Genomic DNA, 55,944 nt, shown 5'->3' on the forward strand with positions numbered 1-55,944 from the left:
TTCGGTCACCGCCTTCTGCAGGTGGGCCTTCCGGTTCTTGGCCCCGTTGGCGTGGCTCTTGACCGAGACGTGGGCGATGGCGCGCTTCAGATCCTCCTTGGAGACCCCGTGCTTGGCCCGGTAGGCCGAGGCCAGCTGGGCGAAGTTACCCGGAGCCGAGCCGTTGGGCGCGGTCTGGGGGATCAGGGTGCCGGCGTTGGCGACGGGAAGGCCGCCGTAGCCGGTGTCCTTCAGCTTCTCGACGCCCACGGCGAGCGCGATGTCGGCTGCGCCGGCCGCCACCGCATAGACCGCACCGCGGAAAGCCTCCGAGCCCGAGGCGCAGAAGTTTTCGACCCGGGTCACGGCGATGTTCGGCAGGCGCAGCGCGATCGACAGCGGGGTGCCGCCCTTGCCGGTGCCGAATTCGTCGACATGGGTCGAGAACCAGGCGGCGTCGAGCTGGGTGGGCTCGACGCCCGCATCGCCCATCGCCTCCAGATAGGCCTCGACCATCAGGTCGTCCGGCCCCGCGTCCCAGCGCTCGCCGAACTTCGAGCAGCCCATGCCGATCACGGCGACCTTGTCGCGAATGCCACTGGCCATGTCGAAACTCCCTGATGAAACGGTCTAAATCGAAATCACTCCGCCGCGACGGCTTTCGCCGCGCGCGATCGGTCCGGGGTCGCCTTCCAGAAGTAGCGCTTGAAGCCGCGCCGCTCGTCGAGCTCCTTGACGCGGAACACCATCTTCACCGGCAGGCCGGCGTCGACATCGCCCGGCTCGACGTCGGTAATGTCCATGAAGATGCGCCCGCCGCCCTCGAAGACGATGGTGCCATAGTGGTTCGGCGGGGCCATGGCGAAGGTCAGGTAGTCGGCCGACCAGGTCAGCACCTCGGCCTTGCGCTCGGCGAACTTGTAGGGCTCCTGAGTGTCCACGGTCGGCTTGTTCGGCGCCACCGAGATCCGCGTGCGCGGGAACTGCACCACCCCGGTCTCGGTGCAACGTCCGCCCACCAGGCCCAGGATCATGTCGCTGTTGCGATAGAGGGTGGTCAGGGCGGTCTTGTTGTCCTTCTCGGCCCGCATGCCCTTGTCCCAGTCCACCAGGCCGTTGAAGAACAGGAACTTCAGGTAGTTGGTCTCTTCCTTGCGGTCGGCCAGCGAGCCTGTGACGCCGCGCGCCGGGCGACGGGAGGAGGCCTTGTCGGTGACGCGGAACACCAGGGCCTCGGCGCCCTGGCCGAACTGAGCCGCCACGATCACGTCGCCGGCCTTGGCTTGCTCCAGGGCGTGGGCCAGCAGCACCAGCCCGTGGGCGGATCCCGCCTCACCCATCTGGGCGGCCAGGTTGTCGCGCACCACCTCTGGCGCGATGCCGCAGGCCTTGGCGACGTTGCCGGCCAGGCCGGCGAAGGTGCACGGGAAGCAGAAATGGGTGACCTGGTCGCCGGTGATCCCAGCCGCCTGCAGCGCCGCCTTGATCGCCGGCGGGACCAGCTTGATGATCCCCTCGTCGCGGATCCAGCGCTCCTCCCAATAGTAGTCGAACTCGGCGTCGGCCCCGCGGAAGTGGTCGATGAAATCGGCCGTGACCGCGCCGTGGCCCAGGAATTCGGCCGCGAGGTCGTCGCCCGAGACCACGAAGGCCGCCGCCCCGTCGCCGAAGTCCAGCTCCTGGGTCGAAGCCGCCCGCGCCCGCCGATGCTCGCCGGCCGCCACCAGGGCGTTCCGGCTCCCGCCCGCCCGCACCGCATTCAGCGCCTGGGCCAGCGCCGTCAGCCCGGCCCGCTGCGAGCCGGTGACGTCGGCCGAGGCCGTGGCCGGCTCAAGGGTCAGAGCCGCCGAGACCACCCCAGCGTTGAGCCGGTCGCTGAATGGCGCGGTGGACGAGGCGAAATACAGCGCGTCGACGTGCGAGCGATCGTCGTCCGGCCCCAGGGCGTCGCGCGCCGCCTCGACCGCCATGGTCAGGGCGTCCTCGTCCCAGTTGGCCATGGCCCGCTCGCCCTTGGCCTTGCCGGCAAGGCCTGGCGCGATCCAGGCGTTGGCCTGGGCCGCGGCCTTGCGGCTCAGGCGAAGGCGAGGCGCATAGGCGCCCCAGGCAGACAGGCCGACGCGGGTCTCGCTCATAGCCGCCTCCGATCAGATGGGGTCGTAGGGGAAGACGCTGGCGGTGGCGCCGACGTCGGTATAGCTGGCCTTCATCGACGGCAGGGCCTGAGCGATCAGGCTCTCCGGAGTCCAGCCCTCGATCCGGGCCACAGACTTGACCGGCCGCGGCTGGTTGAACAGCACCACCTCGTTGCCGCGCACCGCGAAGATCTGGCCGGTGGTCTCGGCCTTGGGCGAGCACAGGGCCACGGCCAGTTGGGCCACCTGGTCGGCGCGCATGGCGTTCTTCATGCGGTTGACCCGCTCGGCCGAAGCCTCGTCCTTGACCGGGATGGTGGCGATCATCCGCGTCCAGGCGAACGGGGCGATGATGTTCGAGCGCACATTCTTGGCCGCGCCCTCCATGGCGATGATGCGCGACAGGCCCATCACCCCCAGCTTGGCGGCGGCGTAGTTGGCCTGGCCGATATTGCCGATCAGGCCCGAGGTCGAGGTGAACAGCACATAGGCCCCATCCTGCTGCTCGCGGAACAGCTCCACCGAGGCCCGGGTGACGTTGTAGGCGCCGCGCAGGTGCACCTCGATCACCGCGTCCCAGTCGGCGTCGCTCATCTTGTGGAACATGCCGTCGCGCAGGATGCCGGCCGGGTTGATGATGGCGTGCAGGCCGCCGAAGGTGTCCTTGGCCTGTTCGACCATGCCCTTGACCGCGGCCATGGAGGTGACGCTCTCGGAGTTGGAGACCGCCTGGCCGCCCGCAGCGCGGATTTCCTGGGCAACGGCCTCGGCCGGGCCGGCCGAGCCTTCGTCGCCGCCGGAAACGCCGCCGCCCAGGTCGTTGACCAGCACCTTGGCCCCGGCCCTGGCCGCCAGGAGCGCGCACTCCTTGCCGATGCCGTTGCCGCCGCCGGTGACCAGCACCACCTTGCCGTCAAGAACGCCCACTTGCTCCTCCCAGGACCGCAGTATCGATGGCCGGCCGTGCGCCGGCCCTTGTTCGTCATACCAATGCTACGAATTGGCCGGCCTCGCCAGACGGTCCCCAACGTCAACCGGAGCGGATTTCTGCGTCGGGGTTTGACCTCGCCGCCGGCGCGCTGGCCGTGCGAGCCTCATCCAGCCAGGACGGGGCGCCGAGGGCGAGGCCGGCCAGGTTGGCTTTATGAGCGCGCGACTGACTACCCTTGGGTCGCACCATCATGGCAACGCCCGCACGACGCCCAGCTTGCGCAGGCTGGCTGTGACGGCACTGACCAGCCCGTCGACACAGGACCGGTGCAAGACGGACTTGTCTTCCTCGGCCAGGGACGAATAGTCGCCGATCCAGAATCTATCCGGCAGCTTGCCGTGGGTGAGCTGGTTTTCGGCCTTGGCGATGACCTTGTGCGATTTCGCATCGATTGCGACCACGGTGTACGCTATCGTGCACTCTACCCTGCCCCAGTCGCTGGCGCTCATCGAGTCGTTGACCCGGACCACATAGGCAGGCCGGAACGTCTCGGACTCGTGGGACAGCAGGCCCAGCAATCCTCCGCCGAGAAAATAGCTCCCGGGACGGTATTCACGCCCATAGCGATCCACCGGAAGCATCAGCACCAGCAGGTGGACATCGACATCCATATCCGGATGGGCCTGGGAGACGGCGCTGGACAGTTTGCCGAGCGCTTCGTCGTCGGGGCTGCCCCTTTCCGTCTGGGCGGTCAGGTTCTCGACCGTCGGCGCCGCCTCGGCGCGTTTCCCGTCCGCCTCGAGCGTGCGGGCAACCAGCCCGGTGAACTCCTCGTTGCTGCGCCAGTCCGTCGCGAACAGGGGCGTCGCCTTCTGCATGATGCCTTCGGCCCGAGTCCCGAAGACCTGGTCCTTCAGGTCGGCCACCAGCGCGAAGGACTTGGCGGCGGCGAGCCCTTCGCGCGGCGAAGCGCTTTCCGCCGACGCCTGCGCGGCGGCGGCGCGGGTCCCAGCGGCCGCCACCGTCGCGGCGAGGATCACGACCGCGAGGAACCTTGCGAGACGCCTGCTGCTGCTCGAGCCCATCGGGGCCTCCTACCCAAAGCCGCAGCCCGCAGCTCAGCCATGCCGGCGGCGAAAGGCATTGATCTGGGTCAGCCACCGGTCAGAGGCCCGCCCGCGCCGCAATGCGGCCGGCCCCGGCGGCATCCTCAGAGCGGCAGGGCCGTCCTGTGCACCGTGGTGCGTAGAGCGATGCTGGAGGAGATGCGCACCACGCCCGGCAACCGCGTCAGGGCCCCGGCATGCAGCGCCTCGAAGGCGTCGACATCCTTGGCGACCACCCGCATCAGATAGTCCGCCTCGCCGGTCATCAGGTAGCACTCCATGATCTCCGGCACCTTGCTGGCCGCCTCCTCGAAGGCCGACAGCGCGGCCTGGGACTGGGAGTTCAGGGTGATGGTCAGGAAGACGCTGAGCGCATAGCCGGCCGCCTTCTGGTCCACGAGCGCGGTGTAGCCGCGGATCAGGCCGGCCGCCTCCAGGCTACGGATCCGGCGCAGGCTGGCGGATTCCGACAGGTGCACCTTCTCCGCCAGCTCGGTGTTGGAGAGCCGCCCATCGGCCTGCAGCACACGCAGGATCGCGCGGTCCTTTTCGTCCATGTTCGAAGATTCCGCCATTGGATAACGATGTCACGACAGAATACGCCAAATCAGCCCCCACGCACGCCCCCAATTTCGCAGGAAGTCCCGGCCCGTCAGGCGTATGATCCTGGGCAATAATCAACTCCCAGGAGACGGCCATGCGGATCGGCGTGCCCAAGGAAATCAAGACCCTCGAATCGCGCGTCGGCATGACGCCGGGGGTGGTCAGCGGCCTGACCCGCCAAGGCCATGAAGTCATTGTCGAAACCAACGCCGGCGCCGGCATCGACATCGCCGACGCGGCCTATGTCGCCGCGGGCGCCAAGATCGCCCCGAACGCCGACGCGGTGTTCGAGCAGGGCGAACTGATCGTGAAGGTGAAGGAGCCGCAGCCGGTCGAGATCGCCCGCCTCAAGCCCCACCACGTTCTCTTCACCTACCTGCACCTGGCTCCGGATCCGGAGCAGGCCCATGGCCTGGCCAAGTCCGGCGCGACCTGCATCGCCTACGAGACCGTCACCGGCCCCAACGGCAGCCTCCCCCTCCTCGCTCCGATGAGCCAGGTCGCCGGCCGCATGGCCGTGCAGGTCGGCGCGGCATCGCTGCTCAGCCCGGCCGGCGGTCGCGGCATGCTCCTGGGCGGCGTGCCCGGCGTGGCTCCGGCCAAGGTCGTGATCCTCGGCGGCGGCGTCTCCGGCGCCCACGCCGCACAGATGGCTGTTGGGATGCATGCCGACGTCACCCTGTTCGACATCTCGGCCACGCGCCTCGAAGCCCTCGACGTGCAGTTCTCCGGCCGGGTGCACACCGTATTCTCGACACCGGACGCCGTAGCAGACGCCGTGTATGGCGCCGACCTCGTGATCGGCTGCGTGCTGCTGCCGGGCGCCTCGACGCCCAAACTGGTCACCCGCGCCGACCTGAAGCGCATGAAGCGCGGTTCGGTCCTGGTGGACGTGGCCATCGACCAGGGCGGCTGCTTCGAGACCTCGCGCCCCACAACCCATGCCGAGCCGACCTATGAGGTCGATGGCGTGATCCACTATTGCGTGGCCAACATGCCGGGCGCCGCCCCGCTGACCTCGACCTACGCCCTGAACGCGGTCACCGCCCCGTTCGTCTCAGCCCTGGCCAACAAGGGCTGGGAAAAGGCGCTCGCCGACGACGCGCATCTGGCCGGCGGCCTGAACGTGGTCGGCGGCAAGATCGTCCACCCGGCGGTCAAGATCGCTCTCGGCCTCTAAGCTTTTTGTAAGCGTGGCGTACCCGCGCCGGGCCTCCCTCCCCGGCGCGGCGGATTCCTCCCTGACTACCAGCTCCCTGTGTTCGGCATCGACGCCCATGGCTCGGACGAAGGCAGGGAGCCATTTTTTTGCAGGAGTTCGACGGAGATTCCGTCGGGCGAACGGACAAAGGCCATGTGCCCGTCCCTCGGCGGGCGGTTGATCACCACCCCGCCGTCCATCAGCCGCTGGCAGGTCGCGTAGATGTCGTCGACCGCATAGGCCAGGTGGCCGAAGTTGCGGCCGCCCTGATAGTCCTCGGTGTCCCAATTGTAGGTCAGCTCGACCATCGGCGCCTGGTCTTCCTTGGCCCGATCCAGGTCTTCTGGCGCGCAGAGGAACACCAGGGTGAAACGGCCGCCCGGATTGTCGTAGCGCCGCGCCTCCACCAGCCCCAGCTTGGCGCAGTAGAAGTCCAGCGAGGCTTCAAGGTCGCGCACGCGCACCATGGTGTGCAGGTATTTCATAGGGTGTCTCCTGGCCTTCGGGGTCGGCCGATCATAGACCGGCCTTGCGACGGGCGCGCAAGCCTGGCCGTCTGCAGCGTTCGGGCGCCCCATCGGCGAGGCGACCCTTGGTCCCGTTCCGCTCCCCCGTCTTCGCCGGGGTGTTCTGCCTGTGGTCCAGCCTGATCGTCCTGGCCATGCTGCCCGCGAGATCCTTGCGCCTCGCTCCGCCCTGGCCTTGGGCGTCGCCTGTACGCCCCTGGCGACCAATGCCGGTCAATACTGGCCGACGCGCGGCGTTCTTCGCAAACCGGGTGTGATCATCTTCGAATACCTGGAGCCCATCCCGCCCGGGTTGGATCGAGCAGCGTTCATGCAAGCCTTGGAGCAGAAACCGGAGGTGGCTGGTCAGGCATTGATCGCCGAAAACGCGAGCAAAATTCAACAAGCCCAAACATAGCGCAACCTCGCCTTGCGACATCTTCGCACGGGGTCAAGCTGACATATTCAGCATAGCATCGTTATACCTTTGCCGACTGGGTTCGCCTGAGGCGCGAATGAACGATCTGCGTGAGTTGTCTCGATTGCAGACGCTGAAGGCCTACGGCGTGCTGGACACCCAGCCCGACGAAGCTTTCGATCGCCTGACCAGCCTGGCCGCAAGCCTGTTCGAGGCCCCGATCGCCCTGGTCTCGCTGGTGGACGCCGAGCGGCAGTGGTTCAAGTCGCACCATGGGCTGGATGTCGAAGCCACGCCGCGCAGCTGGTCCTTCTGCGCCCATGCCCTCGCCTTGCCGCGCGGCGGAACCCTGGTGGTCGAGGACGCGACGCTCGATCAAAGGTTCTGCGACAACCCGTTGGTCTGCGGTGACCCGCATATCCGCTTCTATGCCGGCGCGGTGCTGACCGCGCCGAACGGCGACAATCTCGGCGCCCTGTGCGTGATCGACAGCCAGCCCAGGCCTTCGCCGTCCGTCCAGGACCTCAACCGCCTGCAGCTGCTGGCGGGGATCGCCATCGACGAACTGGAATTCATGCGGGCCAAGCGACTGGCGGACGAGCAGGAGCGCCTGCTGAAGATGGCCGAGCGCATCTCCGGCGTCGGCTCCTGGCGCCGTGAGCAGGCCACGGGCCTGGCCTATTGGTCCGACGAGGTCTTCCGCATTCACGGCCTCGGCCGCGATGAGTTCGACCCGCACTGGGACAGGATCATCGACCTCTATCACGAGGACGACCGAGCGTTGCTGGAAGCCATGGTCGAGGAGGCTCGACGCACCGGGCGCGGATACGAGCACGAGCTGCGCATCCGCCGGCCGGACGGCGAGATCCGCGACGTGATGTTCAAGGCCGAGTGCCAGACCGACAACGAGGGCCGGGTCACCGATTTCTTCGGCGTGCTGCAGGACGTGACCGAGCGCAAGCAGATCCTTCGTGAACTGGCGCGGGCGCGCGACGAAGCCGAAGAGCAAGCCCAGCGCGCCCTCAGGGCCGAAAAGGTTGCCGGACTGGGGCACTGGCGCTTCGATGCCCAGACCCAGGAACTCTATTGGTCGCCTGAGATGTATCGCATCTACGGCCTCGATCCGACCGAGCCCCTGGAGCGGGATCGCCTGGTCGCGATGACCCACCCGGAGGATGTCGAGAGCACCGGAACAATGGTCCAGCGGGCTCTCGACGGCGATGTCAGCGACGAGCAGACCGTCACAAGGATTTTTCGGGGTGACGGCGAACTGCGTTTCGTCGCCGGCCGCTGGCAGGTCGAACGTGGGCCCGACGGCGAGATTCTGGCCGCCGTCGGCACCGCCCTCGACGTGACCGAGCAGAAGCGGGCCGAGGCCGAACTGCTCGAGGCCCGCGCCGAAGCCGAGGCCGCCGCGGCGGTGAAGAGCGTGTTCCTGGCCAATATGAGCCACGAACTGCGCACGCCCTTGACCAGCATCGTCGGCTTTACTCGCCTGGCCCTTGAGCAGGACGGCCTGACTGGCCTCGCCCGCGACTATGTGGAACGCGTCGCCGACGCAAGCCGGGCGCTGCTCAGCAGCGTCAATGACATCCTGGATTTCTCCAAGCTCGAGGCCGGCCAGGTCAATCTGCACCCGCAACCCACCTCGCTCTCGCATCTGGTCAAGACCACCCTCGACCTGTTCATCCCCCAGGCGGCGGCCAAGGACCTGAAACTGGACTTCGTCGCCGGCCCCGGGGTCGAGCATCTGGTGCTGTTGGTCGACCCGGACCGCGTGCGTCAGATCCTGCTCAATCTGGTCGGCAACGCGGTGAAGTTCACCGAGCACGGCGGTGTCACCCTGAGCGCGGCCTATGACGAAGCTCGCGGCGAGCTCAGCGTCGATGTCGTCGACACCGGCGTCGGCGTTCCGGCCGAAAAGCAGACCGACCTGTTCCAGCGCTTCTCGCAGGTCGACGGTTCGTTGACCCGCAGCCACACCGGCACCGGCCTGGGCCTGGCCATCTGCAAGGGCCTGGTCGAGGCCATGGGCGGCGCCATCGGGGTCGAGAGCGCCGCCGGCCGGGGCAGCCGATTCTGGTTCCGTATCGCCGCGCCCCTCGATACCAGTCGCCTCAAGCTTGCCGGGGGCGACGGCGCAGTCGATGCGGGCGGCGCGCTGAGCGGGCTGAAGTTGCTGGTGGCCGACGATCACGCCGCCAATCGAGAGTTGGCCCGGCTGGTGCTGCTAGGCCTCGGCGCTGAGGTGGCCGAGGCTCAAGATGGCGAGGAGGCCGTCGAGCGGGCGACCGGAGCGCCGTTCGACGTGATCCTGATGGACCTCCGGATGCCGAGACTGGACGGGCTGGCGGCCATGCAGCGTATCCGACGGTCAGACGGCCCGAACCGGACGGCGCCGATCCTGGCCTTCACCGCCGATGTCGACGCCAATGTGGCCGCACGGTTGAAAGAAGCGGGCTTCGACGCACTTGTGGCCAAGCCCCTGAACCTGCATGCCCTGATCGAGACGGTGATCGGGGCCGTCCGAGCCGAACGCAGCCCGACTGGCTAGGCCGACTGCTGGCTGAGCGCCACGCTGCGCGAGCGGTAGAGTTCGTCGATCTCGCCCGCCCCCACCGGCCGGCTGAACAGGAAGCCCTGGACTTCGGAGCAGCCGGCGCCGGTCAGGCGTTGCAGCTGGTCGGCGGTCTCCACCCCCTCGGCGATCACCGACAGCTTGAGCGCACGGGCCAGCTTGACGATGGCCCCCACTACCGCCTCGGACTCGGTGTCCATGCCCAGATTGGCGATGAACGAGCGGTCGATCTTGATGCGATTGATCGGGTAGCGCTTGAGGTAGCTCAGGCTGGAATAGCCGGTGCCGAAGTCGTCCAGGGCCAGGGTGAAACCCATCTGGCGCAGCTGGCGCAGCATGTCCTGGGTCTCGGGGTCGTCGCCCAGAAGGAAGCCTTCGGTTATCTCCAGCTCGAACTGCCGCGGGTCGACGTTCAATTCTTCGACCAGTTCGGCCACACGGACAGCAAAATCCTTCATACGCAGCTGGTTGGCCGAAATATTCACCCCCACCTTCAGCCTGCCCCAACGGCGGCTGTCCTCGAAGGCCCGGCGCAGGGTGAACATGCCGAGTTCGACGATCAGGCCGCACTCCTCGGCGATGGAGACGAAATAGGACGGCGGGATGTCTCCACGCTCGGGGTGGCGCCAACGGGCCAGGGCCTCGACGCCGCTGAGCACGCCGCGGCTGTTGACCTGGGGCTGATAGACCATCTGCACATCGCCGCGCGCCAGGGCGTCGCGCAGGTCGGTCTCCAGGAGGCGGCGGGTCCTCATCGCCGCGTCCATCTCGATCTCGTAGAAGCAATAGCCGCCCTTGGCCGTCTCCTTGGCCCGGTACAGGGCGAGGTCCGCCTGGCGCAAGGCCTCGGGCGGTTCGATCTCGGCGTCCGCCACCAGCGAAACCCCGATCGAGCAGCCGGCGAACACCCGGACCGACCCCAGCTTGATCGGCTGGGCCATGGTCTTGCCCAGGCGCTCGGCCAGGGCCGCGGCGCTTCGGGCGGTGGCGTTCAGCTGCACCAGGGCGAACTCGTCGCCGGACAGCCGCGCGAACGTGTCGCTGGAGCGGCACTGGCCGGCCATGCGCTTGGCCACCTCCCTGATCAGCTGGTCGCCGACGTGGTGGCCGAAGGTGTCGTTGACCTCCTTGAAGCGGTCGAGGTCGATGCAGTGCACGGCGATCTGCTGGCCGCCCCGGCGCATCTGGTCCAGCGCCGCGCCCAGGCGATCGAAGAACATCACCCGGTTGGGCAGGCCGGTCAGGCTGTCGTGATAGGCCAGGTGCGCGGCGCGGGCCTCGCTGGCGATCATGCCCTGGGCCATGCGCAGGCTGCGGCGGTATAGATAGAGCGCCAGCAGCACCAGGCACGAGACCACCATCAGGATCGGCGTGACCACCCGCTGGGCCAGGGCCCGTCCAGGATCCTGCGGCGTCCAGCTCAAGGTCGCCAGCGCCCGCCCCTGATCGTCACGGATCGTGATGTGGGCGAGATCAGGCGAGGGCTTGCCGCTCGGCGGCCCAAGGCTGAAGCCGGTCAGCAGGAAGCGTTCGCCGAAGGCTCCCAGAAACGCCCGGTCGATCGGCATCCGCGTGACGACGATCGCGGCTCGCGGACCGAGCGGCTTGGCCAGACCCATATCCGGCTGGACCAGGGTCGCGGTCAGGATGCCGAGCCCCCCTCCCGCCGAAGTGATGGTCGCGGCCTGGATGGGACGAGAAAAGGACTTGCGGTCAAAGTTCGCCTTGGCCGATTCCCGCGCCGCTTCCGCCGCTCTTACCCTTGCGACCAGGCTTTGGCCGGCCCCGGCGAAAGCCGTGTAGCGATCGGCCGGAACGGTCTGCAGGCCTTCCGAGGCGTAGCGAGGCCGGTCCCGGCCATCGAGCACGAACACGCGGTCGAAGCCGTCCACGTGATCCAGATAGGCGCTGAGATTGTCATAGGCCCAGCGCGGATCGAGGCGATTGTCCAGCCGGCGCACCGCCTCGTCCCACTCGACCTGGGGCGCGACCATTTGGCCGACTTCCTGAGTGCGCTCGATCAGGCCATTCTGCACAACGGCCTGTTCCCGGTCCCGGGCGCTCACGTCGAACTGGCGCACCAGGATAAAGGCCATGGCCACAAGAAGGCCCAAGGCGAAGATGGCCAGCACCACCAGCGGCCAGAAGAAATCCGCCTTGAAGGCTTTCTGAGTCATGGCGGAAAGGGCGAAGTCCCGGCGGCTGTTGGCCAAGAGATGCGCCAAACTGGGCTAACGCCCGGCAAAGCTTCGTGGATAAATTCGCGCTAACCTAAAAAATTGTGGCGTTTTGCCGCATGCAATCTGAAGCTGTGACCTCGATTCACAGCCAACCTATTGGCTGGTTTGAGCATTTGATTTCTTCTGCAGAACACGCCGAAGAGAAACCTTTGCCCGGATATGTTCGCTTCCTGACCGTGGCCGCCTCACCCGTCATACGATGTAGTGCCCGCTGACCGCCAGGCTACTGGCGTGAACGCCGAGCAGCTTGATCACGTCGCCGTTGGAGAAGCCGACCGTGGAATAGGTCCCATAGTCGGTGAAGGTCGGCGTCAGGCCCGCGCTCTGGAAGGCGGAGATGTCGATCCTGTCGACCGACGTGAAGTCGGTGACCGTCTCCAGCTTGTCGGCCACGCCAACCACGAAGGTGTCCGCTCCCCCGCCGCCGGTCAGGATATCGGCCCCGGTTCCGGCGGTGATGACGTTGTTCATCGTGTTGCCGACCAGGGTCACGGCGCCGGCGGTCTTGGCGACAAGGTTCTGGACATTGGCCGACAGGGTGTAGCTGCACCAGGCGTTGACAGTCTCGTTCGGCGTGCCGGCCGCGACCTGGACCACGTCATTCGAGTGCGAGACGCTGAAGACGTCGTTGCCGCCGGCGCCGCCGACCAGGGTGTCGCCGCCGTTGACGCTGGTCAGGTAGTTGCCGCCAGCGGCGTTGCCGATCGCCGTGGTCCCCGGCGTGGTCAGGCGCAGGCTGTGGACGCCGGTCGGCAGGGTGTAGCTGACCGAGGAGATGATCAGGTCGCCGGTCTGGCTGGAATTGTTGATCACCACATCGCCGGTGTTGTTGACGTAGAAGGTGTCGACCCCGGTCCCGGCCACCAGGGTGTTGGGTCCGCCGAGGCTCGTCAGGGTGTCGTTCAGGGCGTTGCCGGCGCCGGTCAGGCCCGACCCGTTCAAGGTCAGGTTCTGGATATTGGCCGGCAGGGTGTAGCTGCAGGTGGCGATGACGCTCTCGTTCGGCGTGCCCGCCGCGACGGTGATCTGATCGGCGCTGTTGTAGACATAGTAGGTGTCGCCACCCGTCCCGCCGGTGATGTTCTGGGCCGCCACATTCAGGGTGACCGTGGTCGGCGCGCTGGAGCTCAAACTGTCGCTGGCGATGTAGGTGAAGCTGTCGGCCCCTACATAGCCGAGCGTCGGGGTGTAGCTGAACGAGCCATCGCCGTTGAGGGTCAGGGTCCCGTGGCTCGGGCCGCCATTGGTGGCCAGGGCCGCCGTCAGGGTCAGGCCATTGTTGTCGATGTCGTTCGCCAGCACTCCTTGGGCCGCGCTCACCGCAGTCGCGACATCGCCGGCGGCGCCATAGGCGTCGACCTGGGTGGTCGGCGGCGGATCCAGCACGTTGATCGTCACTGTGGTCGGCGTCCCCGCCGACAGGATGTCGCTGGCGACGTAGGTGAAGCTGTCGGGCCCCGCATAGCCCAGGGTCGGCGTATAGCTGAACGAGCCGTCGGCGTTCAGCGTCAAGGTGCCGTGCTGCGGGCCGCCATTCGTGGCCAGGGCCGCGGTCAGAAGGGTCAGGCCGTTGTTGTCGGCGGCGCTCGCCAGCACGCCTTGGGCCGCGCCGACGCTCAGGGTCTGGCCGGCATGGCCGTCATAGCTGGCGGCCTGGGTCGTCGGCGCCTGGGCGGCGACATTCAGGGTGACGGTGGTGGGCGCGCCTGACGCCAGGCTGTCGCTGGCGATATAGGTGAAACTGTCGGTTCCGGCGAAGCCTGCGTTTGGGGTGTAGGTGAACGAGCCGTCTGGGTTCAGGCTCAGCGCCCCGTGTTGGGGGCCGCCATTCTGCGCCAGTGCGGCGGTCAGGCTCAGGCCATTGCTGTCGGCGTCTCCGGCCAGAACGCCCTGCACCGCGCCCACCGCCAGCGCGTGGCCGGCGCTGGCGCCATAGCTCGCAGCCTGGGTCGTCGGCGCCTGGGCGGTGACGTTGAGCGTCACGGTCGTCGCGGCCGAACTCCCGAGGCTGTCGCTGGCGACGTAGGTGAAGCTGTCAGTACCGGCGAAGCCCGCGGTCGGCGTATAGGCGAACGAGCCGTCGGCGTTCAGGCTCAAGGTCCCGTGCTGCGGACCGCCGTTCTGCGCCAGGCTGGCCGTCAGGGCCAGACCGTTGTTGTCCACATCATTGGCCAGAACGCCCTGCCCTGCCGTCTGGATCAGCGTGGCGCCGGCATGGCCGGCATAGGCGTCCGCCTTGGCCGTCGGGGCGGTCTGGCCGACGTTCAGGGTCACCTTGGTGGGCGAACTGCCGCCGGCGCTGTCGCTGGCGACATAGGTGAAGCTGTCGGCCCCGGCATAGCCGGCGGCGGGGGCATAGGTGAAGGAGCCGTCGACGTTCAACGTCAAGGTTCCGTGCTGTGGGCCGCCACCGGCGATGAGGCTGGCGGTCAGGGCCTTTCCGTTCGGGTCCGTATCGTTGGCCAGCACGCCCTGGGCCGCAGCGATCGACAAGGTCGAGCCGGCATGGGCGGAATAGGCGTCGGCCGCAGCCACCGGCGGCTGAGGCGTATGGATGGCGCTGGGCGCCGCACCCGAAGAAAGGTTCAGGCTGGACAGGCTATAGGCCCGCACATAGTCGACCTGCATCTGAGCCGAGGCGAAGCTGCTGGGGGCGTTGCCAGGCCAGTTGCCGCCGATCGCCAGGTTCACCAGCATGTACATCGGCTTGTTCATGCCGGATGGCGTCGCAGTCGTCGCGACCTCCACCCCGTCGACATACCAGGCCAGCGTCGTCGGCGTCCAAAGCACGCCGTAGGTGTGGAAGCCGGTGCTGTTGCCGGGCACGTAGGACGAAAAGCCCGTGGCGGTCACCGTCCCGCTCGAATTCACATAGTGCGAGGTCTCGTAGACGTTCTTGCCGCCGATCTGCTCCATCACGTCCAACTCGGGGGGCCAGCTGCCGTCGGCCGGCAGCAGCCAGAAGGCCGGCCAGACACCCTGCCCCGACGGCAGTTCGGCCTTTATCTCGAAATAGCCGTAGATCTGGGTGAACGACTTCTGGGTCGTCAGAAGGCCCGATATGTACTTGAAATTGTTGAGCGCCGCGAGGTCTTGGGTTGGGGTCTGGCTGGCGGTGATGGTCAGGACCCCGTTGCTGATCGAGAACGGGTTCAGGCCGAGTGCCGTCGTCCCGCCGGCGCTGCCGGCATAGCTGGGATCGACATAGATCTCCTGTTCGCTGTTGGAGGTCAGGGTGCGGCTGGCCCAGGAGCCGGAACCGGTCTGGTTGCCGGACAGGAAGTTGGTCTTCCACGTTCCGGCTCCCGTAGACGAATTCCAGAGGCTCAGACTGTTGAACTCGTCGTCAAAACTGGTCGCTACGCCGGTCAGGTTGAGGCTGAGCGCAAAATTCGACGCGGTCAGCGACGAGGCCAGGGTGTTGCGGATCAGGATTTGCTGGGTCGCGGAGATCGTCAGCAGGGTGTCGGCGCCCTGCTGGGCCAGGTGCGACTGCAGCTGGCTGAAAGTGGAAAACGGCGAACTGGTCAGCTGGATGATGTCGGCGTTCGCCCCGCTGGCCTGGAAGCCGTAGATCACATCGGTGGTGGCGTTGGCGCCGAACTGGAATTTCTCGCTGCCGGCCCCATTGTCGACCATCACGTCCGAGCCCGAACCCGCCACCAGGGTGTCGCTGGCCGCCAGGGCGATCATCAGGTCGGCGCCGCTGTTGCCGACGCCGATGATGTTGGCGGCTTCCAGGTTCAGGTCGTTGACATTGGTCGGCAGGGTGTAGCTGACCCAGCTGTTGACCGTATCTGTGACACTGGTCGAGGACACCACGATCTGGTCGGAACTGTCGGCGATGCCAAAGGTGCAATCTGCGGTTCCGCCGACCAGGGTGGCGCCGCCATAGGAGTCGCTGAAGGAAGTCGCCGTCGTCGTCGCGGTCAGGGTCTGGCCATAGGCCGTCGTCGAAACCCAGGCATGGGCCGCAGCGCTGGTGGCCATGGTCTGACCAGTGAAGTTCAAATAGACCGTCGACATGACATCTGCCCCGTTGCGCTCGAAAGGGCCGCTCGCTGCGCCCCCGGGGGCCTTCCCGGACTTGCCGCGGCAAGATCCGGCGGGCGATCGCTGGAGGCTTAACGGCTCAAGCGACCCCCGAAAGGACCTCAACCCCTTGTTCGAACCAATTATTACTTGGGCTTTTCACGTCGTACGGAGTAGGCAGCCTGACGCAGGGAAAGTAGATAAGAATCAATTCACCAACAGAATTAACCAGCTGATCAATCTAAACTCTATCTGAACCAAGCTTGGCTTTAGGTCGCCAGGCGACGCGCGCATGGCGGCCATCACAGCTTCGAGAGCCACAACTCCGCCTTGCCGCCCAAAAACCTCTGGCTAAACACCCAGATGGCGCGAGATCCGCCGAGGGACGCGAGCGGCAAAACCTTGCCCGCACAAGGGTTCACTGGCTCCGCTTCGCAGAACGTCGGTAGGTCGGCGCCCAGCGATGCGGCGACGCGCCTCACGCCGCCAGGCCCCTGCCTGTGCGGCTTCGCCGCAGGCGCCTCAGGCCAGCAGGGTCTGCGCTTCGGCCCATAGCCGCCGGACCAGGCCAGCCGCAGGCTCGGCGCGGGCCAGGGCCGCGGACTGCCCGGCCCAGGCCTGCATGCGCTGGACATCCCCCGCCCTCTGCCCTTCGGCCTTCATGGCCGCGGTCAGGCCCCGCTGCACAGGATAGGGCGCCGGCGCTGGCGCGCCAGGTTCGGCGAAGGCGCGGGCGAAGGCGGTGGCCACGCCACGGCCGAGACGGCCGCTGAAGGCCCGGGTCGGCATGGTGGCTTCGGGCTCCAGGTCCGCAAGGGCGTCGGCCCAGGCGGGATGGACGCCAGCCTCCGGCGTCCGCAGGAAGGCGGTGCCGATCTGTACGGCGCTGGCGCCCAAGGTCAGGGCCGCGGCGATCCCGCGCGCGTCGGCGATCCCGCCCGCGGCGATGATCGGCAGGTCGATGTGGTCGGCCAGCCGCGGCACCAGCGCGAACAGGCCGACCGCATTGCGCTCGGCGGCGGCGTTGTCGAAGGCGCCACGGTGACCGCCGGCCTCGAACCCCTGGGCGATGATGGCGTCGGCGCCGGCCTTCGCCGCCTGGCGGGCTTCGGCGAGGCTGGTGGCCGTGGCGAACCAGGCCACGCCGCGGTCCTTCAGCTGCGCCACGAAGGCCGGCGGAAACACCCCCATGATCGAGGACACCACCGAGGGGCCGGCCTGCAGCAGCGCCCGGCACTGGGCGTCGAAGTCGCGCAGGCGGACGTCGCCGGCCTCGGGCGGAACCTCCGGCCCCCAGCCGGCCATGAAGGCGCGCACCTTCTCCTCGGCCACCTCATCCCGAACCGGCGCCGGCTCGGGGATCCAGAGGTTGATCTGAAAGGCGCGGTTTGTCCGCCCGCGGAAGGCGGAGGCCCAGTCCAGGATTTCGGCCGGGCTGTTGGTCAGCGCCCCCATGGCGCCCATGCCGCCGCCCTCGGCCACCGCGACCGCCAGCTCCACAGGGCAGGACCCGGCCATGGGCGCCTCCAGGATCGGCGCTTCCAGGCCATAGCGCTCGCAGAAGGCCTGGACACGGGCTCTCGGCTTGGACTGGATCGCTGACTGCGGCATGGCGCAACTCCAGTGTGGTTTCAGCGGGAAACTAGCTTTCCCGGGTCTGCCGCCGCCAGAGGGCGGCGTATTCTCCGCCCTGGGCGATCAGGTCCTCGTGCCGGCCGCGCTCGACGATGCGGCCGCGGCGGATGACCAGGATCTGGTCGGCGTCGGCGATTGTCGAAAGGCGGTGGGCGATGACCAGGGTCGTCCGCCCCGCGCGCACCTTGCGCAGCGTGGCCTGGATCGCCGCTTCCGTGCGACCGTCAAGGGCGCTGGTGGCCTCGTCCAGGATCAGGGCGCGCGGCCGGGCCAGCAGAGCCCGGGCAAGGCCGACCCGCTGGCGCTCCCCGCCGGAGAGCTTCAGCCCGCGCTCGCCAACCCGCGTTTCCAGCTTGTCGGGCAGGCTTTCGATGAATGGCGCGAGCTCGGCCGCCCTCGCCGCTTCCCATATCTCCGCCTCGTTGGCGTCCGGCTGGCCGAAGGCGATGTTGGCTTTCAGGGTGTCGTTGAACAGGGCCACGTCCTGAGGCACCAGGGCGATCGCTTGGCGCACCGAGGCCTGGCGGGCCTGGCGCAGGTCCACCCCGTCCAGCATCACCCGCCCACCCTGCGGATCCAGCAGGCGCAGGGCCAAGCGCGCGATGGTGGTCTTGCCCGAGCCGGACGGCCCGACCAGGGCTGTGGTCGTGCCGGGCGCCACACGGAAGTCGATATCGCTCAGCCCCAGCGAGCGGGCGCCGTGCTGGAAATGCACGTGCTCGAACGCGAACTCAGCGCCCTGGCCAGTGGCGGGCGGCAGATCCACGGCGTTCGGCGCGTCCAGGATATCCGGCTTGACCGCAGTCAGGTTGAGCATCTGCTCCATGTCGATGAAGGCCTGGCGGATCTCGCGATAGTTCATGCCGAGAACCGCTAGCGGGCCATAGACGGTCTGCAGGATCATGATGCAGGCCATCACCCCGCCGATCTGCATCCGGCCGGCCATCACCTCCACCCCCGCCATGAGGGTCATGGCCATCAGACCGAGGCTCAGCACCACGCTCTGCACGGCGTTGAGCAGTTGCAGGGAATTGTTGGCCTTGGTGCTGGCCTGGGCATAGGCCATCATGGCCTCGCCATAGCGCCCCACGGTGCGCTCCTCGGCGCCGAAGGTCTTGACCGTCTCGAAATTGATGAAGGCGTCCACCGCCAGGCCGGCGGCCTCGGAATCGGCCTCGTTCAGCGCCCTCCGGTGGCCGATCCGCCAATTGGAGATACGGAAGGTGAAGGCGGTGTAGATGACGATGGTGACGATAGCCACCAGCGCCAGCCGGCCGGCATAGTGGCTGGTCAGGACATAGGCCGCCATCAGCAGTTCGAGGACGCTGGGACCCAGGCTGAACACTACGCTGCGCAGCAAAAAGTCGGTGGAGCGGGCGCCGCGGTCGATGACCCGGGCCAGGCTGCCGGTCTGCTTGGTTTGATGGAAGTCCAAAGACAGCGAGAGGCTGTGGCCGAAGGCCTCCACCGCGGAACGCGCCAGGGCGGTCTGCGAAACCGAGGTGAAGATGGCGTCGCGGGCATAGGGCGCTGCGGTGGAGATGAAGCGCAGCAGCACCCAACCGAGCGCAAAGCCGATGAAACCGATACCCAGGCCTTCGGCGGGGCTGCGCCCCTTGGCGAGGTGATCAATCGCCTGGCCGATCAGCACGGGCGCATAGACGCCGGTCCATTTGCCGATCAGGACAAGGCCCAGGGCCAGGGCCAGGCGGGTTCTGAGCCCGCTGGCGCGAGAGCGGCCGACCAACCGGACGAGGTCGGCCATCGAGGTCCAGAAGCTGAAGCGGGCCGTGGCCGGGGCCACCGCTCCAGGCGCAGGCCCCTGCCCCGCGCGGGCGCCGTGGGCGGCATGATGCAGGCTCAAGGCTGGGCGCCCTCGCCGATCTGGTCTGCAGCCTGAATCAAGAGCCCTCCTGAGCCACTCACGTCTTACGGATCGAGAATGAGGCTGGTCTGCCGGCCGCCGCCGGGGGTCATCCAGTCCACCCGCCAACCGTTCGCCTGCCGCGCTGCGTGGAACGGCTGACCCGATATGGGGGCCGGCGGCTGGACCGCAATATCGGCCACGGCCATCTGTCCTCCACCGACGACCCGGATCTGGTGGGGCCCGGCCTTCAGCGGCGAGGGCGCGGAGATGAAGAAACGGCCGTGGGCGTCGGCCTTCACTTCGCCCGAAGCCGTAGCCCCGTCCATGGCCAGCCGAAGACCGGTTCCGGTCGGCGCGAAACCCGAAACCACGCCGCCGCCCGCGGAGTCGAAGTCGACCGCGGTGATCCGCAAGGCGCCGCCCTCCCCGCCACCCAGGACCGTGGCGCCGCCGCCCGCCCTCAGCAGAGCGCCAGGCCGTCCGGGCGCCGGCAAGGTGACCACATAGCCCTCGCCCTGCACGATGCGGCCGCCGAGGTCTTCCGACAGGCCGTATATGCCCCCGCCGGGCGGGGTCGGCATGGACCAGGCTCCATCCCCCGTGACCGTGCCGCCGTTGGCCGCACCGTCGGGCGAGAGCAGGCGCACACGGGTGTTCGGCTCGGCCTGGCCGCTCAGGATCACCCCGCCGTCCTGGGCGCGCATGGCCGCCTTCACCTGGGGCGGCCGCACATAGCCTGCGTCTGCGTCGTTGTCGGCGGCGGGACTTGGCGGCTGGACATGGCGCCAGTCGCCCCCCTTGCCGCAGGCCGCCAGGGCCAGGAGAACCAGGCCCGTCGCAGCAGTCCGCGCCAGGCGTCCCGGATCGCAAAGCCCTTGGCCGGCGCTTAGCCTTGTGTTCACTGTCCGCCGCGCAAGAATCGATGGGTTGCGTAACCGACTCGCGGCCCCGTCGCGGGTGGTCTGAAAGCGCTTGGCCGGCTCAGGAGTAAGCATCATGTCCGATCTCGAGCACAGGATCGGCTCGGTCTGTGTCTATTGCGGCTCCTCGGACGCGGCGTCGCCAGCCTACCTGGCCGCCGCATCGGCGTTCGGAAAGCACCTGGCCGCCGAGAAGATCCGCCTGGTCTATGGCGGCGGCGGCGTCGGGCTGATGGGCGCCTGCGCCCGGGCGGCCCACGGCGCCGGCGGCCGCGTGCTCGGCATCATGCCCGATTTCCTGCGCAAGCGGGAAGCCCTGCTGGACGAGATCGACACCGTCGTGGTCAGTTCGATGCACGAGCGCAAGATGATGATGTTCGAGGCCGCTGACGCCTTCGCCGTGTTCCCAGGCGGCATCGGCACCCTGGAAGAGGTCATAGAGCTCTTGTCCTGGCGGCGGCTGGAGTTGCACCGCAAGCCGATCGTGTTCTACGACCCTGACGGCTTCTGGGAGCCCCTGTTCGTGCTCCTGCGTCAGTTCGTCGACCAGAACCTGGCGCCCAAGGCTTTCCTCGACGTCTGGCGCGCCGTTCCGAGCATTGATGCGGTCCTGCCGGCAATGCGCGAGCTAGGGCTCGATGAGAGCCCGCCCTTGCCCAGCCTGATGCCGAGGGTCAGCTGAAAATAAAAGCCGCCCCGAAGGGCGGCCTTCAAATCCTATTCGTCCCGGTGGACCCGCTCACGTCGCTCGTGCCGCTCCTGGGCCTCGAGGCTCAGGGTGGCTATCGGACGCGCGTCCAGCCTTGCGAGGGTGATCGGCTCCCCGGTCTCCTCGCAATAGCCGTAGGAGCCGTCCTCGATCCGCCTTAGCGCCTCGTCGATCTTGGAGATCAGCTTGCGCTGCCGATCACGAGTACGCAATTCCAGAGCACGATCGGTCTCAGACGAAGCACGATCAGCCAAGTCCGGGTGATTTTCGGTTTCAGTTTGAAGATGAGAGAGAGTTTCGCGAGATTCGCGAAGAATTTCTTCCTTCCAGTCCAGCAGCTTTTGCTTGAAGTATTCGAGCTGCCGCTCGTTCATGAACTCCTCGTCCTCGGAAGGACGATACTCACTTTGCGTTTCCAACACCGCGGTCGCCTTCATCGACGTTCCCACGCTAGCAATTCAAGCCCCGACCTTGAGGCGTGCCGCTTATACCAAAAGATTTGGCGGATACAATGAAGCTGCGCGCGGCAGGCGAAGCTTCCTGTCCGGTTCATGCGGCGCCCCTCGCCACTTCCAGCTTGGCGATCTCCACCGCCGCCCTGGCCTCGATCTCGTTGAGCACGCCCGCCAGGGCCTCGTCCTCGACACTCGACTTCTCCTGGCGCACGGCCAGGACCAGGCGGTCGAGCGAGGCCGGGGTCACGTCCCCGTCCAATAGGGCGATCTTGATTTCGTCCAGCACATCGAGAATGCGGCCGGCCCGGCGCACGGCCCGGCGCCGGCGCTCCAGCGGCCCGGCGACCTCTTGCAAGGCCAGAAGCGCATCGAGCGAACTGACGGCGGTCAGGCCGCTCGTCGGCGCCGCGTGCGCAACCTCGGCGACGCCGCCGGGCTCGCTGGGCACCGAAAACCCGCCGGCGGCCGGCCGCGAGCCCACGCGGGCGGCGGCGGTCGAGCCGAGGCTGGAGGGACCATTGACCTTCATTTACGCCTGCGAAGTGGCCATCGAACTAGGCTAATTCAAGGGTAGTGTTGTCTGCGTCGATTGCCGGTTCGTTAATACCCGGCAAAAGCTGCCCTAGGCGCCGAAGGGCCACGCTCGCGAATCCTGAGACTTTGAATCCAAAAGACTTTTTCGCACGAAAAGTTGGCATGAACCTCGCATGCGACGTGGTTAATGGCGCGCCCGCCGGCTCGCCCACCCTTTTGGACGCGGAAGTTTCATGCGGTCTTTGCGGCTCATCCGCCTGACGGGCGCCCTGCTGGCCCTGACCATCGGCCTCGGCGGCGCCCAGGCCATGGCGGCCTCGCGGATCAAGGACATCGTCCAGTTCGAGGGCGTGCGCGAGAACAAGCTGGTGGGCTACGGCCTGGTCGTGGGCCTGGCCGGCACCGGCGATAGCCTGCGCAACAATCCCATGACCAAGCAGAGCCTCGAGGCGATGATGGAGCGCCTCGGCGTCAATATGCGCGACGCCACCAACATCGACACCAAGAACGTGGCCGCGGTGATGGTCACCGCCAGCCTGCCAGCCTTCGCCGCCGCCGGCTCGACCATCGACGTCAATGTGGCGGCCATGGGCGACGCCAAGAGCCTGCAGGGCGGCACGCTTCTGGTCACCCCGCTGCTGGGCGCCGACGGCGAGGCCTATGCGGTCGGCCAGGGCACGGTGGAGACCGGCTCGATCTCGGCCGGCGGCGCCTCTGGCTCCTCGGTCAGCAAGGGCGTGCCCACGGCGGGCCGCATCGCCGGCGGGGCCAGCATCGAGCGCGAGGTCGGCTTCGAACTCGCCAATATGAACGTGCTGCGCCTGACCCTGCGCAATCCCGACTTCACCACCTCGCGCCGCGTGGCCGACGTGATCAACGCCCGCTATCCCGGCTCAGCCCAGGCCGAGAACCCCACCATCGTCGCGCTGAAGCCCCCGGCCGGCTCGGACATGGTCAGCTTCGTCACCTCGCTCGAGAACCTGGAGGTCGAGCCCGACGCCCCGGCCAAGGTGGTGATCGACGAGGTCGCCGGCGTGATCGTGATGGGCGAGAACGTGCGCCTGTCCACCGTGGCCATCGCCCAGGGCAACCTGACCATCAGCGTCGAGGAGAAGCCCGCGGTCAGCCAGCCCCTGCCCTTCAGCCAGGGCACGACCCAGGTGGTCCCGCAATCCAAGGTCAAGGTCGACGAGGAGAAGGGCAAGAAGCTCCTGGTGGTCAAGGAAGGCGCCTCGCTCGCCTCCCTGGTCGCCGGCCTCAACGCCCTGGGCGTCACCCCGCGCGACATGATCTCCATCCTTCAGGCCATCAAGACCGCCGGCGCCCTGCAAGCCGACATCGAGGTGATGTGATGTCCGGCTATTCCGCGATCACTACGCCGATCTCCTTGCTCACCCCGGCGGCCAGGACGCCAGCCCTGGGCGCAGTCCAGATGAGCGCGAGCGAGACCGCGCGCCGGGCCGCGATCAAGAAGACCGCCACCGATTTCGAGGCCTCGTTCCTCTCCACCATGATGAGCCAGATGTTCGACGGCGTGCAGACCTCGGCCCCGTTCGGCGGCGGCGAAGGCGAGCAGGCCTACAAGTCGTTCATGGTCGAGGCCTACGCTAAGCAGATGGCCGCCCGCGGCGGGGTCGGCGTGGCCGCCGCCGTGCAGCGCGAAATGCTCAAGATGCAAGGCCTCAGTCAGGAGTAGCCCAGATGCAGCCAGCCCCCGGACAGCCCGACCGCATCGAGCCGATGATCCGCCTGACCCAGCGCCTGACCGAATTGCTGGCGCTGCAGGCCGCAGCCTTCGAGGAACGCCGGCCGCAGGACGCCGCCGCCAGCATGGACGAGACCACCCGCCTGGCCAACGCCTACCGCCACGAGGCCCAGCGCCTGCGCAACGCCCCCGGCGAGATCGAGCGCGCCACCGCTGACCAGCGCCGCCGCCTGCGCCAGGCCACCGAGGCCTTCGACGCCGTGGTCGCCCGCCACGGCCGCGCCCTGCACGCCGCCAAGACCGTGACCGAGGGCCTGGTTCACGCCATCGCCAACGAAGTCGCCCGCCAGCGCGGCGCCAACGCCGGCTACGGCCCCCGCGGCGTGCGCAACACCGGCGCGGCGAGCGCATCGATCACGCTTAACCAGCGGGCTTGAGAGGCGAATCCAGCGGCAAGCGTTGCTTTACACCCAGCGCATCCAGAAAGGCCTCGTCGTGGCTGACCACGATCAGGGCGCCGTCATAGGCGGCGAGCGCCGCCTCCACCGCCGCGATCGAGTCCAGGTCCAGGTGGTTGGTCGGCTCGTCCAGGATGATCAGTTGCGGCGGGCGCTCGGCCATCAGCACGCAGGCCAGGGCCGCCCGCAACCGTTCGCCGCCAGAGAGGTCGCGGGCCAGCTTGAGCGCTGCGGCGTTGCGGAACAGGAACCGTGCAAGCGCGGCGTGGGCGGCGTTGTCGCCAAGGCCGGGATTGAGGCGGCGGAAGTTGTCGATCAGGCTGAGATCGCCCTGGAGCAGCGCCGCCTGCTGGTCCAGCACCACGGCCGGAACGCCACGGACGATACGGCCGGCGTCGGGCTCGACCTGGCCCTCGGCCAGGCGGATCAAGGTGGTCTTGCCGCGACCGTTGCCGCCGGCCACCGCCAGCCGTTGCGGGCCGGTCAGGCGGAAGCTGAGCTGGTCCAGGATCCTGGGCCCGCCCGGCCAGGCGAAGGAAACCTGCTCGAAGGCCAGCACCAGCTTGCCTTCGGCGAGGCCGCTCGGCGGCAATTCGAAATCCAGCCGCCTGATCCGCTCCACTCGCGCCTGGGCGGCCGAAAGATCGGCCTGGGCCTGGTCGCGCAGGCGCTCGGCCAGGCGGCTTTGGCGGGCCCCCGTCGCCTCGGCGCGGTCGGCCCGGGCGTCCAGCAGCATCTTGGGCGCGTCGCCGCGCGCCCGGGCGCGGCGGCCGGCGGCGTCGCTGCGCGCCTTGCGTTCGCGCGTCTGCTGCAGCGCGCGGTCCACCCGGCGCGCCTCGCGTTCGGCCGAGTCCAGGGCCAGCACGGCGGCGCCCTCTTCCGCTTCCTTGCGCTCGGCGTAGAGGTCCCAGCCGCCGCCGTAGACGCGGGCGCCCAGGCCGCTCAACTCGACGATCCGGTCCATCCCCTTCAGCAGGGTCCGGTCATGGCTGACCACTACCGCCCCGCCCGGCCAAGCCGCGAGCGCCTCGGCGACGAGGGCGCGGCCCCCTCCATCCAGGTTGTTGGTCGGCTCGTCCAAGAGGATCAGATCCGGCCGCGCGATCAGGAGCCGGGCGATCTCCGTCCGGGTGCGCTGGCCGCCGCTGAGGCTGGCTGCCGGCCGGTCGAGTGAGAGGCCCTCGAGCCCCACCTCGGCCAGCGCCGCCTCGATCCGCGCCGCCAAGTCCCAGTCGGCGAGGTCGAAGTCCTCACCGCTCCCCTCCCCGCTTTCGATGCGGTCCAGTCGCTCCAGCCCCTCGGCGACGCCCAGAAGGTCTTCCAGCACAGCGCCCTCGGGCGCGGCCTGGGCCTGACGTAGAAGGCCGATGCGCCCTCGCCGGGTGACCACGCCGGCGGCAGGCTCCAGCTCGCCCAGCATCAGCTTGAGCAAGGTGGTCTTGCCGCAACCATTGCGGCCGACGACGCCGGTGCGCTCGCCGCCGAAGGAAAGGGTCAGGTTTTCGAAGAGGGTGCGCCCGTCAGGGGCGCGCCAGGACAGGCCGTCGAGGGTGATGAAGGGGATCATAGGAGACCGAGGCGAAGGAACAGGGCGGGGCGAAGCAGGTGTTCGTCGCGCGTTCCATCTCGGGTCTCCTTGCAGCGTTCGCGCCCGGAGCATAGCCGAACCGGCGGCGCCAAGGCCAGCCTGTGCATCACGGGCCGATTGCCGCGCAAGAAGCGGAACGCCCGGGCGGCGGCGTGGCGGCATACCTCTGGCCATCAAGTCCAGGAGTTCCTTCCCATGTCCTACGTCGTCACCGGCCTTCCCGTCGCCGCCTTCCAGCCCCTGTTCGGCCTGTCCGAGGCCGAACTCGCCGATCACGGCGCGATCCGCTACACGGTCGCCGCCAAGCCGGGCTCGCCTTGCCGGATCACGCTCGAGGACGCAGAGCCTGGCGAGAGCGTCTTGCTGCTCAACTACGAACACCACGCCGAACCCACGCCCTATCGCTCCAACCATGCCATCTTCGTACGCGAGGCGGCCCTGGAGACCGCGCGGTTCGAGGACCGCCTGCCGCCGGTGTTCCAGGGACGGCTTTTGTCCATCCGCGCCTTCGGTCAGGCCGGCATGATGGTCGATGCCGAGGTGCTGCAGGGCGCCGAGGCCGAGCCCCTGATCCAGGCCTGGCTGGAACGGCCGGAGATCGCCTATCTGCATGCGCACAACGCCAAGCGTGGCTGCTATTCCGCACGGATCGAGCGGAGCTGATTGGCGTAGCACGGGCGGGCTCCTACATAGTCGCCATGACCCAGCCCGCCCGCATGCCCGCCCTGTTCATCGGCCACGGCTCGCCGATGAACGCGCTTCAGGACAATCCCCTGACCCGGTCGTGGGTCGAGCTCGGACGGCGCCTGCCGCGACCCAAGGCGATCCTGTGCGTCTCGGCCCACTGGGAGACCAAGGGCGTCCTGATCACGGCAGCGGAAAAACCCCGCACGATCCACGACTTCTACGGCTTTCCTCAGGCGTTGTACGAGATGGCCTATCCGGCCCCCGGCGATCCGGCCCTGGCCAAGGATCTGGAGGCGCGCCTCGCGCCGTTCCGCGCCCGCGCCGACCTCGACGGCTGGGGTTTGGACCATGGCGCCTGGAGCGTCCTGAAATTCCTCTATCCCGAGGCCAATGTCCCGGTGCTGCAGCTCAGCCTGGATCTGCGCCGCAGCCCCGACGAGCACTACGAGATCGGCCGCGCCCTGGCGCCCCTGCGCGATGAGGGGATCCTGGTCCTCGGCAGCGGCAACATCGTGCACAACCTGCGCCTGTTCGATCCGCGGAACCTTCAGCCCCTGCCCTGGGCCGTCAAATTCGATGCGGAGGTCGCCCGGCGGATCACCGCCCGGGACCACGCCGCCCTGACCGACTACCTGGCGCTCGGCCCCGAGGCGGCGCTGGCGGCGCCGGAGCCGGACCATTTCCTGCCCCTGCTCTATGTCATCGCGACGCAGCACGAGGACGAGCCGGCCACGGTGTTCAACGAGATGGTGGTGGGCTCGCTGTCGATGACCTCGGCGATCGTTGGGACGGCCTAAACCGCCGGCTCATCCGCAAGCAGCGCCTCGAACACGCCCCTCGTCCGGGCGATAAAGACGTCGCGCTCGCGGCCGACGAGGGGTTGGTCGCGGATCAGGCGCTCGACCAGGAAGCCGATGAAGGCCGCCGCCAGCACCCGCGCCCGGGCCGGCGCATCCTCGCCGCCAAGCCACTCGCCGATCGGCGCCAGAAAGCGCTCCTGGACCGCAAGGTTCAGCAGCGGCGCCGTGGTCGGCGAGGTCGCGGCGCGCAGCAGGAACTGAAAGGCGTGGGTGCGATCTTCATGGACATGGGGATCGCCGGCCATCATCTCCGCCATCTCGGCGGCGAAACTCGACCGCTCCCAGTTCCGGATCCGATCAGGATGCAGCGAGGCCTTCAGAGCCTCGGCGAACAGCCCCTCCTTGCCGCCGAAATAGCGCTTGATCAGGGCGACATCGGCCCCCGCGTCAGCGGCGATCTCGCGCAGCGAAGCCAGGTCATAGCCCTGGCGCGCAAACTGCGCCTTGGCCGCCTCCAGAATCGCCGCGCGCGTCGCCTGGGCGTCGCGGCGGCGGGGGGGAGCGCTCTCGCGCGTCAGGACCAATGCTTCACTCATCACGCGCGCCTTATCCGGGTCGCAGACCCACGTCAGGCCCGCGCCGGGATCACCACCTGCATGCTCTCATAGCCATGCACGAACGAGGAATAGGTGCGCACCGGCTCGCCGACCAGCTCGATCCGGGGGAAGCGCTTCAGGATCTCTTCCCAGATGATGGTCAGCTGCATCTCGGCCACCCGGTTGCCGACGCAGCGATGCACGCCGAAGCCGAACGACATGTGGTGGCGCGGCCGCTCGCGATCGATGACGTAAGCGTCGGGCTCCTCGATCACCGCCTCGTCGCGATTGCCGGAGATGTACCACATCACCACCCGGTCGCCCTTCTTGATGGTCTTGCCGCCGACCTCGATGTCGCGCGTCGCCACCCGGGTCATGTGCGCCAGGGGTGTCTGGTAGCGGATCGTCTCCGAGACCATGGAGCCGACCAGGGCGGGATTAGCCCTCAGCTTGTCGTACTCGCCGGGGTTCTTGTTCAGCCAGTGGACGCTGCCGGAGATGGTGTTGCGGGTGGTGTCGTTGCCGCCGACGATCAGCAGCACAACCGTGCCGTGATACTGCTCGCGCGACATCTCGCGGGTCTCGGGGTGATGCACCAGCATCGAGATCAGGTCGTTGCCCGGGGTGCCGCCCTGAACGCGCTGGTTCCAGAGCCCTTCGAAGGCGCCGAAGCACTCCATCACCGCCTCGGCCTTCTGCTGCCAGCTCTCCACCGGCCCGTGACCCGGCTGGTTCATGAACATGTCGGACCACCAGGGCAGTTTGCGCCGCTGCTCGAACGGGAAGTCGAACAGGGTGGCCAGGGTCATGGCCGTCAATTCCTTCGAGACCAGGTCGACCCAGTCGAAGGGCGTGCCGATCGGCAGGGAGTCGAGGATGGCGCCGGCCCGTTCGCGCACGATCGGGGCCATGGTCGCCAGGTTGGCGGGCGCCACGGTCGGGCTGACCGCCTTGCGGTGCACGCTATGCTCCGGCTCGTCCATGGTGATGAAGCCGGCCGATCCGCGCTTGCGGGGCTCCTGCCCCATGGCGCGTAGCGCCTTGTCCTGCTCCTCGGCCAGTTTCAGATTGAAGAGGCCGATGCCCTCGGCCGAGGAGAAGCCCTCGTGGTCGGTGTCCACCGCCATGATGTCGTCCCAGCGGGTGATCGACCAATAGGGGCCGAACTCGCTGTCAGCGGTGAAGTGCACCGGATCCTCGCGGCGAAGGCGCTCGAACACCGGCCAGATGGTGTCGGCCTGGAAGCGGTCGGTCCGCGCCGGGTTGAGTTCGGCCAGCGGCAGCACGTAGGCCTCGGCGTCGGAGGCGGCTTCGGGCTTTACGGCGACGTTCATGAAGGAACTCCCTGTGTCCGCTCGAGCGGTCGGATCGGCTTCTTGTTCAGGCCACGCGACCGTACGGGCGCTTGACCTGCGCATAAAAGTCAATACGCGTTGACTTGCATTGTCAATGTGCGTTGACATGGCCACGGCGACAGGCGCGCCCTTGGACGACGGGCCGAACGCCGCACAACTCCGAAGCTGCGCTGAAGGCCGATCATCTCGACTTGGCGGCGAGACTCGGGTCTGGTCCGGCAGGCGAGCGACGCGCTACGCCGAGCGAGACCTTCCGATGCCCCCAATCCTGCGATCCTGCCTGGCGGGCCTCTGCGCGGCGATGCTCGCCGCCCAGGCCCAGGCCTCGACCGCGGCGCGCGACCTCGGCCTGCCCTTCAACGGCCGGCCAGGCCCGCTCGACGCGATCACCGATGTTCCGGGCGTGCTGGTCGGCCAGGCGACGCTGATATCGGGCGCCGCCGACAAGGCGAACGGACCGGTCGTGCGCACCGGGGTCACGGTAGTCCTGCCGCGCGGCAAGGACAGCGACGCGGCGGTCACCGCCGGCCTGTTCGATCTCAACGGCAATGGCGAGGTCACCGGCCAGGCCTACCTGCAGGACTACGGCGTCATCCATGGCCCGATCGGCATCACCAACACCAACGCCATCGGCCAGGTCTATGCCGGCATCCAGCAGTGGACCTCGCGCCGGTTCGGATCGGCCATCTGGCCAGTGGTCGGGGAGACGTCGGACTCCACCTTGAATGACATCGAGGGCTTCCACGTCACCGCCGAAACCGCTCAGGCCGCGCTCGAGGCGGCCAGAGGCGGGCCGGTCGAGGAAGGCGGCGTCGGCGGCGGGACCGGCATGATCTGCTTCGGCTTCAAAGGCGGCATCGGTACGGCGTCGCGGATCGTCTCCGTCGCGGGCAAGACCTATGCGCTGGGGGTGCTGGTCCAGTGCAACACCGGGGCGCGGCGTGTCCTGCGCCTCGGCGGCGCCCCGGTGGGACGCGAACTTGCGGATCGCTGGCTGCCCTGTACGGCGATCACGCCGCCGCTTGATACCGAACTGCCACCCTGCGGCCCCGACGGGACCGGCGGCCGCTGGAAGCGGGACCAGGGCTCGATCATCATGGTGGTGGCGACGGACGCCCCGCTCTCTTCCCTGCAGCTCGATCGGCTCGCCAAGCGGGCGGCGATGGGGCTGGCTCGCCTCGGGTCCTATTCCGGCAACAGCTCGGGCGACCTGATGCTGGCCTTCTCGACCGCGCCGGGCGCCAACGACACCGAGCATGGCGCGTCGCCCACCACGCCTCAGCTACCCAACGGCGACATCGACCCCCTGTTCGAGGCCGCCGTCGACGCCAGCGAGGAGGCGATCAGCAACGCGCTCGTCTCGGCGCAGACCATGACCGGCTATCATGGTCACCGCGCCTACGCCCTGCCGCACGATACGCTGAAGGCGATCATGGCCAAGTATGGCGCTCAATAGCTCTTCGGCAGGTGCAGCACGCGCTCGGCGATGAAGTTCAGGATCATCTCGCGGCTGACCGGGGCGATGCGGGCGATCATGGCCTCGCGGAAATAGCGCTCGACGAAATATTCCTTGGCGTAGCCCATGCCGCCGTGGGCCAGGACCGCATTCTCGCAGGCGCGGAACCCGGCCTCGGCGCCCAGGTATTTCGAGGCGTTGGCCTCGGCGCCGCAGTCCTTGCCGGCGTCGTAGAGGGCCGCGGCCTTGAAGGCCATCAGGTTGGCGGCTTCCAGCTCGGCCCAGGACTTGGCCAGGGGATGCTGGATGCCCTGGTTCTTGCCGATCGGCCGGCCGAACACCACCCGCTCGTTGGCGTAGTTGGCGGCCTTGGCCAGGGCCGCGCGGCCGATGCCCACGGCCTCGACCGCAAACAGCACCCGCTCGGGGTTCAGCCCGTGCAGCAGGTAGGAAAAGCCCTTGCCCTCCTCGCCGACCAGATCCTCGGCCGGGACCTCCAGATTGTCGATGAAGAGGGTGTTACACTCCACCGCCTTGCGGCCCATCTTCGGGATCGGGTTGGCCTCGATGTGCTTGCGGTCGAGGTCGGTATAGAACAGCGACAGGCCCTCGGTCGGCTTCTTCACCTGGTCCTTGGGCGTGGTGCGGGCGATGATCAGGATCTTGTTGGCCCGCTGGGCGCCGGTGGTCCAGATCTTCCGCCCGTTGATGCGGTAGCCATCGTTGGTGCGCTCGGCCTTGGTCTCCAGGCTGGAGGTGTCCAGGCCCGAATTGGGCTCGGTGACGGCGAAGCACATCTTGTCCTCACCGGAGATGATCCGCGGCAGGGCATGCTGGCGCTGAGCGTCCGAGCCGAACTTCACCAGCGGCATAGGACCGAAGATGTTCAGGTGGATCGAGGAGGCGCCGGAGAAGGCCGCGCCCGACTGGGCCACGGTCTGCATCATCACCGCCGCCTCGGTCAGGCCCAGCCCCGCCCCGCCGACGCTCTCTGGCATGGCCACGCCCAGCCAGCCGCCCTCGGCCATGTCGGCGACGAAGTCCTCAGGATAGCGGCCGGTCTCGTCGGTCTTCAGCCAATAGTCGTCGCCATACTTGGCGCAGACCTTCTGCACGCCTTCGCGGATCGCTTCCTGTTCCTCGGTCAGCCAGAAGCCGGACATGGCCTTCCCCTTCTTGTTGTCTTTACGGATCAGGCGTCGGCGAAACGCGCCGGCGCCAGGATTTCGGCCCAGGGCCCCAGATCGGTGTCCGCCAGATACGCCGCGGTGATTTCGGCGACAAGCGGGGCGAGCAGCCAGCCGTTGCGGCGCGCGCCCACAGCAAGCAATACGCCCGGCGCCGCCGAGGGTCCGACCATGGGCCGCCCGTCCGGCGAAGTCGCGCGCACGCCGACCGCCGGGATCGGCTCCAGGTCCCTGACCGCCGGATAGAGCCGCCCGGCCAGGGCGTGCAGGCGCTCGACGGTCGCCGGGTCGGCCATCAGGTCGTTTTGGCCCGCCTCCATGGTCGCGCCGACGAAGAGGCCATCCTCGCCGCCTGCTGCATAGCCGCCCTGGCACCGCAGGGTCGGCGCACCGGCGGGCGGCGTGAAGTCGGGATAGCTGACGATCTGGCCCTTGATCGGCGCCAGCCGGGAAAGCTCGGGAGCAAGGCCCAGGCCCGCCGCGCCGGTCGCCAGCAGCACCCGGTCGGCGACAAGGCGGCCCCCGTCCGCCAGCACCGCGGCGCCGGGCTCGACCGCAGCCAGAGCCCCGCGCACCGCGGTCCCGCCGGCCGCGCGGAAGGCGCCCAGCAGGGCTGGCAAGGCCTCGGCGGGGCTGAGCCGCCAGTCCTCGGGGGTGAACACGGCGTTCAGGCCATCAAGGCTGGCCGGCGGCGGCGCGATCTCGGCGCCTAGGGCCTTCAGCTTGGAGCGCAAGGCCTCGACCCTGGGCTCAAGCCCCGGCAGGTCGACAAAGGCGGCGCCCGCCCGCGACAGGCCGATGTCTCGCCCGATGCGCGCCTCGAACGCCGGCCAGAGCTCGCGCGCGGCGCGCAGCATGGCGAACGGCACGTTGGTCTCGGGATCCAGCACGCTCTCGAGGGCCGGCGCCAGCATGCCCGCGGCGACCGCCGAGGCGCTGCGGCCGAGGCCCAGGTCGGGGTCGACCAGGGTCATACGCGCGCCGGACTGGACAAGGCGAAGGGCGATGGCCGATCCGAACGCGCCCGCGCCCGCGACGATCACCCGGGCGTTGGAAAGGCCGGACATGGCCCTAAGCACCCCAATCGCCCCCCGGAGGTCAAGGCCCTACCAATAGGCCTGCATGATCGCCCTGGCCCAGTCGGGCTCGCGCACCTCGCCCCGGGGCAGGAAGCCGGACAGCACCGGCTTGATGTCGATGATCGGGGTGCCGTCGATGGCGTCCAGCCCCTCGACCTCCACCTCGCGGCCGGTCACGGCGACGATGCGGCAGACGGTGACGCCAAGCCGGTTCGGCCGGTTCTTGCCGCGCTGGGCGAAGATGCCGACCAGCGGCCAGTCCTCGCGCCCACGCGGGCGGCGCGCGCCGGTCTCGATCTTTTCGTCGGGGACGCGGTCGAAGAGGTAGATCACCTCGGCGTGCGAAAAATCCCCAAGACCTGCAAGGGCTTCCGGCGGGAACCTCTCGTCCAGCACCAGCCTTGCTCGGCTCTTGCCCCAGTCGTCATCGATCGGCTGGTCCCGCCCGCCGCGTACGACACCGACGGGTTCGATGGTGAAGGGCATGGCGGGGATCCTTGAGCTATGAGCCCTATCTAGGGTCAAGGCCGTTCGATTTGAACCGCCAGTTCATGCTCCAGCAGCCATTGCTTGCGATGCAGCCCGCCGCCGTAGCCGGTCAAGGAGCCGTCGGCGCCGATCACCCGGTGGCAGGGCACAACCAGGGCCACGGGGTTGGAGCCGTTGGCCAAGCCCACCGCGCGCACCGCCTTGGGCCGCCCCACCCGCTCGGCAAGGCCGCGATAGCTGAGGGTCTCGCCCGCGCCGATGCTGGTCAGGGCGCGCCAGACGCTGCGCTGGAACTCGGTGCCCGCGGTGGCCCATTTGATTTCGTCCAAAGCCTTCAGATCGCCTGAGAAGTATCGGTCGATGCTGGCTTTCATCGCCGCCGGCGCCGGGCCTGCCGCCAGGGGCGTCGCGCCATAGTGCAGCCGCATCAGCCGGCGCATGCGCGGCTCGTAGTCCTCGAAATCGAAGGCGCGCAGCACCCCGGCTTCGTCGGTGACCAGGAGGGCGACGCCGATCGGGGTCGGATGACGATCGAGGAACAGGCGCTCAGGCGGCTTGGCGGGCATCGGGCTTCGTCTTTGGCGTTGGCAGGGGATCGGAGGCCCAGAGATGCAGGGCGGCATAGGCGCGCCACGGCCGCCAGGCCTCGGCGCGGGCCAGGAGTTCGGCGGGCGTCGGCCGTACGCCCTGTTCGTCGGCGAGAGCGCGCATCAGGCCGATGTCGCCATGCGGAAAGGCGTCGGGCTCGCGCATCTCGCGCATGGCGATGTACTGGGCGGTCCATTCGCCGATACCCGGCAGAGCCTTCAGCCGGGCGACAGCCTCATCCAGGTTGGCGCGGGCGCCGAAGATCAGAGGATCGGCCACCACCGCGGCGGCCATGGACGACAGCGCCTTGGCGCGCGCGCGCGGCATGCCGAGCACCAGGCCCAGATCCTGGTCGGCTATAGCGGCGGCCCGAGGGAAGGTATGGGTCAGGCCCTCCACACGCCCCTGCAGGGCGTCCGGTAGCGGGTCGCCATAAGCGGCCACCAGCTTGCCGGCCAGCACCGTAGCGGCGGTGACGGTAATCTGCTGGCCCAGGATGGCGCGCATGGAGAGCTCGAACCCGTCCCAGGCGCCGGGCGTGCGCAGGCCAGGCCGCGCCGCCACTAACGGCGCCAAGGCCGGGTCGCGGCTGAGCTGGGCGCCGATGGTCAGCGGGTCCGCCGCCAGGTCGAACACCCGCCTTACCCGCGCGATGATCGCCGGCAGGGCCGAGAGCTTGGGAAAGCGGATCTCGACGCCCAGCCGGTCGCCCTCCAGCGGCCGCACGACCAAAAGGCCCTGGTCGCCGCCGATGGCGATGGTGCGGGCATAGCTTCGCGGCGAAACCACCTCCACGCCCGGAATGGCGCGGTGCGCCAGAAAGCCGACGATCGAGTCCCAGTCATAGGGCGGCCGGTAGGGCAATCGGATGAAGAGGGCGTCGTCGCCCTGGGCCGAGACCTCCGGCTGGGCGCCGCGGCGCAGCGCGCCCGGCGGGCGGCCGAACAGCACCTGGAAGGTCTCGTTGAAGCGGCGGATGCTGCCGAAGCCGGCGGCCATGGCCACCTCGGCCATCGGCAGCCGGGTCTCGTGGATCAGCTGCTTGGCCAGCAGCACACGCCGGGTCTGGGCCACAGCGATCGGCGAGGCGCCGAGATGCTGGCGGAACAGCCGCCTCAGCTGCCGCTCCCCTACCCCCAGCCGCTCCGCCAGGGCCTCGACGTCGCCGGCGTCCAGCGCTCCGGTCTCGATCAGGGCCAGGGCGCGCGAGACGGTGTTGGCCGCCCCGCGCCAGGCCCCCAGGTCCGGCGAGGTCTCCGGTCGGCAGCGCAGGCAGGGGCGGAACCCCGCCGCCTGAGCCGCCGCGGCGCTGGCGAAGAAGACCATGTTTTCCGGCTTCGGCGTGCGCGCAGGGCAGATCGGGCGGCAGTAGATGCCGGTGGTCTTCACCCCGCTGAACAGGCGCCCGTCGAACCGGGCGTCGCGGGTCTGGAAAGCGCGGTAGCAGGCGTCGTGGTCGAGGTCCATGCGCGCATGATCGCCGCTGGAGGGCGCCATGTCTCGCGGTTTTCGGACATGGACGGCGGCGCCTAGAACTCCTTGGTGATCCCGCCGAAGATCCCGCGCCGGGCGCCGAACTGCGGCGCGCCGACCCCGACGCCGGTGCCGTCGCGGATCTCGTACTTCTTGTCGAACAGGTTCACCACATCGAGCCGCAGCTCCACCGGCCCCAGGGGCGCGTCCTTGAAGCGGTGCGAGAGGCCGAGATTGACCGTCGTATAGGGCGAAAGCTCCCGCCCGTTGGGCGCTGCCCCCTCAGCGCGCAAGCCGCTGCCATAGATCAGGTCCGCGCTCATCCGCGTGCCGCGCCACAGATAGGAGACCCCGGCCGAGCCGGTGAACTTCTGGTCGTGGTCCAGATAGATGTAGTGGGTCTTGATATAGGCCAGCTCGTCCGGCGCGAAATTGAACTGGCTGGAGACGATGTCGCGGCCCTGGGCGTGGCCATAGGCCAGGTTGAAATAGGCCGACAGCGGCCCGTGCTGATAGGCGCTGGAAAACTCGACGCCGTACTGGACGCCGCGATCATAGTTGAACGGAGTCAGGATGATCGGCGCACCGAACTGGCCCTCGTCGATCAGGTGGCGCGAGCGCTTGTAATAGGTGTCCAGCCCGACGGTCAGGCCGCGGATCACGGTCTGCTCGACCCCGACATCGTAGTAGTCGGCGCGCTCGGCATAGGGAGTGGTGTCGAGGCCCGCGCCCGCCTGGCCGGTCGTGCCGGCGAACTTGCCGATGGTCTCGGCCGCCACCAGCTCGAACGGCGGCGGGGTGAAGTAGCGCGCGTAGCCGATGTGGACGGTGGTGTGCTCCAGCGGCAGCCAGACCAGGTTGGCGCGGGGGCTGACCTGGTTCTCGTCGCGATAGCCGTCGAACTGGTCGAAACGCAGGCCGTAATTCAGGGTCAGGTCCTGCAGCAGCTTCCACTCGTCTTGCAGGTAGACGCTGTAAGTCCCTGAGGTCTTGGCGCCATTGTCGATGATGGTCTCGGGCGTCTGGCTCGCCTGGCCGCCGTCCTCGGCCAGAGGGATCACCTGCGAGCTGGTCTGGCTGGTGGAACGGTCAATCTCGACGATCACCCCGCCGCGCAAGGTGTGGGCCTCGGTCAGGTGATAGACCCCCTCGGCCTGCAGGCCGCCGGCGGTGTCCGACTTGGCGGCGGTCTGGGCGATGCCGTTATAGATCAGGTCCCCCAGGACATCCGGCGCGAAGCTGAGGGTCGAATAGCGCGCGAACAGCGACAGCTGGCCGGTGAAGCGGTCGGTCGTGTGCAGGTAGCTGCCGATCAGATAGTGGGTGACCTCGCGCTGGTTCTCGTTCAGCCGGTCGCTGGGATAGGCGGTCTGGCCATCGACATTGATCGCCTGCCCGCTCGGCAGGGTGAAGGTGCTCGTCTCGCCGGCGACATCCGGGATCTGGAAGCGCTGGATCGAGGAGCCGGCGATCAGGGAGACCCGAGTTTCCGGATCAATCGTGTCCTCCAGATAGCCGAAGCCCTGGAACTGGTCGGTGCGGTCGTGCAGTGGGTTCGAGCGGCCGTCCGGCGACTCGACGCCCAGGTCGTTGTGCAAATATCCCAGCGAGACGAAATAGTTCAGCGAGCCGCTGGAGCCGCCGTAGTCCACGCTGGGCTGGACCTGATCGTGGCTACCGCCATAGACGCTGGCCTGCCCGCTGTTGTCGAACATCGACTTGGTGGTGATGTCGACGATGCCGGCGGTGCGCAGGCCATATTCGGCCGGCAGGGCGCCCGTGATCAGCTGGATCTTGTCGGCCAGGCGCGGGCTGAGCGCCTGGCTGAACACGCTGAGGCCCTCGGGCAGGATCACCCCGTTCAGGCGGAACTGCAGGCCGTTGTGTTCGCCGCGGATATGCAGCTGACCATAGGAGTCCTGAGCCACGCCGGGGGCCTGCAGCACCACCTGGTTCATCGAGACGTTGTCGCCGCCCGGCAGGGCCTGGATGGCCTTGGAGTCGATGGTGTAGGTCGAGGCGCCGACCTGGGGCTGGATGCTGGCGCGGGCTTCGGACAGCCGCCGGGCGGCGGTGACGACGATGTCGGTGACTGGGCTGTCCGCCTGCCGGGGCGCGGCGGCCTCCTGGGCATAGGCGGCCAAGGGCGCCGCCAAAGCCGCGCCCATCGCGCCGGCCAGCAGCGCGGCCTTCAAATCACGGACCAGCAAACGCAAACCCTCAAACTGAACAACGTTCGCATGTGCTTTAGTGGGGCCGGCGGGAGGCGGCGATAGGCCCAGTTCCCGATCCGATCGGGAATTTTTCCCGATCCCGCGCTTCCTGCTAGAAAGCTGGACGACAAGATGACGCGACTCTGCACCAGCCTTCCCGCGAGCCTGCCATGTCCCTGCGCCTGAGGGTGCTGATGGCCATCGCCCTGGTGCTGATCCTGGGCGCGGCCGTAGGCTCGGCCCTGGCCACCTGGGACGCGCGCCGCGTGCTGCGTGAAGAACTGCAGGCGGCGCTGATGGGCGGACGCCAGACGGTGCGCAGCGCCTTCGAGGACCTGCCCCGCTCCGACCACCCCGAGCGGGACCTGAACCAGCTGGTGGCCACCTTCAACGGCAATCGCCATGTGATCGCCATCCTGCGCGAGCCGGACCGCCAGCCGATCGCTTCTGTCCCCTATCGCCGGGTTCTGGGCGCACCGGCCGCCTACCGCGCCCTGCTCGACCCCCAGCTGGACGACGTCGTCGTGAATGCACCGTCCGGATCCACCAGCATCGTCCTGCGCGCCGCGCCCGACAACGACGTCGCCGACAGCTGGCGCCAGTTCGTCGGCGCCCTGACCGTGACCGCCGCAGTCGGACTGGCGGGCGTGGTCCTGGTGCACCTCCTGATCGGTCGGGCGCTGAGGCCCCTGGGCGCGATGGGCGCGGCCCTGGCCCGCGTCGGCGGCGGCGACTATGGCGCGCGCGTGGAGCTTAAAGGCCCGAAGGAGCTGGTCCGCCTGGGCCGCAGCTTCAACCGCATGACCGGCGACCTCGCCGAGATGCGCCGGCGCACGCGGGTCCTCGAAGAACAGGTGCTGAAGCTGCAGGACGAGGAGCGCGCCGACCTCGCCCGCGACCTGCACGACGAGTTCGGCCCGCACCTGTTCGCCGCCAATATCGACGCCAGCATGATCGGCCAGGCCCTGGCCGCTGGAAAGACCGACGAGGCCTTGAAGCACGCCAAGTCGATCCAGGCCTCCGTAGCGCGGATGCAGCGCCAGGTGCGCGATATCCTGGCCCGCCTCCGCCCCGCGCGCCTGACGGAGCTGGGCTTCGCCGCCGCAATCGAGGACCTGGTCGAGTTCTGGAAGAGTCGCCAGCCAGACCTGGATTTCCGAGTGGCCGTCTTAGTCGAAGAGCACGACCTGCCCGAAGCGATCCAGGAGGTGGCCTATCGCGTGGTCCAGGAGGGGCTCAGCAACGCCATCCGCCACGGCAAGCCGCGCCGCATCGAGGTAGAGCTGCGCCTCGAGGCTGGCCATTTGCTTTCGGTTCGTATCGCCGACGACGGATTCGCCGGTCCCCAGGACGACGGGCGCCCGCGCTTCGGCCTGGTCGGCATGCGCGAGCGGCTGGAGGCCGTCGGCGGCTCGCTCAGCATCACCCGCGGCTCGCCCCGCGGCTGGACTATCCTCGCCCAGACTCCCCTGCCCGACCGGATCAAGGACCCAGCGCCCGCATGAATATCCTGCTCGTCGATGACCACGCCATCGTCCGCGCCGGCCTGCGCCGGCTTCTGGAAGCCTCGTCCAGCGACAAGGTGTTCGAGGCCCAGGATGGCGGCGAGGCCCTGGCCATGATCGCCGGGCGGGCGATCGACCTCGTAATCCTCGACCTGAACCTGCCGGGCCTGGGCGGGGTCGAGCTGATGCGCCGGATCCTGGCTGTGGCGCGCACGCGCGTGCTGATCCTGAGCATGCACGCCGAGCCGCTCTATGCCGCGCGGGCGCTCGAGGCCGGGGCCAGCGGTTATGTCAGCAAGAACGCCGCGCCGGAGGAGCTCTTGACCGCCGTGCGGCGGGTGCTGGGCGGCGGGCGCTATGTCGAGGCCGAGATCGCCCAGGCCCTGGCCTGGCGCGGCGGGAACGACCAGTCGGTGGACCAGCTGACCCCGCGCGAGATCGAAATCATGCGGCTTCTGGCCGGCGGCAAGAGCCTGTCCGAGATCGCCGCCGAACTGGGCGTTGCCTACAAGACCGCCGCCAACCTCTGCAGCCAGATCAAGTCCAAGCTCGGCGTCGCCCGCACCGCCGACCTCGTCCGCCTGGCGATCGAGGCCGGGGTGGCCTGACGGCGGCTCAGGCCGCCGCTGGCTCTGCGACCAGATCCGGCTCGTGCTCGGCCTTCAGGAAGCGGCCGAACACAAGGCCGAACAGCAGCAGCATGACGGCGCCTGCGGCGCAGAGGCCGGCGTGCAGCAGCCAGAACTTGATCGGCCCCATGCTTTCGAGCAGGCCGCCCAGGCGGCCGGCCAGCTCGTTTCCGAACGCCAGATAGAAGTAGTAGACGGCGATCATCACCCCGCTCAGCGACTTCGGCGCCACGCGCGAGAACAGGGCCATGCCGACGCCGTAGACATTCACGAAGCCGATGTCGTTGACGATGTGGAAGGCGAGCCCCCAGCCGAGGCCGATCTTCTGACCGGTGGCGGCTTCCTGCATGCTGGCCAGGGCCAGCAACAGCGGCGCGGTGGCCGAGATCAGGCAGCCGATGATCATCTTGGCCAGGTCCTGCGGCTCGCGCCAGAATCGCGACCACATTTGCCAGAACGCCAGCACCGAAATCAGGCATCCCACCGAGACGATCGCGTCCAGCGACACCAGCCACGAGGCCGGCATGGCCTTGCCCCCCACCAGCAGGTTGTAGTGCTGATCACCCCAGATCAGATAGGTGTTGAAGATCTGCTGGTTGCCGAGCGAGGACAGCGACAGCGCCGGAACCATGGCGATCAGGATGGCGATCAGCACGAAGTCCCGCTTGGTCAACGGCACGCGCGCTTCGCCGTCATTGGCGCGGCTCTTGGCGGCCTTCGGCAGCCACGGCTGGCCAATCACCAGGGTCGCCAGACCCAGGGCCATAGACGCCCCGGCGGCGAAGAAGCCGTATTTCCAGCCGAAGGCCTGGGCGAGGCCGCCGCAGACGATCGGCGCAAAGATCGAGCCGGCCTGAATGCTGAGCGTGAACAGCTGGAAGCCCGAACTGCGCCGCAGGTCGTCGGGTGCATAAAGATCGCCGATCTGGGCGGCGATGTTGCCCTTGAAGCAACCCACGCCGATCAGGATCAGAGCGAAGGCGATGACGAAGGAAGCCTCCGACGCCATCAGCGCATAGCCGAGCACCATGAGGGCGGCGCCCAAGGTTATGGTCTTGGACCGGCCAAGCCACTGGTCGGCCACCCAGCCGCCGACAAGCGGCGTGACGTAGCAGAGAAAGCCGTAGCGACCGACCAGCAGGGTCGCAAAGGCGACGATGGTGACGCCGCTGGCGCCCAGCATGGACCGCACTGCGCCCATGCCGAGCACGTGCTCCACATGCCCGGGCAACAACAGCTGCTTGGTCAGGAAAAGGGCCAGGATCGAACTGGTGCCGTAGTAAGCGAAGCGCTCGAAACCCTCGCCGACGACCAGAAAGAGCAGGCCCAGCGGATGGCCGATAAAACGTTTGTCGACCGGCGCACTGGCGCCGGAAACACTGGTGATCATAACTCCTCCCCCGGAGATTTTCGCGCACCATCCCGTTTTGCGGGGCGCAAGGCAATCGCAGCGGGTTGCATGGCCGCCAGCAGCCAGTGAAAAACGGCCAAAACAAGGGGAACGCCGTTATGGAGCTGAAGACCACCCGCTACGCCCTGGAAGCCGGCATAGCCACCATCACCCTTTCCCGGCCCAAGCGGCGCAACGCCTGGACCGGGCGCATGCACACCGAATACCGCTGGCTGCTGGACCAGGCGGACAAGGACCCGGCGGTGCGGGTGATCGTGGTCACCGGCGACCCCGAGGGCCAGGCCTTCTGCGCCGGCGCCGACCTGGGCGCCCTGGAGGGCCATGCGGAGAAGGGCCGCTATGACCCCGGCACGGCGGAGGACATCGCCCGGCCGGGCTATGGGGTCGACCCGCATTTCGACGCCAGCTTCGCGTACCACTTCGGGATCGGAAAGCCGGTGATCGCGGCGATCAACGGCGCGGCGGCGGGGGTGGGCCTGGTGTTGGCGGCCTTCGCCGACCTGAGGTTCGCCGCCGCCGGGACCAGGTTCACCACCACCCATGGCCGCTTCAACTTCCCCGCCGAGTTCGGCCTGTCCTGGGTGCTGCCGCGCATCATCGGCCTGACCCATGCCAACGACCTCTTGCTGTCCAGCCGGATATTCACCGCCGAGGAGGCCCTGGAGATGGGCTTCCTCAACAAGGTGCTTCCCGCCGATGAGTTGATGATCCACGTCACGGACTATGCGCGAAAACTGGCGGCGTCGGTCGCGCCCGGCTCGGCCCGCGAGACCAAGCGCCAGATCTATCGCGACCTGCACCGAGACGCCGCCACGGCCGTGACCGAGGCCGAGCGCCTCTTGGAGACCATGATCCGCCATCCGAACTATGCCGAAGGGGTCAAGGCCTGGATGGAGAAGCGGGCCGCAGATTGGAAAGGATAGGTCGCGGGGATGAAACCTTTTCCCGCCGTTGTGCGAACTGACATCTGATCGGCCGACGCAAAGGCGCTCTCCTTGAAAATGACCGTCTACGCCCTGGCGATCGTCGCCTCGACCCTGTTGGCGGCTTCAGCCCAGGCCGCGGATCTGCTCGCCGGGGCCAGGGATACGGCGGGTCGTCCCGCCAGCCTCACGGGCCTCGCCGGGCCGAGCGGCTTGGTGCTGATCGTCTTCCGTTCGGCAAGGCATTGCCCGGAATGTCGGCGACGACTGGCGAACTTTCGAGCCTCGCGCGCCGACCTGGCAAGCCGTGGCTATGGTTTGGCGGTGGTCAGTCGCGACAGCCCCGAGACGCTGGCCGTCACGGCTCGCAGATGGGCGATAGATTACCCGCTACTCTCCGTCGTCAGCATGACCACGCCTCTGCCCTTGGAGCGCCGACAGCCTAGCGTGCTGGTGCTGACGCCAAGGGGCGCCGTCGAGGCGAGGTTGATATCCTCGAGCTACGGCTCGCCGGACGTTGGCGCCGCGATCGCTGCGATCGACGCCTTGCCCCGCTGCATGACGCCGAGCGTACGCCAGCCCAGCGTGCCCACCACCTGCCAGGGCCGGCCGGCCTCGATACCGATCAACTGAATTTGGGGATTTGCGATGGTACCGCCTCCCCGGTTCGAACGGGGGACCTCCAGAGCCACAATCTGGCGCTCTAACCAACTGAGCTAAGGCGGCGCATCGCGAGGGGCCACTCTCTAGTCTGTGCCGCGGCGAGGATCAAGCGCCGAGCGAGGCTTGCGGCCATGATCACGCCCAGCCATCTTGGCCTTATGCCTGACATCCGCACTGGCCAGCTGGCCGCCAATAGCCTTTCCTTCGCCTATGACGAGGCTGGCGAGGGCGATGACGTCGCCCTCCTGCTGCACGGCTTTCCCGAATGCCGCTTTTCCTGGCGACATCAGCTCGAGCCCCTGGCGGCGCTGGGCTGGCGTGCGGTGGCGCCGGACCTGCGCGGCTATGGCGGTTCCAGCAAGCCGGCGGGCAAGGCGGCCTATCGCATGGAGCGCCTGATCGAGGACGTCGCGGCCATGTTCGACGCCCTGGGCGCGCGGCGGCGGCTGTTGATCGGCCACGACTGGGGCGCCCTGATCGCCTGGGCCTTCGCCATCGAGCGATTGCGCCCGCTGGACGGCCTGGTGGTGATGAACGTGCCCCATCCGGCGGTCTATATCGAGCACATGCGCTCAGGCTGGCGACAACGCGCCAAATCCTGGTACGTGGGCATGTTCCAGATCCCGTGGCTGCCCGAGGCCATGCTGACCGCCGCCGGCGGCCAGCAGGTGGGCCGGACCTTTGCGAACACCACCGCCAATCCGGCCGCCTTCCCACCCGAGGTGCTGGATCACTATCGCAGGAACGCGATCATCCCCGGCGCCATGACCGCCATGGTCAACTACTATCGCGCCAACACCCTCAGCCTGCCGCAATGGGGCCCGGGCCGGGCGCGGCGGATCGAGGTCCCGACCCTGCTGGTGTGGGGCGAAAAGGACCCCTTCGTCGGGGTCGAGCTGTCCGAAGGCTACGGTCCCTATGTCCGCGACCTGACGCTCGAGCGCTTGCCCCATGCCTCGCATTGGGTGCAGCAGGACGATCCTGACGGCGTCAATGCGCGGCTGAAGGCCTGGATGACGGCCAAGGGTCTGAGCGGCTGACAAAGCCATCCCTCAAAAGAAAAAGCGCCCCGGAACTTTCGCTCCGGAGCGCTGCATTAGAGCCCTGACAGGCCTGCCGATTACTCCTTCGGCAGCCGCCAGGTGATCTTGAAGGTGTAGCTGGCGCCGTCGACCGGGACACCGTCCTTGGTCATCGGCTTCAGCCGGAAGATCTTCGACAGGGCGATCGACGCAGAGTCGAAGCCCATGTCGGCCGGGGTCACCGCGAGCACTTCGCAGTTCACCAGCTGGCCCTTCGACGTCACGGTGCACTTCACCGTGGTCGAGCCCTCGACGTTGTTCCGCTGCGCACGGTCCGGATAGTACCGCGCCATGTCGTCCTCATCGGGGCGACGGGCGAAGTCCGGCTGCGTGATCACCGCCTGGTGGGGCGGCGAGGGCGGCGCAGGCGCCGGCGGCGGCGGCGGGGCCTTAGGCGCCGGCGGCAGCTCTAGCGGCGGCGGCGGCGGCAGGCCCGGCGGCGGCGGCACCGGAGGACGCGGAGCGACCTTCGGCGGCGGCGGCGGCGGTGCGTTCTTGGGCGGCGGAGGCGGAGGCGGAGGCGGAGGCGGCGGCGGCGGCGGGTGCAGAAGGTTGACCTTCACCGCCTCGTCGGAGAACTCCTGGTACTTCGGCTCGAACTTCGCCTTGTAGATATAGACGCCGATAATGGTGTGCAGCACCGCCGCGAAACCCAGGCCGACATAGAAGCCGGTCCGGTTCCGCCGCGGGCGGCGGTCAGCCGTCAACGGGTCGTAGTGGTGCGCGTGTTCGGGATGCTCTTGATCAGCCATGCTGTTCCGCGAGCTCCTAACTTGGCTTGTGCCCGCGCTGATCGGTGCCGATCAGAGCGACGCTGTAGAAGCCATTGTCCTGGAGCTTGTCCATCACACCCATGAAGTCCCCATAGAGGGTCAGCTTGTCGGCGCGGATATAGATGCGCTCCTTGGTCGGGTCCCGCTTGCCGATCAGCCGGCGGAGGTCGCCGCCCAACGCGTCCAGGTCAGTGGGCGAGTCGTAGATGTGCAGCGAGCCGTCGGCCTGGATCGTGATGTAAACGGGTTTCGGCGGGCTTTTCGAGACGGGCGCCACCGCGGGAGGTAGGTCGACTTTCACCGACACGGTGGCCATTGGCGCGGCCACCATGAAGATGATGAGGAGAACCAGCATAACGTCCACGAAGGGCGTGACGTTAATTTCGTGGTTCGACTCGATATTGAACTTACCTCCGCCAGCCCCTGCGAGTTTGGCGGCCATCGGTATTACGCCCCCTTATCGAGCTGGCGCGAGATGACGTTCAGGACTTCAGCCACGAAACCTTCCGACCGGGTGCCGTAGGCGGAGATCCGGGTCTGGAAGAAGTTGTACATGACCACGGCCGGGATAGCGGCGAAGAGGCCGACGCCGGTGGCGAGCAGCGCTTCAGCGATACCGGGCGCCACGACGGCCAGGTTGGTGGTGTTGGTGTTCGCGATGCCGATGAACGAGTTCATGATCCCGAACACGGTGCCGAACAGACCCACGAACGGGCCGGTCGAACCGACCGAGGCCAGGAACTGCATGCCGCCCGACAGGCGCTTGGCCAGCGAGGCCTGAACGGCCACGACCGCCGAGGACGCGCGGGTCAGGGTGGTGTCGCGATGTTCGCCGGTGACCGACAGGCCAGCCTGGCGGGACAGTTCGACTTCGGTGGCGGCCGCGGCGGCCATGTCGGCCATCGGGTTGCCTTCGAACTCTTCCGAGGTGGCGATGCGGTTGATGTCGGCGACCGAACGGGCGGTGCGGAACGACTCCAGGAACTTGTCCGATTCACGGTTCAGGCCGGCGAACTCGAACAGCTTGGTGACCAGCATCACCCACGAGAACACCGAGCAGGCCAGGAGGCCCAGGATAACGATCTTCACCACCAGGGTGGCGTTGCCGAACATGACCGGGATGGTCAGCTTCTGCGGGCCCTTGGCGGCTTCGGCGGACTGGTCGGCCGGAGCGGCGGAGGCAGCAACCGAGGAGTCGGCCGGGGCGCCGGATTCGGCCGGAGCGCTGGCGGCGGAGGAAGCCGCCGAAGACGCCGCCGTCTGAGCGAGAGCCGGCGTGCTCATCACCAACGCCGCGGCGCCGAGGAGAGCAATGATGGGGGTCGTTCGTTTGTTGAGCATCTGTCGCCAGTTCCTGCTTGGTCTAGCACATTTGGACCGAAGGGTCGTCGCGCGAGAGCGTCTTCCCGTGAATTCGTTAGCCCGAAACCGCCCCCTTGCGGAACCGATTTCAGTTTATTTTCGCCGTTTCGTCCCGTTGCGCTCACTGGCCTCCGCCCTATCTGAGGGAGGCGCCGAGAGCGGCCGTGACGCACCGCCGAAGCCCCATCGGCCTGAGGCCGACGGAACATTACCGCAAGGTTAGACTTGCGGAACGCGCTCCAATGGCAACCCCTTCGAACATCGTCAAGGGCGAAGGATTCATTTCCAAATGTGGGGCGCCGACGCAAAAGACTTCTTGTTGCAGCGCACAATCGAGGTGCGATTGATAATTTGTGCTTTCCCGAGAGGAAAAGCCTGATTTTCGTTGCAGCGCAGCGCGATCTGTTATCACAAAATTGCCCGTCAGGTCACAGCCGCCGGTAACGGCGCTCGGGCAAGGGCGCCCGTTCGCCGTCGAAAAAAATCAGAGCCTTAGGAAGCGGCGAGGCCGGACGATGAAAATCTGAGCGGTCCGCCGCCCAGATTTTGTCACGCTTGCGCCCCAAAAGGATTGGATCGGGCACGAAATCCCGATGGAACCGGGAACTTTTCCCGGCCCTCCCCGGACAACCTGAGCCATGGAAGTGGCGTTGCGAGCGGCGGCGCTTCGGCCGCGACGCGCATGTGGGGATACCAAACGACGATCACAGCTCGAATCGAACCCCTGGGAACCCAGCAAAGGAAAACGCCCGCCGGCGATGGCCAGCGGGCGTCTGAAGCGGGGTTTCGGCCCGAGGACCGTCCCAGTCCTATTGGTATCCGGGGGATACGTAGCTGACGCCAGCCACGCCGGCGGGCACGAAGTCGCCTCCGGGAGGCGCGCCATAGTTCACCCCGCCGACCACCCTCAGCCCCGGGAAGGTGATGGTCGAAGTGGTGACAAGCGGCGTCGAGACCAAAACGCCCGACGAGGTCGAATAGACCGTGCTGGCGAAGGAAGCGCCCGAGCGCGGTTGCAGATAGACGCTGTAGAAAGATGTCAGCGCCATGTTGGTGCAGGCGGTGTCGCGGCAGGGCCAATAGAGATAGCCGCCGTCGTTGTGCGTACCCCAGATGATCGGCCCGATGGAGACGATGTTGGTCCGCTCAATGTCCGCGGTCCAACCGACCGGGCTGGTCGAGACCGGCCAGATCGACATGCCTTGATAGCCCGTGCGGCAAGTGAAGTTGTAGATACGCAGCGCCTTGACCCCGCCGAATGGCTGAAGGCAGTCCGCGTGGAACTGGTCGGAATAGCCGTAGATGCCGTCGATGCGGACGTTCTCGATCTGGATCGTGGCGGCCGGCGAGTTGAACACCAGGCCGTCCGACATGGCGCCGCCCGACGCATCGCCCAGCAGGCCCTCGATATGCACTACGCCGGTGGCGCCGCTGACCTCGAGGATCCGGCTGGCCGGGCTGTTGGATTTATCGACGGTCCCATTGGACAGATAGGTCGGCGGCACGGTGTTGTAGCCGCCGATCGACACCACGTTGTGGCAGTTGAAGATCTGAACCCGCCCGACGTGCTTGGTCTTCGGCCAGTTGAGGATGCAGTCGGGGTGGTTCATGGGCGAGGCCATGAAATTGCCGGCCGCGATGTTGATAACCACCGGGTTGTAGAGGGTCGGCGGTCGCCACTTCAAGGTTCCGGCGGAAGCCAGGGCCGGGGCGACGAGCAGGCACAGGCCCGCGAGTGCCGCCCAGAGCGGGCGACGCAGGGGGTTCGGCATAAAGTCGAGCCTTTCAGGTTGCTTGGAGTTCGCCGACGGCGTTCTGCCCGCCCGGCGATGGTGGACGCCTGGGTCCGAATACGCAGAGCCCGCAAAAGGGTTGCGAGCTGAGCCGCGCGGCCGAATGCCGCACCCTGCACGGTCTAACCGACACATTTCATTAACGAATCGCCCGGCCGACGAAACCACGGTCACACCTGGTTCGCCGGCCGTTGCGCGCATCAGAGGCCGTATCCGGTCGAGACGTAGTGCAGGCCCGCGACACTTACGGGAACGAAATCGCCAACGGGCGGAACGCCATAGGTGACGCCGCTGATCACCGGCAGCTGCGGGAAGCTGATGCTCGCGCCGCTGACGACCGGCGGATGGATCAGGACGCCCGGCGAGGTCGAATAGACCGTCATGGCGAAAGAATTTGTCGGGCGCGGCTTCAGATAGACGTTCTTGAACGACGTCAGAGCCATATTGCTGCAGCTGTAGGAAGCGCAGGGCCAGTAGAGATAGCCGCCGTTGTTGTGGGAGCCCCAGATCTGCGTGCCGATCGAGGTGACGTTGGTGTTCTCGATATCGGCGGTCCAACCCACCGGGCTGGTCGAAACAGGCCAGATGCTCAGGCCCTGGTAGGCGGTGTTGCAGGTGAAGTGGTCGACCCGCAGCGCCTTCACGCCGCCGAACGGCTGGATGCAGTCGGCATGGAACTGGTCGTTGTAGCCGTAGATGCCGTCAATGCGGACGTTCTCGATCTCGACCGTCGCCTGAGGGGCGTTGATGTCGATACCGTCCGACATGGCGCCGCCCGACGCATCGCCCAGCAGGCCCTCGATGTGGGCCACGCCGGTCGTCGCGCTCAGATAGAGGATGCGGGAATTGGCGTTGTTGGAGGTGTCGACGGCCCCGCTGGAAAGCTTGGCCGGCGGAACCGTGTTGTAGCCGCCCATCGAGACGAGGTTGTGGCAACCTTCGATCCAGACCGTGCCGACATGCTTGGTGGACGGCCAGCGCAGCACGCAGTCCTGATTGGTGGCGACGCGAGCGTGGAAGAAGCCCGACCCGATGGTGATCACCACCGGGTTGACCAGGGCGGGCGGCGCCCACTTCAGCGGAACCGCGGCGAGGGCTGGGGCCGCGAGCAGGCAAAGGCTCGCCGTCACCGCCCCGGCCAGGCGGCTGAAGATACTCGACATGAACTGACCTCATCTGGTTGGAGGCGCCTGGCCGCCACAGGGACTTCCGCCCGGCGACAAGGCGATTTTGAATTTCGCGGGTCGACCCTGGCTGAGTTCAGCCGGTTTTGGGCGGCGGCAGGTTGCCGCGCTTTCGTCGCCCCGCGCCCCAATCATGCCCCAGTTGAAAGGACATCGGTTTCCGAAATCCTTAACACCGGAATTACCAAGATCTGAATTACGAACAGACCGTTAAGCAACTCGGCGCAAGACAACCCTGCTCATAATACCCTCCGACAAGAGGTGTTATTCTGAGAGCGGCGTTATCGGCCTCTGCATCTCTTTGATTTCTTCAGAATTCTGATTCCCCGCCGACGGCCGGGCCGTTCGATCCACGCACCATGCGAGACCCGAAACGGCCTGTGACGCAGGGAACACTGCGGCGTCGATCTGAGCGGGAGATGGAGGAAATGGATTAACGCGCTGGAAGCTTTGCTGCAGCGGCCGAAACAGGGCGGTTTCGCCCCTTCTTGCGACAGTCCGCCACAAGGGTCGCGGGGAGGAATCCAAGCTTGGCTGGGGGAGAGCCAGCGCTCAGGTCGGCGAGGCCCACGGCGCCCCTGCGAATCGGCGGGCCAGGAAATCGAGCAGAACCCCGACCCGCGCCGGCCTGAGCCCCCCGGGCGGGGTCACCAAATTCAGGGCGATTGGCTCCGTGGTCCAGTCGGCCAGCGCCTCCAGCAAGGCGCCGGACCGCAGCTCGCGCCACACCATGAATTCAGGCAGCAGAGCCATGCCCAGCCCCGCCAGAAGGGCCGGACCCATGGCGTCACCATTGTTGACCTTCAGGCGCCCGCGCACGTTCACGACATATTCGCCCGCCTCGGCGTGGCGGAACCGCCAGACGTGGGGCGAAGCGGTGTTGGTGTAGATCAGGCCCTCATGCGCCTGGAGTTCGCGCGGATGCCTCGGCATGCCGTTGCGCGCGAAATAGGCCGGCGCCGCGACCAGCGGCCGGCGAACGGAACAGAGCCGCCGCGCCCTCAGGCTTGAATCGGCCAGGGCGGCGATGCGCAGCGCCAGGTCGTAACCGCCACCGACCAGGTCGACCTGCTCGTCGCCAAGGTGCAGGTCGATCTCGACCTCGGGATAAAGGGCCAGGAACTCGGGCAGCAGGGGCGCAAGGTGCGCCACGCCGAACGACATCGGCGCAGCCATGCGAACCATGCCACGCGGCGTGGCGGCCTGGGCCGAGGTTTCGGCTTCGGCCGCCTCCCCTTCCGCCAGGATCCGGTTGGCGCGCTCCAGCACCGCCAGCCCCGCCTGGGTCACCGACAGCTTGCGTGAGGTCCTGTGCAGCAGCGGTGCGCCCAGGCGCCGCTCCAGGCGGGTGACCGCCTTGGACACGGTCGCCTTGGACAGGCCGAGCTGTTCGGCGGCGCGGGAGAACGAACCGGTTTGCGCCACCTTGGCGAAAACGGCCCAGGCTTCGAAATCAGGCAGGGCGATCATGGCGTTTCCAGAAACGATCCGTTTCAATCATTTCTATTTTTATCCATCGATCAAGTCGCCATCTTCTCCCTCGAACGCGGCGCTGGCTTCTTCGGCGCCCAAGGGGAGACACAGATCATGATCGACCGCAGGCCCTTCGAACGCCTCGGCGGCGCCAACCATGGATGGCTGGACGCCAAGCACCACTTCTCCTTCTCCAACTACTACGATCCCAAGCGCATGCACTGGGGCGCCCTGCGCGTCTGGAACGACGACGCCATCGCCGCCGGGACCGGCTTTCCGCCCCACCCGCACGCGGAGATGGAGATCATCACCTATGTCCGCGAGGGGGCCATCACCCACCAGGACAGCATGGGCAACAAGGGCCGCACCCTGGCCGGCGACGTCCAGGTCATGAGCGCCGGCACCGGGGTCCGGCATGCCGAATACAATCTGGAAGACGAAACCACCCGCCTGTTCCAGATCTGGATCGAGCCGAACCAGCACGGCGGCGCGCCGAGCTGGGGCGCCAAGCCCTTCCCCAGGGGCGAGCGGGCCGGCAAGTTCGTGGCCCTGGCCAGCGGCTTTTCCGAAGACGCCGACGCCCTGCCGATCCGCACCGACGCCCGCGTGCTGGGCGCGACGCTGAAGGCCGGCGACGAGACCGACTACGAGATCGGCGCCCACCGCCTGGGCTATCTGGTGCCAGCCAAGGGCTCGATCGAGATCAACGGCGTCGTGATCGGCGAGCGCGACGGCGCGGCCATAGCCGACGAGGCGGTGCTGCGCATCAAGGCCCTGGAAGACGCCGAACTGGTGCTGGTGGACGCGGCCGCCTGACGCCGCGTCCGTCCCCCTACCCTTTTACCCTCAAGAATTAGAAGGAACCCGACCATGACCAAGGTCCTGGTGCTCTATCACTCTGCCTATGGCCATCTCGAAACCATGGCCAACGCCGTCGCCGAGGGCGCGCGCGAAGCCGGCGCAGAGGTCGACGTCAAGCGCGTGCCCGAGACCGTTCCGGAAGAGATCGCCAAGGCGGCCCACTTCAAGCTCGACCAGAAGGCGCCGGTCGCCACAGTCGCCGAACTGGCCGACTACGACGCCGTCGTCATCGGCGCCGGCACCCGCTTCGGCCGCATGAACTCGCAGATGGCCGCCTTCCTCGACCAGGCCGGCGGGCTCTGGGCAAAGGGCGCCCTGCACGGCAAGGTCGGCGGCGCCTTCACCTCGACCGCGACCCAGCACGGCGGGCAGGAGACGACCCTGTTCTCGATCATCACCAACCTGCTGCACTTCGGCATGGTGGTCGTCGGGCTGGATTACGGCCACGCCGGCCAGATGACCCTGGACGAAATCACTGGCGGCAGTCCCTATGGCGCCTCGACCATCGCCGGCGGGGACGGCTCGCGCCAGCCCAGCGCCAACGAACTGGCCGGCGCGCGGTACCAGGGCCGCAAGATCGCCGAGACGGCGGCGAAGCTGAAAGGCTAGTTGAGGGCCTGCGGGGGGGCCAGGCGGCCGCCCTGCTCCGCCTGGATCGCGCTCACCACGCCCCGCAGCGACCGCATCAGCGCGCTGCGGCGGCGCTCTCTCAGACAGACAAAATAGCTCTGCAGCCGAAACTCCCGCGTCGCCGCGTCCAGTGGGCGATAGGCGATGCGGCGGTCTGGGGGGCATTCGGTGGCGAAGAAGATGCTGACGCCGAGGCCCAAAGCGATCCCCTCGCGAATGGTCTCGCGGCTCTGCAGTTCGATCACAGAGGCCGGCTCGACCGCCGCCGCGGCCATGGCCCGGTCTGCAAAGGCCCGGGTCTTGGAGCTGGTCTCCCGCTGCAGCATCACTTCGCGCGACAGTTCGATGATGCTGACCTCATGACGGTCCGCCAAAGGATGCCCTGCCGGCAGGGCGCACCAGAGCTCGTCGGAATAGAGCGGGTCGTAGCTGAACGCGTCGTCGCCGGGCGGGTCGCTGACCAGGGCGGCGTCGACCTCCGCCTCGGCCAGCAGCCGCACCACGTCCCTGCCATTGGCCATGCGCACCTGCACGCCCATCTGTGGGTGCAGCCGACGAAAGCCCTGCACCAGGCGGGCCGCATAGCCGGGCGAGTCCGAGCCCAGGCGCAGCATGCCGCCCATCAGCCCGGCGCCCTCGTCCAGCATCTCGTCGACCTCCGCCGCCGCGGCGAAAAGGCGCTCGGTCAAGGCGAACAGGTCGCGCCCGGCCAGCGACAGCTGCAAGGGCGACTTGCGGCTCTCGAACAGCTGCACCCCGTGCCGCTCCTCCAGCGCCTTCAATTGTTGGGACAGGGTCGGCTGGGCGACGTTGAGCCGCCGCGCCGCGCGGGTGACGCTGCCTTCCTTGGCGATGGCGTGAAAGGCGCGCAGGTGCTGATAGTTTGCAGCCATGGGAAGTTGCCGATAAGCGCGCTCCATGACGTCCGCATGACAAGGCGCCGGCGCGCCGCCATAGGCCCCGGCTATGCCCCGCATCCAAGCAAAGGCTTGGCGTCGCGCGCGGCCTTGGGATGAAAAGCGGACGCCTCGCGCGCGGGCTCTATATACAGTGAAGGATCGCCGGCCTTGTCAGAACAGCGTTTCGATCTCGCCGTCGTCGGCGCCGGCATAGTCGGTCTGGCCCACGCCCTGGCGGCGGCGCGGCTGGGCAAGCAGGTGGTGGTGGTCGACCGCGACGCCCAGGCCAATGGCGCCTCGATCCGCAATTTCGGCTTCGTCACCGTTACTGGACAGGAACAGGGCCTGATCTGGCGCCGCGCCCGCCGTTCGCGCGACGTGTGGGCCGAGGTCGCTGGGCCAGCGGGGATCGCCATCGAACATGCGGGCCTGGTCCTGCCGGCCCAGCGCCCTGAGGCCGCGGCGGTGCTGCAAGCTTTCCTCGAGACCGACATGGCCGGAGGCTGCCGCTGGCTGGGTAAGGACGAGGCATCCGGACAATTGGGTCCGGTCCAGCCCCCGGCGCTCGAAGGCGCCCTCATCAGCGACGTCGACCTGCGCGTCGAGTCGCGTCAGGCGATCCCGCGCCTGGCCGCCTGGCTGGAAGCAGCCCATGGGGTCATCTTCCGCCGCGGCGTCACGGTCCAAGCGGTCGAGACCGGCCTGCTGGTGACCAGCCAGGGGTCAATCCATGCGGACGCCATCGTCGTCTGCCCTGGCGACGATCTGTTTGGCCTGTTCCCGGACAGCTTTACCCAGGCTGGCGTGACTCGCTGCAAGCTGCAGATGCTGCGCCTGGCGGCGCCGGGCTGGCGCCTGCCGGCGGCGGTGATGTCCGACCTCAGCCTGGTTCGCTACCTGGGCTACGCCGCCCTGCCCGAGGCCGAAGCCCTGAAGGCGCGGCTGCTGTCCGAACAGCGCAGTCACCTGGCCCACGGCGTGCACCTGATCGTGGTGCAGAGCGCCGACGGCAGCCTGGTGGTGGGCGACAGCCACGACTATGCCCCGACACCCGATCCGTTCTCGTCCGACGCCCTAGACCAGCTGATCCTGGATGAGTTCGCCGCCGTGTTCGGCCAGGCGCCGCCTCCCGTGATCGAGCGCTGGACAGGAACCTACGCCTCGGCCCCAGGCCACAGCCTCGTCGAGACGCCGGCGCCGGGCGTGCGGCTGGTTGTGGTGACGGCTGGCAACGGGGCCTCCACCGCCTTCGGCCTGGCCGAGGAGGTGATCGGCGAACTCTATGGTGTGAAGATGGGAGACGCAGCATGACCTCGGCGATCAAGGCGGTGGTGCTGGACTGGGCCGGGACCATGATCGACCACGGCTGCCGCGCGCCCGTGGTGGCGCTTCAGCGGGTATTCGCCGAGGCCGGCGTGGAGATCACCGAGGCCGAGGCGCGGGCCGACATGGGCCGGGCCAAGCGCGACCACATCCGCGCGCTTCTGGCCATGCCGCGCATCGCCGAGGCTTGGCTCGCCGCTCGCGGCGCCCCGTCTGGCGAAGGCGACGTGACGGCTCTCCACGACGCGGTCGAGCCTATGATGCGCGCCGCCGCGGCCGATTGCGCCCAGTTGATCCCCGGCGCGGCCGCCCTCTCGGCCTATCTGCGAGAACAGGGAATCAAGATCGGCTCCACCACTGGCTACACCCGGCCGATGATGACTGACATCCTGCCCCGCGCGGCCGACCAGGGCTATACCCCGGACACAGTGGTCTGTTCCGGCGAGACGCTTGAGGGGCGCCCCTCCCCGCTGATGATGTGGAAGGCCCTGGTCGAGATCGGCGCCTGGCCGGCGAGCGCCTGTGTCAAGGTCGACGACGCGCCGGTGGGCATGGGCGAAGGCCGCGCCGCCGGCGCCTGGGCGGTCGGCGTCGCCGCCTCTGGCAACGGCGTGGGCCTGGACCACGACACGCTGACGGCCCTGAATCCCGTCGTGCGGCGCGAGCGGATCGAGGCCGCCGCCGCGGCCCTGAAGGCGGCCGGCGCGCACTATGTGGTGGACAGCGTCGCAGATCTGCCGCCAGTGCTGTCCGAGATCGCCACCCGCATCGAACGCGGCATGCGGCCCTGAGCGGCCACTATCCTCGGGTTTTGTGACAGGCCGCTTCGCACAACGGACGGGGGCCGATGACCGGCGCCAGACTGTCCGATCGCAGAAAATCCATCACCCGCGGCGCAAAAAGGCACAGATTCAGTCGAAATAGTTCAAACAATTATTCGATTGCTGCGTCACACGTGAAACTTTCGCGACGCATCGTTTTCAATACAGTTTTATGACGTTCCCGCTCATAGGTCTGACCTATAAGCGCATTCGCTATTAAATATTAGCTCCAATCGCTCCCCTCGCTCAGTTTCCATTCGGACTGTTTTCGGCGTCCGAGCGGGGACTTCACCTCGTCCGGCGCAGTTCGGCTGTTTGCCGGCGTCTACGGGGGATGAGGTCATGAGAGCCAGCTATATGATTTCCTGCGCGGTCGCCGCGCTCTTGAGCGGCGCGGCCAGCGCCAACGCCGCAGATCAGGCCACCGCGCCTGCCGCCGCCGCGGCGGACGCCGCCGGCCCCGGCATCGAGGCCATTGTGGTCACGGCGCAGCGCCGCGACGAAAGCGTGCAGAAGGTCCCCATGACCGTTCAGGCCATGACCGGCCTGACCCTGCAGAAGCTGAACGTCACCACGCTGGACGACATCCTGAAATATACGCCGAACGTCACTTTCGCGAACAACGGGCCGGGCCAGGGCAACATCTACATGCGCGGCCTCTCGGCCGGCTTCGCGGGCAACCAGTCGAGCGCCACGGCCGGCAACTTCCCGAACGTCGCGGTCTATCTCGACGACCAGTCCATGCAGTTCCCGGCCCGCAACGTCGACATCTACATGGCCGACATGGAGCGCGTCGAAGTGCTGGAGGGCCCGCAGGGCACCCTGTTCGGCGGCGGCGCGGAGGCCGGCGCGGTGCGCTACATCACCAACAAGCCCAAACTGAACGTCTATTCGGGCGCCTTCGAGGGCAGCTATGGCGGAACGGTAGGCGGCGGCGCCAACGGCAGCGCCAATGTGGTGATCAACCTGCCGGTGATCCAGGACAAGCTGGCGGTGCGCGCGGTGATCTACGACGATCACCATGGCGGCTACATCAACAACGTGCCGAGCACCTTCACGCGGAAGAACTCCGACCTCGGCAACAGCTAT

At 67.8% G+C, this 55,944-nt stretch carries 50 protein-coding genes and 1 tRNA gene (2 of these 51 running past the window's edge); 20 read left to right on the top strand and 31 right to left on the bottom strand.

Annotated elements, in window-relative coordinates; translation table 11 throughout:
- The 5 genes from KCG34_RS04345 to KCG34_RS04365 form a co-directional block, all read right to left on the bottom strand.
- Positions 1 to 585 carry the beginning of an acetyl-CoA acetyltransferase gene (locus tag KCG34_RS04345; protein WP_211939173.1) on the bottom strand. It extends 618 nt beyond the left edge of the window, so only the first 585 of its 1,203 coding nucleotides appear in the window; the start codon lies at positions 583 to 585; its stop codon lies off the left edge, out of view.
- Positions 586 to 620: 35 nt separating this feature from the next.
- The gene (locus KCG34_RS04350; RefSeq protein ID WP_211939174.1) at positions 621 to 2,114 is read right to left on the bottom strand and encodes a hydroxymethylglutaryl-CoA synthase family protein; all 1,494 of its coding nucleotides are present in this window, start codon (positions 2,112 to 2,114) and stop codon (positions 621 to 623) included.
- A 12-nt stretch (positions 2,115 to 2,126) separates the two neighbouring features.
- On the bottom strand, positions 2,127 to 3,041 hold the full coding sequence (locus tag KCG34_RS04355) for an SDR family NAD(P)-dependent oxidoreductase (protein ID WP_211939175.1): 915 nt from the start codon (positions 3,039 to 3,041) through the stop codon (positions 2,127 to 2,129).
- A 252-nt stretch (positions 3,042 to 3,293) separates the two neighbouring features.
- Positions 3,294 to 4,130 carry a hypothetical protein gene (locus KCG34_RS04360; RefSeq protein WP_211939176.1) on the bottom strand — a complete coding sequence of 279 codons (837 nt, stop codon included), beginning with the start codon at positions 4,128 to 4,130 and terminating at the stop codon, positions 3,294 to 3,296.
- 125 nt (positions 4,131 to 4,255) lie between these two features.
- On the bottom strand, positions 4,256 to 4,708 hold the full coding sequence (locus tag KCG34_RS04365; protein WP_367576019.1) for an Lrp/AsnC family transcriptional regulator: 453 nt from the start codon (positions 4,706 to 4,708) through the stop codon (positions 4,256 to 4,258).
- 140 nt (positions 4,709 to 4,848) lie between these two features.
- Between KCG34_RS04365 and ald the strand changes: the two genes are divergently transcribed.
- Positions 4,849 to 5,934, top strand: a complete 1,086-nt coding sequence (gene ald / locus KCG34_RS04370; protein WP_211939178.1) for an alanine dehydrogenase — start codon at positions 4,849 to 4,851, stop codon at positions 5,932 to 5,934.
- Between the two features lie 65 nt (positions 5,935 to 5,999).
- Here the strand turns inward: ald and KCG34_RS04375 are convergent, their stop codons facing one another.
- The gene (locus tag KCG34_RS04375; RefSeq protein ID WP_211939179.1) at positions 6,000 to 6,440 is read right to left on the bottom strand and encodes a VOC family protein; all 441 of its coding nucleotides are present in this window, start codon (positions 6,438 to 6,440) and stop codon (positions 6,000 to 6,002) included.
- Between the two features lie 151 nt (positions 6,441 to 6,591).
- Here KCG34_RS04375 and KCG34_RS04380 point away from each other — a divergent pair, with 151 nt between their 5' ends.
- Positions 6,592 to 6,879 (top strand): hypothetical protein, encoded by a 288-nt coding sequence (locus KCG34_RS04380; RefSeq protein ID WP_211939180.1) that lies wholly within the window; start codon positions 6,592 to 6,594, stop codon positions 6,877 to 6,879.
- Positions 6,880 to 6,976: 97 nt separating this feature from the next.
- Complete coding sequence (locus KCG34_RS04385) at positions 6,977 to 9,433, top strand: GAF domain-containing hybrid sensor histidine kinase/response regulator (protein WP_211939181.1); 2,457 nt, start codon at positions 6,977 to 6,979, stop codon at positions 9,431 to 9,433.
- Here KCG34_RS04385 and KCG34_RS04390 read toward each other — a convergent pair.
- The 5 genes from KCG34_RS04390 to KCG34_RS04410 all read right to left on the bottom strand — a co-directional run bounded on the left by KCG34_RS04390 (position 9,430) and on the right by KCG34_RS04410 (position 20,133).
- Complete coding sequence (locus KCG34_RS04390) at positions 9,430 to 11,670, bottom strand: putative bifunctional diguanylate cyclase/phosphodiesterase (RefSeq protein WP_211939182.1); 2,241 nt, start codon at positions 11,668 to 11,670, stop codon at positions 9,430 to 9,432. The genes KCG34_RS04385 and KCG34_RS04390 overlap by 4 nt on opposite strands.
- A gap of 219 nt (positions 11,671 to 11,889) precedes the next feature.
- A complete protein-coding gene (locus KCG34_RS04395) occupies positions 11,890 to 15,723 on the bottom strand; it encodes a cadherin-like domain-containing protein (RefSeq protein WP_211939183.1) in 3,834 nt (1,277 codons plus the stop codon).
- A gap of 528 nt (positions 15,724 to 16,251) precedes the next feature.
- On the bottom strand, positions 16,252 to 17,340 hold the full coding sequence (locus KCG34_RS04400; protein WP_211939184.1) for an NAD(P)H-dependent flavin oxidoreductase: 1,089 nt from the start codon (positions 17,338 to 17,340) through the stop codon (positions 16,252 to 16,254).
- Positions 17,341 to 17,371: 31 nt separating this feature from the next.
- Positions 17,372 to 19,129, bottom strand: coding sequence for an ABCB family ABC transporter ATP-binding protein/permease (locus KCG34_RS04405; protein WP_211940711.1), 1,758 nt, complete (start codon positions 19,127 to 19,129; stop codon positions 17,372 to 17,374).
- Positions 19,130 to 19,293: 164 nt separating this feature from the next.
- Positions 19,294 to 20,133: a hypothetical protein gene (locus tag KCG34_RS04410; protein ID WP_211939185.1), complete on the bottom strand. Its 840-nt coding sequence runs from the start codon at positions 20,131 to 20,133 to the stop codon at positions 19,294 to 19,296.
- A gap of 94 nt (positions 20,134 to 20,227) precedes the next feature.
- Between KCG34_RS04410 and KCG34_RS04415 the strand changes: the two genes are divergently transcribed.
- The gene (locus tag KCG34_RS04415) at positions 20,228 to 20,833 is read left to right on the top strand and encodes an LOG family protein (RefSeq protein ID WP_211939186.1); all 606 of its coding nucleotides are present in this window, start codon (positions 20,228 to 20,230) and stop codon (positions 20,831 to 20,833) included.
- Between the two features lie 35 nt (positions 20,834 to 20,868).
- Here KCG34_RS04415 and dksA read toward each other — a convergent pair whose 3' ends face one another.
- Entirely contained in the window at positions 20,869 to 21,297 is a 429-nt protein-coding gene (dksA, locus tag KCG34_RS04420; protein WP_211939187.1) for an RNA polymerase-binding protein DksA, read from the bottom strand.
- Positions 21,298 to 21,409: 112 nt separating this feature from the next.
- The gene (gene fliX, locus KCG34_RS04425; RefSeq protein WP_211939188.1) at positions 21,410 to 21,844 is read right to left on the bottom strand and encodes a flagellar assembly regulator FliX; all 435 of its coding nucleotides are present in this window, start codon (positions 21,842 to 21,844) and stop codon (positions 21,410 to 21,412) included.
- 238 nt (positions 21,845 to 22,082) lie between these two features.
- Here fliX and KCG34_RS04430 point away from each other — a divergent pair, with 238 nt between their 5' ends.
- Genes KCG34_RS04430 through KCG34_RS04440 form a run of 3 tightly spaced genes read left to right on the top strand, consistent with a single transcriptional unit; the run spans position 22,083 to position 23,991 of the window.
- Positions 22,083 to 23,201 carry a flagellar basal body P-ring protein FlgI gene (locus tag KCG34_RS04430; protein ID WP_211939189.1) on the top strand — a complete coding sequence of 373 codons (1,119 nt, stop codon included), beginning with the start codon at positions 22,083 to 22,085 and terminating at the stop codon, positions 23,199 to 23,201.
- Positions 23,201 to 23,545 (top strand): rod-binding protein, encoded by a 345-nt coding sequence (locus KCG34_RS04435; RefSeq protein WP_211939190.1) that lies wholly within the window; start codon positions 23,201 to 23,203, stop codon positions 23,543 to 23,545. Before KCG34_RS04430 ends, KCG34_RS04435 begins: the two co-directional genes overlap by 1 nt.
- Before the next feature lie 5 nt (positions 23,546 to 23,550).
- Positions 23,551 to 23,991, top strand: coding sequence for a flagellar basal body protein (locus KCG34_RS04440; protein ID WP_211939191.1), 441 nt, complete (start codon positions 23,551 to 23,553; stop codon positions 23,989 to 23,991).
- On the opposite strand, the gene KCG34_RS04445 is transcribed toward KCG34_RS04440, so the two are convergent.
- Complete coding sequence (locus tag KCG34_RS04445) at positions 23,975 to 25,579, bottom strand: ABC-F family ATP-binding cassette domain-containing protein (protein ID WP_211939192.1); 1,605 nt, start codon at positions 25,577 to 25,579, stop codon at positions 23,975 to 23,977. The two genes, KCG34_RS04440 and KCG34_RS04445, sit on opposite strands and share 17 nt — an antisense overlap.
- Positions 25,580 to 25,795: 216 nt before the next feature.
- Here KCG34_RS04445 and KCG34_RS04450 point away from each other — a divergent pair, with 216 nt between their 5' ends.
- Positions 25,796 to 26,263 carry a DUF1203 domain-containing protein gene (locus KCG34_RS04450; protein WP_211939193.1) on the top strand — a complete coding sequence of 156 codons (468 nt, stop codon included), beginning with the start codon at positions 25,796 to 25,798 and terminating at the stop codon, positions 26,261 to 26,263.
- A gap of 35 nt (positions 26,264 to 26,298) precedes the next feature.
- A complete protein-coding gene (gene ygiD / locus KCG34_RS04455; protein WP_211939194.1) occupies positions 26,299 to 27,084 on the top strand; it encodes a 4,5-DOPA-extradiol-dioxygenase in 786 nt (261 codons plus the stop codon).
- On the opposite strand, the gene KCG34_RS04460 is transcribed toward ygiD, so the two are convergent.
- A complete protein-coding gene (locus KCG34_RS04460) occupies positions 27,081 to 27,683 on the bottom strand; it encodes a TetR/AcrR family transcriptional regulator (RefSeq protein ID WP_211939195.1) in 603 nt (200 codons plus the stop codon). The two genes, ygiD and KCG34_RS04460, sit on opposite strands and share 4 nt — an antisense overlap.
- Before the next feature lie 32 nt (positions 27,684 to 27,715).
- Positions 27,716 to 29,017: a cytochrome P450 gene (locus tag KCG34_RS04465; RefSeq protein ID WP_211939196.1), complete on the bottom strand. Its 1,302-nt coding sequence runs from the start codon at positions 29,015 to 29,017 to the stop codon at positions 27,716 to 27,718.
- 277 nt (positions 29,018 to 29,294) lie between these two features.
- On the opposite strand from KCG34_RS04465, the gene KCG34_RS04470 reads away from it, so the two are divergent.
- Positions 29,295 to 30,494 carry a P1 family peptidase gene (locus KCG34_RS04470; protein WP_211939197.1) on the top strand — a complete coding sequence of 400 codons (1,200 nt, stop codon included), beginning with the start codon at positions 29,295 to 29,297 and terminating at the stop codon, positions 30,492 to 30,494.
- Here the strand turns inward: KCG34_RS04470 and KCG34_RS04475 are convergent.
- From KCG34_RS04475 to KCG34_RS04500, 6 genes are read right to left on the bottom strand one after another with little or no spacing between them, the layout of a single operon-like run.
- The gene (locus KCG34_RS04475; RefSeq protein ID WP_211939198.1) at positions 30,488 to 31,657 is read right to left on the bottom strand and encodes an acyl-CoA dehydrogenase family protein; all 1,170 of its coding nucleotides are present in this window, start codon (positions 31,655 to 31,657) and stop codon (positions 30,488 to 30,490) included. The two genes, KCG34_RS04470 and KCG34_RS04475, sit on opposite strands and share 7 nt — an antisense overlap.
- Before the next feature lie 29 nt (positions 31,658 to 31,686).
- The gene (locus tag KCG34_RS04480) at positions 31,687 to 32,748 is read right to left on the bottom strand and encodes an NAD(P)/FAD-dependent oxidoreductase (protein WP_211939199.1); all 1,062 of its coding nucleotides are present in this window, start codon (positions 32,746 to 32,748) and stop codon (positions 31,687 to 31,689) included.
- Between the two features lie 39 nt (positions 32,749 to 32,787).
- Positions 32,788 to 33,246 carry an SAM-dependent methyltransferase gene (locus KCG34_RS04485; RefSeq protein ID WP_211939200.1) on the bottom strand — a complete coding sequence of 153 codons (459 nt, stop codon included), beginning with the start codon at positions 33,244 to 33,246 and terminating at the stop codon, positions 32,788 to 32,790.
- 35 nt (positions 33,247 to 33,281) lie between these two features.
- A complete protein-coding gene (locus KCG34_RS04490) occupies positions 33,282 to 33,815 on the bottom strand; it encodes a methylated-DNA--[protein]-cysteine S-methyltransferase (RefSeq protein WP_211939201.1) in 534 nt (177 codons plus the stop codon).
- On the bottom strand, positions 33,796 to 35,334 hold the full coding sequence (locus tag KCG34_RS04495) for an AlkA N-terminal domain-containing protein (RefSeq protein ID WP_249138215.1): 1,539 nt from the start codon (positions 35,332 to 35,334) through the stop codon (positions 33,796 to 33,798). Before KCG34_RS04495 ends, KCG34_RS04490 begins: the two co-directional genes overlap by 20 nt.
- A gap of 32 nt (positions 35,335 to 35,366) precedes the next feature.
- Positions 35,367 to 37,520, bottom strand: coding sequence for a TonB-dependent receptor (locus tag KCG34_RS04500; RefSeq protein WP_211939202.1), 2,154 nt, complete (start codon positions 37,518 to 37,520; stop codon positions 35,367 to 35,369).
- Between the two features lie 173 nt (positions 37,521 to 37,693).
- Between KCG34_RS04500 and KCG34_RS04505 the strand changes: the two genes are divergently transcribed.
- Complete coding sequence (locus tag KCG34_RS04505; RefSeq protein WP_211939203.1) at positions 37,694 to 39,028, top strand: sensor histidine kinase; 1,335 nt, start codon at positions 37,694 to 37,696, stop codon at positions 39,026 to 39,028.
- Positions 39,025 to 39,636: a response regulator gene (locus KCG34_RS04510; protein ID WP_211939204.1), complete on the top strand. Its 612-nt coding sequence runs from the start codon at positions 39,025 to 39,027 to the stop codon at positions 39,634 to 39,636. The genes KCG34_RS04505 and KCG34_RS04510 overlap by 4 nt, the downstream gene beginning before the upstream one ends.
- Positions 39,637 to 39,643: 7 nt before the next feature.
- Here KCG34_RS04510 and KCG34_RS04515 read toward each other — a convergent pair whose 3' ends face one another.
- Positions 39,644 to 41,047, bottom strand: coding sequence for a peptide MFS transporter (locus tag KCG34_RS04515; RefSeq protein WP_211939205.1), 1,404 nt, complete (start codon positions 41,045 to 41,047; stop codon positions 39,644 to 39,646).
- 119 nt (positions 41,048 to 41,166) lie between these two features.
- On the opposite strand from KCG34_RS04515, the gene KCG34_RS04520 reads away from it, so the two are divergent.
- Together KCG34_RS04520 and KCG34_RS04525 are read left to right on the top strand one after the other, a co-directional pair.
- Entirely contained in the window at positions 41,167 to 41,991 is an 825-nt protein-coding gene (locus KCG34_RS04520) for an enoyl-CoA hydratase-related protein (protein WP_211939206.1), read from the top strand.
- A 78-nt stretch (positions 41,992 to 42,069) separates the two neighbouring features.
- Positions 42,070 to 42,624 (top strand): peroxiredoxin family protein, encoded by a 555-nt coding sequence (locus KCG34_RS04525; RefSeq protein WP_249138388.1) that lies wholly within the window; start codon positions 42,070 to 42,072, stop codon positions 42,622 to 42,624.
- Between the two features lie 16 nt (positions 42,625 to 42,640).
- Here the strand turns inward: KCG34_RS04525 and KCG34_RS04530 are convergent.
- Positions 42,641 to 42,717 (bottom strand) — tRNA-His (locus KCG34_RS04530).
- Between the two features lie 68 nt (positions 42,718 to 42,785).
- Here KCG34_RS04530 and KCG34_RS04535 point away from each other — a divergent pair.
- Entirely contained in the window at positions 42,786 to 43,694 is a 909-nt protein-coding gene (locus KCG34_RS04535; protein WP_249138216.1) for an alpha/beta fold hydrolase, read from the top strand.
- Positions 43,695 to 43,774: 80 nt separating this feature from the next.
- Here the strand turns inward: KCG34_RS04535 and KCG34_RS04540 are convergent, their stop codons facing one another.
- The 6 genes from KCG34_RS04540 to KCG34_RS04565 all read right to left on the bottom strand — a co-directional run bounded on the left by KCG34_RS04540 (position 43,775) and on the right by KCG34_RS04565 (position 50,318).
- On the bottom strand, positions 43,775 to 44,488 hold the full coding sequence (locus tag KCG34_RS04540) for an energy transducer TonB (RefSeq protein ID WP_211939208.1): 714 nt from the start codon (positions 44,486 to 44,488) through the stop codon (positions 43,775 to 43,777).
- Between the two features lie 16 nt (positions 44,489 to 44,504).
- Positions 44,505 to 44,951, bottom strand: a complete 447-nt coding sequence (locus tag KCG34_RS04545) for a biopolymer transporter ExbD (RefSeq protein WP_211939209.1) — start codon at positions 44,949 to 44,951, stop codon at positions 44,505 to 44,507.
- 5 nt (positions 44,952 to 44,956) lie between these two features.
- Entirely contained in the window at positions 44,957 to 45,850 is an 894-nt protein-coding gene (locus tag KCG34_RS04550) for a MotA/TolQ/ExbB proton channel family protein (RefSeq protein WP_211939210.1), read from the bottom strand.
- Between the two features lie 830 nt (positions 45,851 to 46,680).
- Entirely contained in the window at positions 46,681 to 47,643 is a 963-nt protein-coding gene (locus KCG34_RS04555) for a hypothetical protein (protein ID WP_211939211.1), read from the bottom strand.
- A gap of 221 nt (positions 47,644 to 47,864) precedes the next feature.
- Positions 47,865 to 48,827 (bottom strand): hypothetical protein, encoded by a 963-nt coding sequence (locus tag KCG34_RS04560; protein ID WP_211939212.1) that lies wholly within the window; start codon positions 48,825 to 48,827, stop codon positions 47,865 to 47,867.
- 573 nt (positions 48,828 to 49,400) lie between these two features.
- Positions 49,401 to 50,318 (bottom strand): LysR family transcriptional regulator, encoded by a 918-nt coding sequence (locus KCG34_RS04565; protein ID WP_211939213.1) that lies wholly within the window; start codon positions 50,316 to 50,318, stop codon positions 49,401 to 49,403.
- Between the two features lie 117 nt (positions 50,319 to 50,435).
- Here KCG34_RS04565 and KCG34_RS04570 point away from each other — a divergent pair, with 117 nt between their 5' ends.
- Positions 50,436 to 51,137: a pirin family protein gene (locus KCG34_RS04570; RefSeq protein WP_211939214.1), complete on the top strand. Its 702-nt coding sequence runs from the start codon at positions 50,436 to 50,438 to the stop codon at positions 51,135 to 51,137.
- A gap of 54 nt (positions 51,138 to 51,191) precedes the next feature.
- Entirely contained in the window at positions 51,192 to 51,791 is a 600-nt protein-coding gene (gene wrbA, locus KCG34_RS04575) for an NAD(P)H:quinone oxidoreductase (RefSeq protein ID WP_211939215.1), read from the top strand.
- Here wrbA and KCG34_RS04580 read toward each other — a convergent pair.
- Positions 51,788 to 52,705, bottom strand: a complete 918-nt coding sequence (locus KCG34_RS04580; protein ID WP_211939216.1) for a LysR substrate-binding domain-containing protein — start codon at positions 52,703 to 52,705, stop codon at positions 51,788 to 51,790. The two genes, wrbA and KCG34_RS04580, sit on opposite strands and share 4 nt — an antisense overlap.
- Positions 52,706 to 52,879: 174 nt before the next feature.
- Here KCG34_RS04580 and KCG34_RS04585 point away from each other — a divergent pair, with 174 nt between their 5' ends.
- The 3 genes from KCG34_RS04585 to KCG34_RS04595 all read left to right on the top strand — a co-directional run.
- Positions 52,880 to 54,022: a TIGR03364 family FAD-dependent oxidoreductase gene (locus KCG34_RS04585; protein WP_211939217.1), complete on the top strand. Its 1,143-nt coding sequence runs from the start codon at positions 52,880 to 52,882 to the stop codon at positions 54,020 to 54,022.
- Positions 54,019 to 54,825, top strand: coding sequence for a phosphonoacetaldehyde hydrolase (phnX, locus tag KCG34_RS04590; protein WP_211939219.1), 807 nt, complete (start codon positions 54,019 to 54,021; stop codon positions 54,823 to 54,825). Before KCG34_RS04585 ends, phnX begins: the two co-directional genes overlap by 4 nt.
- Before the next feature lie 372 nt (positions 54,826 to 55,197).
- Positions 55,198 to 55,944, top strand: partial view of a TonB-dependent receptor gene (locus tag KCG34_RS04595; protein ID WP_211939220.1) — the beginning only. It continues 1,941 nt past the right edge of the window; the window shows 747 of its 2,688 coding nt (coding positions 1–747); the start codon lies at positions 55,198 to 55,200; its stop codon lies beyond the right edge, outside the window.

This window comes from Phenylobacterium montanum (assembly GCF_018135625.1).
Taxonomy (GTDB): Bacteria; Pseudomonadota; Alphaproteobacteria; order Caulobacterales; family Caulobacteraceae; genus Poindextera; species Poindextera montana.

Excerpts from the sequence above, each read along its gene's own strand:
- KCG34_RS04350 (WP_211939174.1), bottom strand. The coding sequence starts at position 2,114 with ATGAGCGAGACCCGCGTCGGCCTGTCTGCCTGGGGCGCCTATGCGCCT.
- KCG34_RS04360 (WP_211939176.1), bottom strand. The coding sequence starts at position 4,130 with ATGGGCTCGAGCAGCAGCAGGCGTCTCGCAAGGTTCCTCGCGGTCGTG.
- KCG34_RS04365 (WP_367576019.1), bottom strand. The coding sequence starts at position 4,708 with ATGGACGAAAAGGACCGCGCGATCCTGCGTGTGCTGCAGGCCGATGGG.
- ald (WP_211939178.1), top strand. The coding sequence starts at position 4,849 with ATGCGGATCGGCGTGCCCAAGGAAATCAAGACCCTCGAATCGCGCGTC.
- KCG34_RS04375 (WP_211939179.1), bottom strand. The coding sequence starts at position 6,440 with ATGAAATACCTGCACACCATGGTGCGCGTGCGCGACCTTGAAGCCTCG.
- KCG34_RS04385 (WP_211939181.1), top strand. The coding sequence starts at position 6,977 with ATGAACGATCTGCGTGAGTTGTCTCGATTGCAGACGCTGAAGGCCTAC.
- KCG34_RS04395 (WP_211939183.1), bottom strand. The coding sequence starts at position 15,723 with ATGTCGACGGTCTATTTGAACTTCACTGGTCAGACCATGGCCACCAGC.
- KCG34_RS04400 (WP_211939184.1), bottom strand. The coding sequence starts at position 17,340 with ATGCCGCAGTCAGCGATCCAGTCCAAGCCGAGAGCCCGTGTCCAGGCC.
- KCG34_RS04405 (WP_211940711.1), bottom strand. The coding sequence starts at position 19,129 with ATGGCCGACCTCGTCCGGTTGGTCGGCCGCTCTCGCGCCAGCGGGCTC.
- KCG34_RS04415 (WP_211939186.1), top strand. The coding sequence starts at position 20,228 with ATGTCCGATCTCGAGCACAGGATCGGCTCGGTCTGTGTCTATTGCGGC.
- dksA (WP_211939187.1), bottom strand. The coding sequence starts at position 21,297 with ATGAAGGCGACCGCGGTGTTGGAAACGCAAAGTGAGTATCGTCCTTCC.
- fliX (WP_211939188.1), bottom strand. The coding sequence starts at position 21,844 with ATGAAGGTCAATGGTCCCTCCAGCCTCGGCTCGACCGCCGCCGCCCGC.
- KCG34_RS04430 (WP_211939189.1), top strand. The coding sequence starts at position 22,083 with ATGCGGTCTTTGCGGCTCATCCGCCTGACGGGCGCCCTGCTGGCCCTG.
- KCG34_RS04435 (WP_211939190.1), top strand. The coding sequence starts at position 23,201 with ATGTCCGGCTATTCCGCGATCACTACGCCGATCTCCTTGCTCACCCCG.
- KCG34_RS04440 (WP_211939191.1), top strand. The coding sequence starts at position 23,551 with ATGCAGCCAGCCCCCGGACAGCCCGACCGCATCGAGCCGATGATCCGC.
- KCG34_RS04445 (WP_211939192.1), bottom strand. The coding sequence starts at position 25,579 with ATGATCCCCTTCATCACCCTCGACGGCCTGTCCTGGCGCGCCCCTGAC.
- KCG34_RS04450 (WP_211939193.1), top strand. The coding sequence starts at position 25,796 with ATGTCCTACGTCGTCACCGGCCTTCCCGTCGCCGCCTTCCAGCCCCTG.
- ygiD (WP_211939194.1), top strand. The coding sequence starts at position 26,299 with ATGACCCAGCCCGCCCGCATGCCCGCCCTGTTCATCGGCCACGGCTCG.
- KCG34_RS04460 (WP_211939195.1), bottom strand. The coding sequence starts at position 27,683 with ATGAGTGAAGCATTGGTCCTGACGCGCGAGAGCGCTCCCCCCCGCCGC.
- KCG34_RS04465 (WP_211939196.1), bottom strand. The coding sequence starts at position 29,017 with ATGAACGTCGCCGTAAAGCCCGAAGCCGCCTCCGACGCCGAGGCCTAC.
- KCG34_RS04470 (WP_211939197.1), top strand. The coding sequence starts at position 29,295 with ATGCCCCCAATCCTGCGATCCTGCCTGGCGGGCCTCTGCGCGGCGATG.
- KCG34_RS04475 (WP_211939198.1), bottom strand. The coding sequence starts at position 31,657 with ATGTCCGGCTTCTGGCTGACCGAGGAACAGGAAGCGATCCGCGAAGGC.
- KCG34_RS04480 (WP_211939199.1), bottom strand. The coding sequence starts at position 32,748 with ATGTCCGGCCTTTCCAACGCCCGGGTGATCGTCGCGGGCGCGGGCGCG.
- KCG34_RS04485 (WP_211939200.1), bottom strand. The coding sequence starts at position 33,246 with ATGCCCTTCACCATCGAACCCGTCGGTGTCGTACGCGGCGGGCGGGAC.
- KCG34_RS04490 (WP_211939201.1), bottom strand. The coding sequence starts at position 33,815 with ATGCCCGCCAAGCCGCCTGAGCGCCTGTTCCTCGATCGTCATCCGACC.
- KCG34_RS04495 (WP_249138215.1), bottom strand. The coding sequence starts at position 35,334 with ATGGCGCCCTCCAGCGGCGATCATGCGCGCATGGACCTCGACCACGAC.
- KCG34_RS04505 (WP_211939203.1), top strand. The coding sequence starts at position 37,694 with ATGTCCCTGCGCCTGAGGGTGCTGATGGCCATCGCCCTGGTGCTGATC.
- KCG34_RS04510 (WP_211939204.1), top strand. The coding sequence starts at position 39,025 with ATGAATATCCTGCTCGTCGATGACCACGCCATCGTCCGCGCCGGCCTG.
- KCG34_RS04515 (WP_211939205.1), bottom strand. The coding sequence starts at position 41,047 with ATGATCACCAGTGTTTCCGGCGCCAGTGCGCCGGTCGACAAACGTTTT.
- KCG34_RS04520 (WP_211939206.1), top strand. The coding sequence starts at position 41,167 with ATGGAGCTGAAGACCACCCGCTACGCCCTGGAAGCCGGCATAGCCACC.
- KCG34_RS04525 (WP_249138388.1), top strand. The coding sequence starts at position 42,070 with ATGACCGTCTACGCCCTGGCGATCGTCGCCTCGACCCTGTTGGCGGCT.
- KCG34_RS04535 (WP_249138216.1), top strand. The coding sequence starts at position 42,786 with ATGATCACGCCCAGCCATCTTGGCCTTATGCCTGACATCCGCACTGGC.
- KCG34_RS04540 (WP_211939208.1), bottom strand. The coding sequence starts at position 44,488 with ATGGCTGATCAAGAGCATCCCGAACACGCGCACCACTACGACCCGTTG.
- KCG34_RS04545 (WP_211939209.1), bottom strand. The coding sequence starts at position 44,951 with ATGGCCGCCAAACTCGCAGGGGCTGGCGGAGGTAAGTTCAATATCGAG.
- KCG34_RS04550 (WP_211939210.1), bottom strand. The coding sequence starts at position 45,850 with ATGCTCAACAAACGAACGACCCCCATCATTGCTCTCCTCGGCGCCGCG.
- KCG34_RS04555 (WP_211939211.1), bottom strand. The coding sequence starts at position 47,643 with ATGCCGAACCCCCTGCGTCGCCCGCTCTGGGCGGCACTCGCGGGCCTG.
- KCG34_RS04560 (WP_211939212.1), bottom strand. The coding sequence starts at position 48,827 with ATGTCGAGTATCTTCAGCCGCCTGGCCGGGGCGGTGACGGCGAGCCTT.
- KCG34_RS04565 (WP_211939213.1), bottom strand. The coding sequence starts at position 50,318 with ATGATCGCCCTGCCTGATTTCGAAGCCTGGGCCGTTTTCGCCAAGGTG.
- KCG34_RS04570 (WP_211939214.1), top strand. The coding sequence starts at position 50,436 with ATGATCGACCGCAGGCCCTTCGAACGCCTCGGCGGCGCCAACCATGGA.
- wrbA (WP_211939215.1), top strand. The coding sequence starts at position 51,192 with ATGACCAAGGTCCTGGTGCTCTATCACTCTGCCTATGGCCATCTCGAA.
- KCG34_RS04580 (WP_211939216.1), bottom strand. The coding sequence starts at position 52,705 with ATGGCTGCAAACTATCAGCACCTGCGCGCCTTTCACGCCATCGCCAAG.
- phnX (WP_211939219.1), top strand. The coding sequence starts at position 54,019 with ATGACCTCGGCGATCAAGGCGGTGGTGCTGGACTGGGCCGGGACCATG.